Source organism: Bacteroides sp. MSK.20.12, from assembly GCF_019052435.1.
Taxonomy (GTDB): Bacteria; Bacteroidota; Bacteroidia; order Bacteroidales; family Bacteroidaceae; genus Bacteroides; species Bacteroides xylanisolvens.
The window spans coordinates 1-43,559 of sequence record NZ_JAHQVH010000051.1 but is presented as its reverse complement, the minus strand read 5'-3'; the positions used below and the strand labels follow the sequence as shown (position 1 = coordinate 43,559).

Here is a 43,559-nt window from a genome sequence, read left to right as displayed (position 1 = left end):
GTTAACTAACTTAGGTATAACAAACGAAGTTGTCAACTAAATCCAGTACAGTACAGTCTCTACGGGGAAACGACAGTATCCTTACGTAGAAACTGTAGTGTCCCGCCTTAGAAACTCTCGTTTCCTACCGTGGAAATTGTAATTTCTAATGCCGGAAACGACAGTTCCCCGCCTGGAAACGGGAAGTTAATGTATACAGTATGACTGTTTTCTACACTTCATTCAGTTAAAAGCAACTATACTTATACTTTCCTCTTTTTAAAAGCAATGAAGTACCCGGAAATTTATTACCTTTGTGTAATTGATTTATAAAACCGGAGTATATGAGCACTAAAATTTATCCCATTGGCATACAGAATTTCGAAAAGATTCGTAATGACGGCTATTTATATATTGATAAAACGGCATTGATGTATCAAATGGTAAAAACCGGTAGTTACTATTTCTTAAGCCGCCCGCGCCGCTTCGGAAAGAGTCTGCTCATCTCTACTCTTGAAGCCTATTTTCAAGGAAAAAAAGAACTGTTTACAGGACTGGCTGTAGAAAGGTTGGAAAAGGATTGGATTAAATATCCGATACTACATCTGGACCTTAATATCGAAAAATATGATACGCCGGAAAGTCTGGATAATATACTCGAAAAATCGTTGACTGCATGGGAAAAGCTCTATGGTGCCGAGCCATCCGAACGCTCATTTTCCCTGCGTTTTGCCGGTATCATAGAACGCGCCTGCAAGCAGGCAGGACAACGCGTAGTTATTTTGGTAGATGAATATGATAAGCCCATGTTGCAAGCCATCGGCAACGAAAAATTGCAAAAACAATTCCGGGACACTTTAAAACCTTTCTATGGGGCACTCAAAACAATGGATGGCTATATAAAGTTTGCGTTCTTGACCGGCGTTACAAAGTTTGGCAAAGTCAGTGTGTTTAGCGACTTGAATAATTTGGATGACATCTCAATGCGAAAAGATTATGTTGAAATCTGCGGTGTCAGCGATCAGGAGCTTCATGAAAACTTAGATATCGAACTTCATGAGTTTGCAGAGACGCAAGGTTTGTCGTATGACAAGCTCTGTACAAAACTAAAAGAATATTATGATGGCTATCATTTTACACATAATTCTATCGGTATATATAATCCGTTTAGTCTGCTCAACGCTTTCAAATATAAAGAATTCGGCAGTTATTGGTTTGAGACGGGGACACCTACCTATCTGGTTAAGTTACTAAAAAAGCATCATTATGATCTGGAACGGATGGCACACGAAGAAACTGATGCACAAGTACTGAATAGCATCGACTCCGAATCAACCAACCCGATTCCAGTGATTTACCAAAGCGGATACCTCACCATTAAAGGATATGACGAACGTTTTGGCATATACCGTTTAGGTTTCCCCAACCGTGAAGTAGAAGAAGGATTCATTCGCTTTCTGCTTCCTTTTTACGCGAATGTGAATAAGGTGGAATCCCCATTTGAAGTTCAAAAATTCGTCCGTGAAGTAGAAACGGGAGATTATGATTCTTTCTTCCACCGCCTGCAGAGTTTCTTTGCCGATACGACTTACGAAGTAATCCGGGAGCAGGAACTACATTATGAGAACGTACTTTTCATTGTTTTCAAATTGGTTGGTTTCTATACCAAAGTGGAATACCACACCAATAACGGACGTGTAGATCTCATTCTGCAAACAGACAAATTCATTTATATTATGGAATTCAAGCTAAACGGAACAGCAGAAGAGGCTTTGCAGCAGATTAACAACAAACGCTATGCGCTGCCTTTCGAAGCGGATGGACGCAAACTATTCAAGATAGGAATTAACTTCAGTGAGAAAACCCGTAATATCGAGAAATGGGTGGTAGCATCCTGAAGTATACCCTGCCTTGACAAAGAGACTGTTATTATTAACGTGGTGATCTTATTCCAATCCCGGCCACGCTTTTGTTGAATACGTAGCCTCAAGCGCATTTTCTAAATTATCATTCAGATTCGGAAAGAAGTCAATTCCTGTCTTTTTTTCCAGTTCGTCTATTGATAATGCATAATCAACTAACTTTGTTGATTTCGGAGTGTCGGTATGCTCCATCCAAAAAGCGATCGCTTTGAATGAATCTCCTTTTTTAAACAACAAAGCCATATAATAATATCTAGGAATGGGCTTGCTACGGTCGTTACTAATATATCCTCTGATCTGATCTTCCTTATCAATCGTTCCTCCTTTTACTACATACAAAGTATCTGAAGCTGTACAGCTACGCCCCCATGATTGCACTTGTCCCTCCAAAGTCAACCAAATGCCTGTATTAAATTTATTTCGTTGAGGACTCATATTAGTGTAATAAAAAGTCTGTTCATTTACCTCACGTGAATAAAGTCTGTCGGCGGAAGCACAAAGATGTCCTCTGTCATAACCTTGTTTTCCAAAATCTGCTTGTACACGTTGATACTGTGAACCAATAGCCGGATCTGCATCAAAAGGTTCATCACTACGTGACACATTTTGCTGTTTTGTTTGATTGTCAAACCGAAATGCAATCCAACGGGAATGTTTCTTACTCTTATCGTATTCCATACTGAAAGAGGTTACTTTCTGTCCATTGAATGTCGTATAGTGAGTTACAAACACATCGTTTGCACCATTGCGAAGGGCAGGGAGTTCTACGATACCGGTGGCAAAATTATTGGAGTTGTTGTTTTCATCTTTATCACAAGCACAGAAGCTTATGCACAACAGACTCAATAAAAGATACTTTTCTAAATATTTCATATTTCAATTCTTATGATAACCTACGATACATATCCCTATTTCCTGTATAAGAGGAAAAGAAAAAATATCTCAAAGAGAAAACTCAATTTCTCCTTTGAGATATTTTTGTTATACTAGTCTAATACTATCATTTCAGCTTGACACCAAAGACTGCACCACGTTCTTTGTCTGTCGAAAATTTAATCTTAGAATTAGCAGTGATGCCAATTAAAGTATATTCGTGATAGTCTGTATCAGTAACGGGCACAATTGTAAAAGCAGTTCCCGAACCTGAAAAGCCTGTATTCGCAATCAAACTCACCGTCTTTGAAGCCTCACCACCTTCAAAAGTACCTCCACCTACAATTTCTACAGTTAGACTTGTACCATTCTTACCACTCCAAGCAACAGAATAAAAAGATAATTTTGTTTTTACAGTCCCTAGAGCGTCAGATGTCCATGTTCCAGCAACGCCATTTTTTCCCAACTTTAAACTAGCAAATTCATTCACAGTACAATTATAATAGAAATCGACTTTAGAATCAGAAGTAGTAGGCATTGCTATATTACTTTCGTATGGATCCAGCTCTGGATCTGGTTCCGGATCTACTCCTCCACCGTCTACGATTCCACCATCTGTCGTTTTTAAACTAGCATCATCAACCAATAAATTTCCTCCAGGTTTCTTCGAGTTCATTACAAGCAAACATATCTTTTTCTGCTCTAATAAAGTAAATGTATAACTTTTAACCACCCAATCAGCATTAGTCAAATCATTGGCATAATCACCATACTTGTAATCATTTCCACCAATTACACCATCATCACCAATTGGTACATAACCTAAAGCTGCACTTGCTGTACTTCCTGCTGTTGCAGCTTTTAAATATGCACTAAAAGTATAAGTACCAGCCTTCAATGTCATTTCTGTACTGCCTAGGCGCTTATTACTTTGTGGGTCACCCTTTACCAAAACGGACGAAGCACCACTCCGTTTATCAGTAGACTGTTCAAGAGTCGCACTACTTGCTGTAGATGCAGACTTCCAACCTGTCGGATATCCATCTGCCCAGTTTTCAAATCCTCCATTAGTTAATAACTCTGTACCTTCTCCTGGGGTTTCTCCACCACCTTGGCCTTTTCCTGCTTGAATATCATCTAAACGATAGCTTAAAGCTTCTGTGCTACTTGTACTAGTATATTTGAATCCAACAAAACCCGTTTGTCCTGCATAACTATCCAACTTAGCTTCCAATGGCACCCATGTGTTATCAGTTGTAGGCATCCCATCAATTGTCAGCTTACTAGATTCCATCTTACCATTCACTAATTTCAAGAAGTAAACTTCCAAATTAGAATTAGCAGCTGCTGTTGCATAATTATAAACCGCACACTTGAAAGAGACAGTCTTATCTGCGATTTCATCAACCTTAAAAGCCGGAGTTACGAACCAACATTCAAAATTACTACCTGAAGCATTGTAAGAAGTAGCCTGAATATATTTATCTGTATTATTAAAGATTTTTCCTTGCCAACGTCTGCCACCAGTAACAGCTACATTATACCAGTTTGTCAAAAGATAATCGTTATTATTTACTGCATCATCAAAAGTAGCAGAGAATGAGTTCACAGGATTAGAATCATCCAGTCCGAGAGGATTATCCGGATCTGTTTCACCACTTCCACCAACATCTTTACCATCTAATGTCGCTGCAGTTGTACTCTTCACTCCTGGAAATCCATAGAATTTTTCCAATGAACCCTGGATAGCAAGAATATGTCCCAAATTAGTGGCATTTTCTGCAAGGTTTAATTTCGAATACAGCTCTGTTCCAGAACTTAATTGCACGCAAACACAATTCTTTACATTTGTCTCTGTTGCACTAGCAGCTATCAACAGATTATTTTTAGCTGTAAATGGTGCTACAAATTTTGCACTTCCAGAAGGATCTTCGTAATTTTCTACAGTACCCACAATATATCCTTGCACCCAAGCAATTGTACCGTCTTGTTTCTGTTGTGCTGCTTCTATGCTATATGGATTTTCTTTCGTACCATCACCCGTCAATCCCGGAACATCACCTTCTCCCAATATATCATAAGGAGCCGGTACATCACTACATGAACTAAATGTGAACACCGCAAGCAGTGTCAAGAATAAAGCATTTAGAATCTTTTTCATAATTATATGTGTTAATTGAATTAATTATTTCGTTTGATATCGCTTAAAGTACGAACAACAACCTCCCACTGGTTATTGTAACGCAACAAAATACCTGTAATATTTACACTACCTTGCGGCATTACTTCCATTGAAAAGTTTGCATAAGCACTGGTATAAAGGAATAGATTACTTCCACTCTGCGTTCCGTCAGCATAAGTGAAATAACGTTTTACCGAACCTTCATCTCCTGGAGCATAAGTCGCTGTTCCATCTGCTTCGGAAAGTTTTATATCTTTGAAAGTAACCAGTACCGGAGCTTCTTTCAAGTCTATAGCAGCAAGATCAGCTGGAGTAGTAATTTCAATCGGTGTTAGTTCTGGATAGTATAATTTAGGTTCATTAATCAGACGTACATGTTGTTTCCACACATATTCCGGCATACGGCCTACAGAATTATTATATACTGTTCCGATCTGTGCCTGTTTACGATAGCTACCTATCTGCAAACCCTTACAGTCGATTACCACTTTCTGTCCTACCGGGCAGAATGCATACAATCCGGTTGCATTAACACCAATAACGATAGCACCTGTCTCATCTGCTACCACCAGCTTCTTATATAAGTTCCCACTTTCATCATCGCAGGTAATCACTCCTTCAATGCGCGTTTCACCTTCGATAGTGGTATAGGTATCTTTACTTGTATCGATGAAATCATTGTATTTCTCTTTCAGCGCAGCTATTGAAATGGTGCGTCCTTCCGGGATTGAATTATTGCCATAAGCATTTCCCGTCACCGGATCATCATAGTTCTCACAGGAAGTGAGACCTGCGCCACATAGCAGCAATCCGGTACATAATATAGATAGTAATTTCTTCATAATTGTTTCTTCCTTTCTTATTGTTTTGGATTGATAACTACACATTCTTAAAATCTATAACCAATGTTCAAGAAAGCGTTGAACGGGAATGCGTAGAAATACTTAGAGTTCTTAGAAAACTTGTAAACACGTGCGTCACCGTCTTTGTAATTATCATCACGGTTTTGTTCGAAACCACCTGTACGCAAATCTGTATTGTTCAAGATATTAGTCAAACTCAAATTAAGGCTAATGCTCTTTCCGTTGCGTAAACGAATGTATTTTCCGATGGAAGCATCCAACATAAATCCACCATCCAGTTTCTCCTGACCCGGTACATGGAGAACCGGATTTCCATTAGCATCTACGCCGGCACCATTTTTATCCAATACGCTGCCAAGACGACGATAGCTTGAGAAATCGATATATACACGATCATAATAGTTTCCGGTCAAATTGAAGAACCAACCTTTTACGTTATAATCCAAAGCAAGGCTATAAGCAGAAAGCGGAGTACCATTAGCACGCATACCTTTAGCATAAACACGATCGAGGTTTGACTCATTCTCACTTTCATATGTCAATACAGCATCCGGATTATTGGTGTATTTAGCTTCACTCCAAGTACCGATAGCCGTCAATGAAAGTTCACTTGTCAACTTAAAGGTAGCCGCTGCTTCTATTCCCCAATGTTCCTTTTCAATGCCATTCATAGAAAGATAAGTGAAACGTGCTTCGCTATCATTATAAAAAGCATCCATTTCTACCTGATTCTGGAAGCGAGTGTAATAACCAGTCAAACGTCCCATCACCCATGGAGTGTTGAAGTTATAAGTCAAATCACCACCAATGATGCGCTCTGTTTTCAAGTCTCTCACAAAGTCATTCTTAATACGTGGAGCAATAAAAGAGTTATAGGCCAACGGTGCACGTTCTTCATATCCGGCATTCAACGTGAAAGAATGGTTACCATTGATAGCCCAATTCAAACCGGCTTTTATACCTCCTTCAAGGAATTTAGCCGTACCGCTGCTACCAAGTGATTTCAACGGAGCACGTCCGTTTCTCATCAATCCATCGCGGAACATCTGTGTAGATCCTATCTTACCGGAAGCAAAATAGTTTAATGACCCGCCATTGTTACCCTGATAACGCACCCATGCACTCTGCTTATTCACATAGATGTTATAATCATAACCAAATTTATCACCTTCACCAATACGGCGGTTAGGATTATCAAGATCATTTTGCACCATACTAGAACTAGCTCCATGATCGCGCACTGCAAATTTGTCGACGTCAGTATAAAGCTGTCCGCCCAGCAAATCCTTCATTTTTTTATAATGCATACCTTTGGTTGTATTCACGGCAACTCCCGCAATGTAGCTGTTGTGTTCATTCCATTGATGATTGAATACCGAACTAAGGTTGAAAGCCAACTGATCGTCATGACGTTCTTCTACATAATAAAGTGTCTCTTTACCTAATGCATTCGCCTGTTTATTGGCAAAATAAAGAGCATCCCAATCTAACTGACGATAAGCTTTATTATTTTTCCAATTATCTGTGACTTCATTAAACTGCTGCAATTCATCGGCAGTAGGAACAGATTCCCATACATCAAAGATTGAGCTAGGCAACTTTTTATAATAATCCGGGCGTGGATCGGCCGCATTACCATTCCAGCCTAGAGCACTTTTCCCATAGTTGGAATATTTGAATCCGGCACTTGTCACTAACTTCTTATTATCATCAATGGTGAAATTCCATGAAGCAATAGCCGATGGTTCGAACTGACGTACAATACGTGCATTTCGTTTTTCTCCATTCTGATATCCCCAGTTCGGATTATAATAATGACTGTTCGCTAAATAATAAGCTTCTTCGGTTGCCGCCATTTGCTGTCCTCTCTCTGTCGGTGTTCCCCAAGTTGCCAAAGAGAGACTATGGCGTTCGTTGAATACTTTCTCCGCACCGAGGAAGTAAGAAAAAGAATTATATTTGATTCCTTCAATATTTCCCTCATTACCCCAGCGATACCCCAATGATCCGGTAAATGCCCAACCATTGTTCATCAGACCTGTAGAATAAGTATACATTCCACGCAAAATGTAGTTGCGGTTACTACCTGACAGTGTTAGTTTTGAGCCGGCCGCATATTGGCTGGCACGTAAATTGATATTGGTGGCACCTCCTATCGCGCCAAAAGTAAAGTTGTTAAATTCAAAAGGACCGATCCCCTCCTTATTACGGGTAGCATCGTTCAATCCTCCTATTAATCCGTAGCTGAAACGTCCTGTTTCTGCATCATTAAACTGTACCCCATTGATATACATGTCACTGTACTGGGAATCATATCCCCTTACACGAAATCTCATTGGGCTAAACAGATAACCTACATTTGACAGATAAACATCATTGTTAGAAGTGACCAATGCAGATGTGCTCTGTGCTGCATCATCATCCTCATTCAATTGTGATTCTGTAAACATGAAAGAAGCATTGTCCTCACGGGCGTTTTGCTTTGCCTTTTGCTGCGCAAAAAGTGCTGGCATTAAGCAAAATAGCACGATCGCTAACCCTAGTCGTTGTTTCATAATTTAATTTATATTAATGTTAATTGGTCTTTCATTTTGCAACATAAAAGAAATATGTTGTTACGCAAAATAACAAAGAATTTTATATATAACAATGTTTTTTGCAAAAAAAGTAACTAGCAAGGGTGGTTTTTCCGTTTTCTTTTTAGATATTTGTCATACAAATGACAAATTACCCACTTTTAAAATCAATTTTAAAGATGAAAAAAAGCTTAATGACTTTAGGTGTACTCGCTCTTTTTGTCCTCATGGCCTACGGACAAGAAAAGAAATTTGCCCTCTACAGTGTAGCGTTCTACAATATGGAGAATTTGTTTGACACCATTCATGATGAAGGTAAGAATGACTACGAGTATCTTCCTAACGGTACTAATCAGTGGAATACGATGAAGTATAAGGCTAAGCTGAAAAACATGTCGGAAATATTAAGTATGTTAAGTACCGACAAGTTACCAATGGGTCCCGCCATTATCGGCGTTTCTGAAATCGAAAATTACAGAGTATTGGAGGACATACTGAAACAACCTGCTTTAGCGGACAGAGGGTACCAATATGTTCACTACGAAGGAGCAGACCAACGTGGTGTGGACTGTGCTTTCTTCTATAATCCCAAATTGTTTGAACTGACAAATAGTAAACTCGTGCCTTATGTATATATCAATGATACGGTGCATAAGACACGTGGTTTCCTGATTGCCAGCGGTAATATCGCAGGTGAGAAAATGCACTTTATCGTCAATCACTGGCCTTCGAGAGCAGCTGCTTCTCCGGCGCGTGAACGCGCAGGGGAGCAGGTTAGAGCGATCAAAGACTCACTGTTAAGGGAAGACTCCGCAGCCAAAATTGTTATCATGGGGGATATGAATGACGACCCGATGGATAAAAGTATGGCCGTAGCACTTGGAGCTAAACGTAAGCCTGCTGATGTAGGACCTACAGATTTGTACAATCCTTGGTGGGATACTTTGAAAAAAGGATACGGAACTCTGATGTACAAAGGCAAATGGAATTTGTTCGATCAAATCGTATTCACCGGGAATTTATTGGGCACTGATCGCAGTACACTGAAATTCTATAAACATGAAATCTTCCGCCGTGATTTTATGTTCCAAAAAGAAGGGAAATACAAAGGTTATCCTAAACGGACGCAAGCAGGTGGTGTATGGCTAAATGGGTATAGCGATCACTTGCCTACTATTATTTATCTAATTAAAGAAGTGAAATGACAAAAGCATTATTTAAACTATTCATCCTGTTCATAACTTGTAGCACTGTAATCTCATGTAGTGAACAGGATTCTCCAGAACTTCCGGACAATCCGGGCAATACCAATCAAGGAATTGCCTCTATTGACCAAACGCAAATCAATGCAAATGGAGGCGGATTTATCATCCGTGTAAAAGCTGATGGCACATGGCAGGCTTCAAGCAGTGAGACTTGGTGTACATTGAGTAGAGCATCTGGCAATGGAAATGGCTCTATCAGTGGATATATGAAAGCAAATACCGGAGCTGAACGAAGTGTCATTATTACAATCATAGCAGGGAAAGAAAAAGCAGAGTTTACACTCAAACAATTAGCAGGCAATGGCTCAAATCCAGATCCTGATCCAGACCCGGAAAAGCCTTCAGGATATGCAGGGAGGATTGAAATTCCAGCTTTGCGTTCTGGAGATATGTATAAGTTCATCACACACACTACTAAAGAGAATAACAAAGAGATTATTACTTATAGCTATGAGTATGATTGTAACAAAATGCATTCTCGTTGGGTCGCATGCACTTTTAGCACCGCCACTTCTGACCAAGATGCAGGAAGAAATGAGAACTTTACAGAAGATCTTTCATTACCTCCAGCATACAGACTTGGAGAAAAAGCTTTTTCTGGTTCTAACTACAGTAGAGGACATTTAATAGCTTCCGAAGACAGACAATATTCAGTAGCAGCCAACAAAAAAACATTCTACATGTCAAATATGAGTCCACAAATTCAAGATGGATTCAACGGAGGTATTTGGCTAAATTTAGAAAGACAAGTTCAAAGTAAAGGCTATAGCATTACTAATTCAAAAGATACATTATATGTAGTAAAAGGGGGAACAATTAGGGATGACCAGATACTAAAATATATATCTGATGGCTCTCATAATATAGCCGTTCCCAAATACTATTTTATGGCACTGTTATCCCTTAAAGATGGAAAATATTCTGCCATAGGGTATTGGTTTGAGCATAAATCTTATAATAGTAAAGAACCCTTTTCTAAATATGAGGTTACTATAGACGAGTTAGAAGCTAATACGGATATTGATTTTTTCCCTAATCTTCCTTCCGATATAGAAAAAGACGTAGAAAAGAGTAAAGACAACTGGAAATGGTAACAAGTCATACCACTACTTAAAGGTATTCAACAAATATCTCAACCTTGAATTTAAATGAAGAGTAAGTTCCTTTTTAATGAAATTTACTCTTCATTTTTTATCCATTTCACTTTATCGAGTATAGTCGATAAAAACACCTCTATTTTATCGATTATATTCGACAAAATAGAAGATTACTAGAACTAAGACCAATGAAAAACGATCAATTGCTCCCTTTTCTTAAATATAAAAGAACAGCAACAAAACAAGATTACAAGCAATTACCACACCGAATCCTCCCAAAATCCAAGGACGAAGTTTACTCCCCTTCCCTGCAAAGAATAGAGCATAGAACATATTTACCATTATATTACTAATAATAGCCTGCATACTACAAGCAGTAATTATCAATGCAGCCACACTACCTGTATTTTGCAACAAGTTTAATATAAAAGGAGTTATATCACTAAAACCGGAAACAAAAGACAAGAGATTTAATCCGCCTGTGCCCGCATACACTAACGTATAGTGAGTTAAGAAAGTGAATATCACAAAGAGTACGGCAAAAATCAAAGCAACTTTAAATTCCAACGGGTTGCTACTATCATCTTCTTCTGTTTCAGCAGGCTGGTCTTCCGGTCGTTTTTGTCGGGAATGGATAAACCAAGCAACAATAGCCGCAACTACAGCCATAGTCAACAGATACGGATAAATAGACAGGAAGATTTCTCTACTGAAAATAAGTATCAGTATCATAAATCGTAGAAACATCATGCTGACAGCCAGTAGCATGGCAGCAACATAATCAGTAGCTTCCTGTTCAGAGGCTTTCCGGCTTTTACGGGCAAGTACCGAGATCGTAGCCGTACTGCTGTATAATCCACCAATAATACCGGAAACTAACGTTCCGGATTCATGGAATACATATCTCTTTAATAGATAAGAGAGATAGGAAATGCCGGATACTACTACCGTTGCCAACCAGATAGAATAAGGAGTAAGATTAATATCCGGAATCAGATTCTTATGCGGAAGCATTGGTAATATGATACCGCTGATAGCCAAAAACTTGGCTAACGTAATCATTTCATCATTCTTCATCCGTTGCGCAAACTCTGTAAAAGTATGTTTGAGTTCGGTCAGCAGGAGCACAGTCACAACTACCATGACATAAAACCAGGAAGGTTGGGTAGCTACGATAGGAGCCATACAATAAGTAATCAGGGCAATAATGATGGTAGTTACACCAAAAACATGAAATTGTGATTGCTTTACATAATAGTTTAATCCCAACAGCAATCCCAATATCGCTCCACCTCCCATAAACAGGCGCATATCCGTAGGGTCTAAGATATAAAGCAAGTAACCCAGTATACCAATAAAGGTAAAAGTGCGGTCGGTTCCGAAAAGAGTAGTTTCCCCCTCACGCTTCAGACTGATTCGACGTTGTGAAAGTCCGATTAATAAAGAAAACAAGGTTACTAAAACAAAAGTAACCAATTCACGCGGCACATAGCTGTACAACTGTTCCATATCCATACACTGCTCTCTTTTTTATATAAGAACAAATATACGGTTTATTTGTTAACGCTCACCACGTTTTATACGGTTTTTTCATTAGCTGTGAGTTATAGTAGCGTATGTCGCCCGTTACCTCCTCACCGATAAAGTCGGGTTTTACAAAAGCCTCATCTTCCGATTCCAACTCTACTTCTGCCACAATAAGTCCTTCATTCTCACCATAAAACTCGTCGACTTCAAATATATGCTTGCCACTGCGCACCAAATAACGAGTCTTGTCAATAATCCCCGGTTCGCAAAGCCTCATCAATTCTTCTGCTTCTGATAAGGCCAGCTCCTTTTCCCATTCATAACGACTGGTACCGGAAGCATTAGAAGCTCCCTTTATCGTCAGATAACCTTTTTCATCCCGAATACGAACCCGGACAGTACGCCCGCGAGCACTACTGATATACCCCTGCACAATGCGACTTTGCGCAAAAGCCGAAGACTTGAATTCACCGATAACTAAAAATTTACGTTCTATTTCTTGTGCCATGTCGCAAAGTTACTATTTAGAAACCTAATTATCATCCATCCGGGCAAACATTTTAAAAATGATAAGAGGCTCCCACCTGCACAGACATCATCGCATCCGAGCCGCTTAGATTTTCATGAGGCAGTAATTTACTTCCATAAAAACGCACCTTCGGTTCCAGATAAACCCCAAACGACTGATTTAGCCGATAAGAACAAAGAAGTCCCAAATCTCCCCCTACAACAAAGCGACTTTTACCCCATTCACCGGATAAATCTTCCGAAACGACTTCCGGCTTCGTCCGAACCGCCCCTACAAGACCGGCTAACAGATAACAGTCGAACTTACGTTCAGGAACATACCCTGCCATGCAATTGGAAAGATTGAAGAGATAATCTGCACCTACACTTACCAGCCCATAATCCACATCTCCCGACAATGTATTGACAGAGAAACGGCTATAATCTCCCGTCACACGAAAACTGGAAAGCGGTGTCAGATGACGTCCGACAGAAGCACTTGCTATATAATCGATTTTTCTCTGCATCGTATAACGCCGGAGCTGCAAAGGAAGGCATCCTCCCGCCCCCACTGAAACAAAATAAGACGGTTGAAAAAGTTCCCGGTTCAACGAACGCTCTGCGATATGAACAGCGGAAGAACGGCGTATTTCCAATCCGATATTCAGATTGAATAAATAGTCGCTATATTTCTCCCGATAGTTTTTACCGGATTCCGATGTCTGATTGAGCGAATAAGAGATCAGGCTGGTGTGCGGTTCCACAAAGAATGCCAGATAATCCGTCAGCCGGAACTTAAACTGTGCGCCACCCGTAAAACCAGTGTAACCACATTTCACGGGAGTATCATCATTTTCTTTCCGCATGTGGCCGAACTCACCACCCGCCAGCAAATTGATGTCGAAAGGAGCATCTGTATGCCGGCCGTTAAAGAAATAAAGCAGTTTGAACATTCCTTCCAATCGCCCGCCGGTATAAGTAGCCATCTCATAACAAGTACCTTTGGCCCCATCGTCCTTCAATAAATAGCTTCCTTTCTTTTGTTCATGCCACGTGTCAGCAGAAGAGAAACCGGAAAGTCGGATACCAAAAGCAGGCGTCAACCATTTTCCCAAAGAGAGGGAGAAAGCAGGACCTGCCGACTTCAACGTACCGATATCACTAGTCATCTTCGAGAGTTGCATCTGCATACCCGACGCAAAACTGACAAACATATTGTCCGCCAAACCGTCCCCGTCCAGCATTTTCATACGGGATGTCAACGGTGCCGCCTGAAAACGATACGTCAAACCAGCTGTAGCACCAAAAGACAAATCGTACTTGTGCCAGTTATGCTGAATCATCCGACTCATGCCGTCTGTCTGTATCATTGCCCTCGGTTCCAGATAAAAGTCAAAGGAAGGACTGGTATGAAGCCTGAACTGTAATCCCAAATGAAACTCACCCACATGAGCGCTTTGCTTTTCAAGAAACGCTAACTGATAACCGAGTCCGGAAACTGTAGACACTTCGAACATTCTCCCCGGATTATAGCCGGCAATGAACGTAGATACATTGAACATATAATCCAGTTCAGCCCCCCAACGGGTCAATCGGGCATGATTAAAATTACGGGTATAGCTTCCTCCAAAAAGTGAACCCCGAAAAGTACTGACCCGCGAAACATTCTTTCCGACAGACGCTCCAAAGAAAGATCCTACCGCAAAATCAGTTTCTTCTCTGGAAAGAAGCTTATCGAATCCCGCAAAAGCAGAAACAAACAAATTCAGCGTACCTTTCTTGCGTTCGAACTGCACCTTATCCCCCGGATGATACCTTTTCTGTAACGAATAGTTTAGTGCGTTGAACGAAGGCTGCACGGTAGCCGTATCCTGTTGCGCCGTGGCCTCATCCAAAGCGACACAAGCCAAGAATGCAAACAGATAGATTCTTAATCCTTTCATGAGTTACTTCCTTTATCACATTTCTTTAGACATGGAATACATATCCATTGTGTATTCATACAAATCTTTTCCTATGTCCCCGTCCGAGGCAGAGATCGCTATATATTTTTCATCCAGCTTGAAGCAGTTTATCAGACAGTTTTTCGCTTCTTCAAACCCCATTTCTCCCTTTCGGTTGTTGATAATCGCTTTCAGATACCAACAAACGGGATTGTCCGCAGGCAATTTCGCCGCTTCCTGCTCAGCGAGCACATCATATCCTTTGGACTCCATTGCCAGGTCCATCACAACACCGTTAATCGGAGAAGATTTCTTCACCAAATCGAACACCTTTCTGGATTTCATCCTTTCTTCCGCAGTTGTCCCACCCCGGTAATATCCTCCGAGACACATGGCAAACGCCTTCATCATCTCATTTTGAGGAGTATCAGGCAAAATCTGCGCCATCACGCTCGCTTGCTCGTAGTTATTGGCACGGATATACATTGCCAACTGATTGGCAACAATCGCCTCGGGATTGATAATTTCTTTGGTTACCCCGTCAATACGAGTTCTGACCACATTCACTCCTCTCGTTTTGCGGTCGATAAACGGTTCCAGTATCGAGGTATCGAATGTATCGCGTGCCAGATAGGACACAGCGAGGTTGTTTGCCGCCAATATCCAAGGCTGCCCATTCATTGTTTCCGATTCATAATAGGCTCTCTTGTAAAGTGCTTCCAGTTCATGAGGGTCTTTTATCATTTTGAACAAATTCCAATATTCATAGAGTGCAAAACTCTTCTTTCCGCTCCGATAAGCTTCGTCATGCTGATACTTATCCAAGATTTCCTCCGGTGTCAATTCGCGATAGAGTTCATGTTTATATTCATAATGCACAGTACGCAATTTGGGAAAAATATCCTTGATGGTGGTCGTATAGTAGGGTAAACGAAGGATCTGCGAGTATTGTGCGTCCTGACTTTTGGGAAACCGATTGATGATCTCCCGTACAGCGGCGGCCGCTTCGGGGAAAGTATCTTTTTCAAGTAGGTCTGCCACCGCTTCCCATGTGGCTACTTTCGCTTGTGGATTCTGATAAACTCTCGACAGTACCCTTGCCGGCAGCACGGATGTCACTTGTGAGTGTGCGAAATTGACACGTTGCCTTGCCAATGCAAGGTTGGATGCGTAAGATCCTTCCGGTGAAGAGATACCGGTGATATGAAATTCTTTCAATGTAGTACCTTCACCATTGACAATCTCCAACAGGTCACTTTTCAACTTATCCAGTTGTTCGGCATTAGCGGGATCATCCGGATCGAGCATTGCCTTTCCCACCAGAAAAGACAGCGAGATATTCCCGGCTGTGTTCCTCTTTTCCCGCTTGGGACGTTCGCGGTAATCATCCGGATTCAAACTCTGATGATTGAAAGAGAACTCCAGGAACTTCAAGGGGCGTTTCGTTTCACAGGTATTCACCAAAACCTGTTTGTCATAGTAAACATGTGTATAGTCTTCCAACAGGATGGCAGCCGTACCATGATAATTCCGGGTAGGGTCGGGAATCGGCACGGTATCTGTCCATTCAAGGCTCATCCTGTCCTCCGTCAATGGTTTAGGGGCAACAAATGCATAAAGAGGGTCGTTAGCAGGGCAGAAGTTCATTCTTCTCTCTTGTGTAAGTCCGAATTCGGGACCGTCATAAATCAGGGGACGGGTATAAGTCACCGTATCATTCGTTTCGCAATCCACCACATAAGGCTGGATAATTAGTCGGGCATTCGGTTTACCAAATTGTGCCGGGATGGGAAATGTGCCATACAATAGCAGTTTATTACCAATAATCGTAGGTGCTTTGGGAGCAGGTTTTATATCTTGCAGCGTTCCTACGATGGAAACGTCCTCCAGCACGATTCCGGCATCAAGCACGGCATTTATCTCCATCCGGTAATTCACTTTTTCGAGTACACAAGGTGCCAGACCGATCTTAAAGATCAATGCACCGTTCTCTGCTACACGGATTTCGTAATAGCCGTCGTTCCCTACTACTTCCATTGCGTCCGTCGATAACCCGAACGCTTCATTGTCATCAATCTTTTTCTTCACATCTTCCGCTGCCGCCACCGTATTGAAGGCATACACAAAAACGGCTTCCTTATCGAACGGTTTCTTGGTTTCCTGATTCAATACACGCCCGGAAACAACCTTAATCTGTTGCGCTACCGCCGGACAAACAGAGAAGCAGAACAAAATACCGATCCATATGCCAACAATCTTAAAGGAAATAGTCATAACACCTACTGTTTATTTAATAATATACGAAAGTGAAACTCCTAATTTAATAGGTAACAACTTATAGCCATATGCATTTGCACGCTTCCCGCTGTTACTTTCGAAGTCTTCGAAATTGTCGCCTGCATAATATTGTTTCTGACGGAAATAGATAGCACCGAATCCACCATAGAATTCAATATTGAATCGTTTCTTAATATTGAGAGAATACCCCATCGTCAGTCCTATACCGGCCGCATCGCCATTGTAAACATGCCCTTTCCAAGTGATATCATAAGAAACGCCCAATGCTGCAATGCCGATATACTCACGAGTCATGGGACGCCCGTTGAACCAATATCGGTATTCGGGCTGTACACCTATCATTTTCATATCCTTTCCGAAAAGTTTATAATTACCGAATACAGAAAGTTCTACGCTGGTACGTTCGCCCGTCACCAATTCGCAACCTAGATTCGGACTCATCAGTCCCCACATCAAGGCGTTGGTCTTAACGGCTACTTGTTGCGCTTGTGCCCGGAGAATGAAAAAGCCGGCTATAACGATTAATAGTAATATTCTCTTCATTGCACTGTTCTGTTTACGGAGTCACATTACTATTATTATCACCAATAGTAAACCCTTCTAAATTAATATTTTCCGCCCAACCATTAATCGTTGCATTCGGATTAATCTCGCGAGTGTATTTAACCGTCAACTTTGTGATCTTTCCACGTTCTAAAGGAAGCTCTTGTTTCAGTGGATCTGTAGAACCGGCAACATACTGATAAACAATAAAATCTCTTTCCATTCCTTTCTCCGTAACAATGGTAAATACAACTTTTGTGACAAAGCAAGTAGGAAACAAAAGAAAGCTAGCTCCTGTAAATCGATTTTGAGCCGCTGTTTTGTACGTAATAACATAATCCAAATTAGGATATACTAAAGCAAGAGGTGACATAGCCTGTTCCGGATCCAAACTTTCAAGTCCGGCAAGAGACATGGAAGCCGCATATTGTTTATCCTGATAGACCACTATCTTTTTCAACCTGGGAGAACCTATTTCGCCCTCCACTAAACCGAAGTCACGAATATTGGTATATAAATCGAAGTCTAAGCGTGTCAAAATATGTTCAAAAGTCAACAATATCGGTTGTGTCGTAACTACTGAAGACGCTTTGGCATACATATAATCGGGAGTGTTTGACATATCCTGATGATCCAAATTAACAGGAATCACAGGAGCATTAGGAGAACCGTAAGGGTCATAAGCGACAGCTGTTGTGTATGGATAATATGCGTAGAACACCAACGCCGGTTCTGGCGATGTAGGGGATGCTTTAGGAGGGAACTTCGCTATTTCCTCCTGCACAAGAGATTGCTTAACAACTCCGTTGTCAGTCACATAATGATTAGTAGCCGTATATTTGGCATTCTTCATAGCGTCCAACAAAACAGTGTTATATGCCCAATCAATACTTCCCATATTATTTTCATTAGCCACCATACCATAAATTCCGATTTCCGATCCTTCATCAAAGGTTGCTCTGTTGATAGGAGACCTGGACACCGATACGGAAGATGTAATAACAGATACACTTCCACCAAATGAAACTTCGACATCTCCTCCTAGTGTCGGAGGAATATATTCCGATTCATTGTCGTCAGAACCATGGCAGGCAGCCAGCAATATTAACCATACACAAAGTGTCAGCTTTTTCATATACAAAAATTAGTCAAACATTAAATTTCAACACCTATATCTTTACCTGTCTCCCATGCTTTCAGAGTAGCATCAACCTGAATTTCTTTCGGACCATTAATAGTCAAAATAACTTTGTAGGCAAAACCTTCTTTGAAGAACGTACCGTCTGCTATGTCCGGACTTATAGTCGCATTTGTTGTTGTAGTCTTATCTCCATCTTGTAGTGTAATGGCCAATTTTAATGTTTTAAATCCTGCCGGCAACATTATCGTGCTATTCTCCACTTCCTTCGCATTAGTTTCATCGGCTCCCAATGTAATCGAAGCTCCGCTATAAGCAGAAACATCTGTTATATTAGCAGCTACTGGATTTTCATTCAAAGACAATGACCCGTCAGCAGCTTCAACAGTCTCTTTCCATATCATTTTTCCTTCTGGATTTTCTGCTATTTGACTGGCAATCATAAGGCTACCGTTTTTGGGTACTGAAACAACTTTAATTGCTGTCACACCACACTTTTCAGCAGTATATTCATCCCCCTTTTTCAAATAAAACTTCAACTGAGTCAAAAGATGTTTGAATTCTATTGTAGGATTGGCAGGGGTCGGAAGGACTTTACGGAAATAGGCAGCATTATAGCCATCATACGTTTTTCCGTCTACGGTCGCAGCGTCCGCAACAAAAGCTTTTCCCCAAATAATATCATCAACGCCACTCATGGTATATTGACACGAGATATGATCCGTTCCAAATTCCCAAATATCCGGTGCCAATGTTTCTTTCCGAGGATAATAGCCATAGAAAGAATAAGCTTTAGAACTTGCACGAGGATAATAGTATTTGTTCGCTCCAAAAGATATTCCTTGCTTATCAGGTTCGTTCGTAGAGGATTGAGTAACAATCTCACCCGATACATTTTTCAACAAACAGTCGCGAAGGTCAGTCGTTGTTACATCACCATCATCCCAAACAGGTTTGGCATGTGTCACAGGATCATCCAATTTATTTAATGCAAAAATACCGATTGTCGTACCTACCCAAGTATCCGGAGTAAGAGCAGCTCTTGAAACTGCTGCTTTCATTAATCCTCCATTTCCCAGCCGGATTTCCATTAACTCGTTATCATTCGCGTCCGTATTCCCCGGTGTAACAGGTGAAGTGCCCTCCAAATTCTCTTCAAAACCGGAAGAACAGCTTGCCAACAACCCTGCTGCCAACATCGCTAATAAATAATTTTTTTTCATAATACATTAAATTTGTAGTTTATAAATATGTTAATTCATTCTTATCTATTCGTCTTCACCTGGGGTAACCGGAATATCTCCTCCATCCTTCCAAGGAGTCAATGAAGCTGTAATCTCAATATCTTCCAATCCGTTCATGGTGAGTTTGACGTAATAGGTGTAACCTTCAAGGAAGCGATAAAGAATATTGCCTTTATTGTCTTTTAGGATATTTCCGTTCTCATCTTTAGCTATATTGATAGGATTACCGTCCTCACCCATTTCTTTTGCAGCGGGAGCTTTGACGATTGATTCGAAAGGTATCTCATCGGTTTTAAGCAGTTTTCCATCTTTAACCTGCCGCATTTTAATAGCAACATTGAATGATGTTTCACCAGGCATAGCCATTACACTTTCGCCTATTGGAACTAAATCGGTAGTACTTGTAGGCTTCACCCCCTTGAAAGAAATTCCATCAATTGTCAGATCGGCTACATTATCACCGATGATTCCTAACGAAAGAGTCCCGTCCGTCTTACTGGATTCAACAGGTTCCAACTTCTGACTGGCAACAGATACAATCATATTTCCTTTATTATAAACATCCGTAAGTTCCAAAGAAGTAATATAGACTCCATCCTGTCCAGCACTGACGATTTCTGATGTACCTGCTTTCACGCCAACAGTTAAACGAGACAGCAAGTGCTTGAACATCATTTGTGGTTGAACGCCCCGACGTGCAGTATAAGAGCTATAAGCTCTTGCATACATAGCCTCCTTTTCTTCATCGGTAGCTCCAGCATCCAGATAAGTGTCCAGTATCGCCTTTTGTGCATCTGTCAGTTCGGCTTTTGCCACCATCAGGTCCTGCGAACCGTCAATTGCTACCGGAATGGAGACATATCCCGGGATAGCGTCTGCACCTTCCGTATCCGGTGTGATAACCGGATCGCCATTCATTGCATCATCTATATAATATCCATAGAAATCGTAAGCATTCTGAATAGGATAATACAAAGTTGCCCCATTCTCCCACGCTAATCCACTGACGGCTGCCTGTGTAGTTGTCGTAGCCCAAGCTCCCACTGCACCAATATCCTCCACATCGGCAGCCTCTACGGATATTTTATTTTTGCGAAAAGCCAGGATTTTTAGTTTCTGTCCATTCCATGTGCCCAGTGTTCCATCTGCACCGGGGACTCCTATGGCTCCCGCCCCTCTTGTTCGCGGTCCGTCAACCGTGATACCCGGTTGTTGTGTTCCCAATGACAGCATGATAGGCGTACGATCGTCTGCCGCACCTCCTCCGGCTTCATCAGAACTTTTTGAACATCCTACCAGCATCAAAGCAATCAGTCCGTTCAGTAATACAACTTTTTTCATAAGCATCTGTTTTATCATTTGTATTAAATTGTTCTATCATTCATTCGTCCACTCGTCTCCCGGATTTATCTCAATATTTCCGCCATCCCGCCATCCGTCTACCTGCACATTGAAATCCAAGTCATCCAACCCGTTAATCGCCACACGAACCGTGTAGGCATATCCCGCTTTAAAAGCTGTTTCCAACTCATACTCGGTGGTATATGTCTTTGTTACGCCATTTATATTTTGTTTCAGATCAACTGTCATCTTATACTTGCCCAAGTTCGGAGCTACCAAAAGGCTTTCACCCACAAATACACCGGTACGGCTGTAAGGGTCTGTGATTGATTCCTCCCCCGGCAGTAAAGGAGCTACATAATAATCTTGTTTCAATGCTCCGCCATCCGTTTCGCACAATCTCATAGGTATCGTTTCGGTATATTCCGAGAAATCCAGTCCCATAGCTTCCTTGTCCTTGGCGGCTACAGTAAAATCAGCATTCACCTTAGATTCCATGGTAATGTTTTGCACATAGATATGGTCTGCATCCGATTTTGCCGGGAAAATTTTGAACTTCACACGTGCCAGTTCATGATGGAATGAAAGAACAGGATATATGCCCAAACGTGTGGAATAAGCACTATACAAACTGTTCATTACCAACTCCTTCTCATTCATATCTTCAACCAGTTTCTTCTGTTCTTCCGTTAGTTGAGCCACTGACGACATAATATCCTGTCTGCCATCTATCCGGATATTCCGCAGCTTGACAGCACTCTCCGTACGAATGATATTAGATTCCGGCACTACTATATCGTCAATGTAAAAGCCGAAAAAGAGAAAAGGTCTCGTCTGTTCCTCACGCTCATAAAACACGTTCGAACCGCCATCCCACAACAGATAGCTGGCCCGGTCGCTGTTCAATCTCGCCTTCTTTCCCATCTTCGAACCGTCATTATCCACACTACCATCCACCAGGCATTGTGTCTTATCGTTGCGGCTTAGCGTACGAAAATCCGAATTTTCTTCCGCACAGAAAGCATATATATAGAACCGGGATTTTTCCCACATATCCTGCACATTGCCCAGTTCCTTGTCAAAAGCTCCGCTTCCACGGGTGAGCATCGAAGGATCACTGACAGCCAGCATCACCGGAATGTCTTCATCCGACGTACCGATTCCGTTACCGGACGACTCTACTTCTCCCGTATATGTCTTCCCGCATGAGGAAAGAACGATGACAGCAAAAAATGCTCCAATGATTCGTATGTTAATTCCATTTATCATATTCCTGCCCACCTATTCTTATACTTCCACTTTAGGATCGTCCTCTTCCGGTGCCGGGAACCAAGTATCAAAACCGTCTTCCTCGCCCCATTGAATAATCTTATCACCGTCAATCCGTAATTCTTGTGTTATCTCCAGCATACCTTCAGGCTTTGCAATCACGGTATATTCGTTGTTGCCGTCTTTCACCGTCTTCGTCAGTCCCGCATCCATAATACTTTGATACAGATTGATGCCTCCACTAAGCACCCGCTCTGTATTTTCCCCAACGGTGACGTAAATCGCTATTTGCAAAATGCCCGGACCGGTAATACGTTTCGGACTTTGACTACCAATGATTCCCAACACTTCAAAAGTCTCGCGACAGGACAACAAGTCGCCCTGTGCCATATTCTTATCGTAATCTGTGCGAAAAACGATTCGGCCCAGATCTTCTGTATCAAGTACATTATTCAGTAATCTCATTCGCGTCACTATCCCGGATAATTCGCAAATCACCGAATTGATTCTCACATTGGCATCTTTCCTGATCTTGAAATCGACGGATATTTTCTGCGTAACAGGTTGCAATTTAGCATACACTGTAGCTGTTTGCCCTGTGTAAAGAGATACGTTATGTTGCTGATCTTTAAAAATGGGACCTTTATAGTTGATAAAAGGCACTCCGGGATTGAAATCCACCCAATCTTTCTGCTCAAGTTCAGGTAGATCTTTTGCATCTTCTTTCTTCACTTTCAGAGAAAGATTGCGCATGCCGTTGTGATAATCGTTAATGTAATCATCCAGTCCTTCAACATCGTAATATGTTTCATTCAGACCAACAAAAAAGAAAGTATATTCACCACTCTTCAGTCGATGACCGGTTTCCTCTCCACTCACACCTTCTTCGAAACGGGTATCCGAATTATCATCCGTAGAAAGAGGTAACGTAAATTCAGACCGCCAAGTGTTGACAACTCGACTTGCAATCACTTGCACCGATTTCGGTTTGTATTCCTCATTCGTGACAAGGTCAAGCCCGTCAAAACCGAGGTCGACATGAACAAGTGACGAGTGCGGATGTTCTTCCTCCGGACATAATTCCACCTGTGTACATGCAGTGAGAAGAAAACACGGCAACAATATTTTAATCAATGTTTTCATCTTTCCTCCCTTCCGATTTCGAATCTTTCGTCGCACCCTTTTTATTCTTTTTCTTGTTTTTCTTCTCTTTTTTTGGTTTTACAGATTGCTTCAAACTAGCTTCCGATTCTTCTTTTCCTAATTCTTTTTTCTGTTCAGTTTTCTTTTGTTCCGTTTTTGCTTTCTTCTGCTCCGCTTCATTCTTTTTCAGTAGTGCTTTTTCTTCTTTCCGAAGACGACGCGCCTCATTAATAGAATCATTCAGATTTTTGCGTTTCATTTCACGCTCATGCCTTGCCGCCTGTTTCACGTGGTCAACCAGTTTATACTTATCTTTAATAGAAGCAAACCGATAAACAAAAGCAACACGCAAATCGGTTATCACAGGATAAGGAAGAACATGCCATCCTTTACTTTTTCCGACAAGTGTAGGGTAGCAGTTACTCTCGGCATCAAATCCGTACTTATCATAACGAGTAAACACACAGCCTACACTTCCACCTAATTCTAAATCGACAAAATGATTTTTATATCCATAGAGTGGAATACCGAAACCTGCGGACAAGCCCGCTCCGTAAGTATATCCCTGAACACCTTCTTTTCCGAATTTAAACGAATAGTTGCCCAGATTAGTGTAAATGCCCCAATAATAGGCCCGCCAGTAACGAGGGTGTTGGCGTTGTCTGGTAAACACATCTTCGCGAAGCCATTTCAAAAAACTGACTTTTTCCTTATCCGAACGATGTACTTGCGATAGTTCCGTACGCCAATAACGGCGCACCTCAAGACGGGCATCAAATAGATTGTAGACAGTAGAAGGTAGATATTTTTGACTGGTTTCCCAGTTCCACTTCACCCCCATCCCTACCGTGATTTTATTATAACAGGAAGGAGTCAAGTCAAACTCCACAGCAACATTGGGGAGAAGACACAACCAATCGATGGCATTTGTTCTAACTGCCAGTCGAGATTTAAATGGCATAATGGAATCTTTCTTTTCCACTGCCGTTTTACGTACTGCTAACGCTTGGGCACTACATTCCAGTGCACCAAAAGAATAAAAGAAAATCAACAAAAGGACAAATAGCAGTTCTGTCCTTAAATTACGCCCATTCCTCTTTTTTCCTATAGCAGACGCGCCCTTATACTTTCTCCATATCGGGAAAGTACCCACCTTTGCGTCCTTATTCCTCATATTTGCTTATTAAGCCTCTACTATTCTATCGCTTGCTTTTTGCAAACGCCCAATATTCTTACAAATTCCCTATAACCTTTATAAGTCAACCGCAAATATATTATATTTCTAAATAAACGCAAACAAAAAACTAAATAATTATAAATATCAAGGCAAATAAAGAACTTAATCGGCAAAAAATGAAACCATATTTCCAAAAGCCATATAACTCTGTCTCACCGTGTATGCCACAAAACACATAAATCAGAATCTCGTCATGAACTCAATCACGATTTTGTCCCGTTCCGATTCTTTAGGGACGCCGGAGTTCTTATAGAAATATTTCTCGAAGTTCAGTCGGAGGTCGGCAATGAAAGCTTTGGAAAGACTTAGTGTGATTCCGCCTGTCACACGATGTCGGGCATAATCATTTATAATCAGAGCTTTTGTCGTTTCATCCATCTTGCCATCACTATGATCGGTCATCATATCATAGCGAGCCAGGAAGGAGATTTTATTGAATACTTTCTTCAATGGTAAATCGTAATTAATAAAACTATTCACCGCATGAACATCTTTAAATGCTTCGTGGCCGTACATTTTATATAAATATTCCGCCTCAATATGAAAACAGTCATTCTGATAATAGATACCGGCATCGTACATATTAATCCGTACATTTTCCGGTTTTATCATTTGGGTGCTAAGTGTCAGATTCCAGTTCTTATTAGGCAGTAGCTGCGCTTTTATGGAGTAATTCAGCGTTTTATGCCATTCTTTCTGATTTGTCAGACCGGAGCCGTTGAACAATCCCCCTTCAAGAATAAATGGGAAACCGTCTTTATTCGTATAACCAGCCGTCAAACCGACATCACGCACATTTCCTACTTGCTTGGCAATGAATGAACGGTTGGCAAAATACTGCTGATGTGGTGAGCGGTGAGCATCTATCGTGAAAGGAACGCGCATCTGACCGATCGTAAAATTCAGGTCTTTCACCGGAAAAACACGTGCATACGCATCAAGCATTTTAATGGAACCTTCGTCGGAAAGGTCGATTTCCGCTTTATAGGCAACTAACGGATGTACATTCCCCGAAACACTAAAGCGCGCGTTACGTACTTCAAAACGACTTTCACTTGTTTCTGTCTGGTATTCATATTTTCCCCGGATAGTTCCGTGAATCTCCGGCAGGTAATCCTTAAATTCCATTGTCTGCTTATCCAGCTTCTTGCCATCCCCGGCATCTTCTTTTGCCTGTCCAAAGGCCATTGTCGCCAGCAAAAGCATGACGACGATTGTTGTGATTCTACTCATTTCAGTTATATGCTACTAAATTCACGGCAAAAGTACAACTGTGAGGATACACGAAGATGACAAATCGAATACAGGAAAATGACAGAAAAGTTACATTCATATTACATAGAATACAAATGCATTACAAAACAAAGAGTTCACCACAGATTACGCAGATTAACACAGATTGGATTTGATATTCATTCTATTAATAGCCAAACAGTCTGGGTTGACCGTGTAATTTGTGGTGAACTTATCAGCCGAAAAAGGAAAATGCAATCAGCATAATCAATGCCAAAATAATTAATGAGACGAACACTATTTTGACAACCTTTTGAGCTTGTTCTTCTTCTTTTTTGGTAATCGCTACTTTTTTCTTCCCCTTACTCATAATAGTTAGCTTTTAAGTTCAACGCTAACAAAGTAAGTACAAATCTTTTAACTTTCCAAAAATAACACTTGCTAATTTTATTTTTTATGATTCTTGTGAAGAAAACTCCATCAGATAAGCTTTGATAAAGCCATCTATTTTGCCATCCATCACACCGTTCACATCCGAAGTCTGATAGTTGGTACGATGATCTTTCACGCGACGGTCATCAAATACGTAGCTACGGATCTGGGACCCCCACTCGATCTTCTTCTTACCGGCTTCCACTTTCGCCTGTTCTGCCATACGATGCTGCAATTCCTTATCATACAAGATGGAACGTAGTTGACGCATTGCATTCTCACGGTTCTTCGGCTGGTCACGGGTTTCGGTATTTTCAATCAGGATTTCTTCTTCCTCACCGGTATAAGGATCTTTGTATTGATAACGCAAACGGACACCGGATTCTACCTTATTTACATTCTGTCCACCGGCACCACCGCTTCGGAATGTATCCCAAGAGATGTTGGCAGGCAAAATATTTACCTCGATACTGTCATCCACCAGCGGAGTAACGAATACAGAAGCAAAGGAAGTCATACGTTTACCTTGCGCATTGTACGGAGAAACACGAACCAGGCGGTGCACACCGTTCTCTCCCTTCAAATAACCGTATGCAAAATCACCTTCAATATTGATAGTACAGGTTTTGATTCCGGCTTCGTCACCTTCCTGAAGGTTGGCAATGGTAGCTTTATAACCGTTGGTCTCGGCATAACGCAGATACATACGCATCAGCATAGAAGCCCAGTCCTGACTTTCCGTACCACCGGCACCTGAATTGATTTTCAACACACAATCCATCTGGTCGGCTTCGTCACGAAGCATATTTTTGAGTTCGAGTGCCTCTACCGCTTCACTAGCTTTGGCGTAAGCAGCGTCCACATCTTCCTCGGTCACCAGTTCTTCTTTATAGAAATCAAATGCCAGTTCAAGTTCATCTGCCAATGTCTTGAGTTCGTTGTATCCTTCAATCCACTTTTGCAGGTCTTTCACCAATTTCATTTGAGCTTCGGCCTTCTTCTGGTCATCCCAAAATCCCGGAGCTTGTGTTCTTAATTGCTCTTCTTCGACTTGAATTTTCTTCCCGTCGATGTCAAAGATACCTCCTCAGCGCATCAGTGCGCTCTTTCACGTCTTTAAGTTGTTCAATAGTAATCATTTGATTTACAATTTTATTATTTACAAAATTCAGATATCGGGGGACAAAGATAAGCAAAAATCTGCTACCTTTGTTTTTGTTATTAAAATGTTGTCATATTATGAACAAACTATTGAAACTTTCTTGCTTGTCACTCTTCCTGACATAATCTCTGGGTACTTCGGACATGACACCGGAGGAACTGAAAAGTGAATTCTATCGCTTGGCTTGTACTTTCTACGTATCTCCAGGCAACGAACGTACGTATGTCGTACTCTCCGGACTGAATGAGAATATGCCGGAATCGGAGGCTGCATTCAAACTGGCTAAAGACGGATTAACGAACCGCCTGCGTACCGAACGTATCATCAAAGGTGACATCATCTGGAGTTATATCAATGCACAGGACCTAGGCCAAAACGTAGACCCGCGTATCAAGCTCTACAATGATATACAGAACATGACGCTGAAAGACATTGCCGATTTCCAAAAGCAATGGGTAAAAGGACGCACGTATGTTTATTGCATTCTGGGAGATAAGAAGGATTTGGAACTGGATAAGCTGAAAGCTGTAGGTCCTATTGAAGAATTGACACAGGAGCAGATTTTCGGATACTAAAAAGGAACGAATAAACTAAGTATGTCCTCTAAATAAGTTTATACTATCAAAATCAAGAAGTTTTTCTTTATAAGGAATTTGTAAAAATGAAAACAATACAAACTAATTAGGGAGATGTACTTATAAATAATAAACGGTGAACAACTCTGCCAATTGCACAGATTTTGTTCACCGTTTTATTGTTTGCGACTTATCGTTTACGGTTTACCGTTTCATATTTAACGTTCACCGTCACCGTCCATCTCTTATTTCTCATTTTCTTCGTACATCTTTTCAATCTGCTCACTATAATTCTTGGCAACTACCGACCGTTTCAATTTCAACGTATTAGTCAGTTCTCCACGTTCCATGCTGAATGGCTCAGGCAGTAAAGTGAAACGTTTGATTTGTTCATAGTGCGCAAATTGTTGCTGAAGTGTATCGATCCGCGCACGGAACAATCCTACAATCTTCGGATGCTGCAACAGTTCCGTCATATCCTTATATTCAATACCCTTTTCTTTGGCATACTCTTTCACAAATCCATATACAGGAACAATCAGAGCCGAGACAAACTTACGTTGATCGGCGATAATGGCAATCTGGTCGATATAACGGTCAATGACCAACTTCGTTTCCAAAGCTTGCGGAGCGACGTATTTGCCGTTTGATGTTTTGAATAAATCTTTAATACGTTCCGTCAGGAAAAGCTGTCCATTTTTAAAGTAACCGGCATCACCTGTATGGAACCAGCCATCCGGCTCAATAGCGGCAGCTGTGGCTTCCGCTTTTTTGTAATAGCCTTTTGTGATCGTCTTACCCCGAAGCAGGATTTCATTGTCTTCACCGATTTTCACTTCAATCCCCGGCAGTACAACACCTACCGAACCGATATCATAGCCAACCGGCAGTGTACAAGATACAGTAGCCGTAGATTCCGTCAGTCCATATCCTACCACCATATTGATTCCTACCGAATGAACGAATTCATTAATCTCATCGGGAACAGCAGCACCGGCAGTCGGGAAAAAGTTACCGTTCTCAATACCGATTGTTTTTTTCAGTAGAGAGTAGATTGTCTTTTCGTAGAATTTATATTTCAGTTGATTCATCACCGGAGGAGTCTTACCCAAACGCAGATAATCCAGATTATGGATTCTACCTACCCGAATAGCATCCAGCATCAGTGCTTTCTTCAACCCTGTTGTTTCATTAATTTTCTCCTGTACACCTGCATATACTTTCTCCCAGAAACGGGGAACACTACACATCAGCGTCGGACGAATTTCCTTAATCGTTGTCTGAATATCCGCCGGACGGAGATTGATACAAATCTGCACTCCTTTATGAATACAGAGATAACACCATGCTTTCTCAAACACGTGTGTCAAGGGGAGGAAGTTCATAGATACATCCTTATCCGACATGGTCGTCAAACGGTCATCGTGTGTATGAAACTGTTCCAGATAACAGGAATGATGAAGCATGACGCCCTTCGGTTCACCCGTTGTGCCGGATGTATAGAGAATGTTTGCCAAGTCATCGTATGAAGCCCGTTCGGTACGCTCTTCTACCGTATCATTGTGAGGTAATCCCTCTCCCATCGCCATAAACTCATCAAAATAGATAGACGATACGTCGCGGGGATCTTTCACTACCGAACGGTCAAAAATAATCAGTTGTTGCAGAGAGGTGCAGAAACCAAAGATGCTGAAAGCAGCATCATACTGGTATTGCTCGCCTACAAAAAGGAAACGAATCTGCGCATCATTAATGATATATTGCGCCTGCGCAGGTGAACTCGTTGCATAAAACGGAATAGTAACAGCCCGATTGGCAAACGCGCCAAAGTCGACATAGAACCATTCAGGTTTATTCTGTGAAAATATACCGATATTCTCTTGTTCTTCCACTCCCAATGCCACGAAAGCATTAGCTGCTTGCCGTACTGATCCGGAGAACTGCTTCCATGAAATAGGAATCCATTGAGCTGTCTCATAGTCACGGTATTTTAAGGCTACCTTGTCGCCATATTTTTCGGCCTGACGATGGACCAGGACAGATAAATGATGATAAGTCATACTCTTTGTATTAGTAAATATGGTACAAAGGTATTAGTTTTATTTGAAACTATTGCTCAAAACGACTATCTTTGTGCAAATATTAAGGTATAGATAAAAGATTTGCACTATGAAATATGATATTCCGTATATGACAACAGAGGCTGTAAGCCTGCTTAAATCACTGATTAGTATTCCTTCAATCAGCCGGGAAGAAACCCAAGCTGCGGATTTCCTGCAAAACTATATCGAAATGGCAGGTATGCAGACGGGACGTAAAGGAAATAATGTGTGGTGCTTTAGTCCGATGTTTGATCTGAAGAAGCCGACTATTTTACTTAACTCCCACATAGACACAGTGAAACCGGTTAACGGTTGGCGGAAAGATCCGTTCACTCCACGTGAAGAAAACGGTAAGTTATATGGATTAGGAAGTAACGATGCCGGTGCCAGCGTTGTTTCGTTATTACAGGTGTTCCTGCAACTATGTCGTACTTCGCAGAAATATAATCTGATTTATCTGGCCTCTTGTGAAGAAGAAATTTCAGGCAAGGATGGCATTGAGAGTGTATTACAGGGGCTCCCTCCTGTTTCGTTCGCCATAGTAGGTGAACCTACAGAGATGCAACCCGCCATTGCCGAGAAGGGATTAATGGTACTAGATGTTACCGCAACAGGTAAAGCAGGACACGCAGCGCGTAATGAAGGAGACAATGCTATTTACAAAGTATTGGATGATATTGCCTGGTTCCGTGACTATCGTTTTGAGAAAGAATCGCCCTTGTTAGGTCCCGTGAAGATGAGTGTTACTGTTATCAATGCCGGTACACAACACAATGTGATTCCCGATAAATGTACTTTCATCGTCGATGTCCGGAGCAACGAGCTTTACTCAAATGAAGAACTGTTTGCTGAAATCAAAAAGCATATTTCCTGTGAAGCCCAAGCCCGTTCATTCCGTCTCAATTCTTCACGAATTGACGAGAAACACCCATTTGTACAGAAAGCTATGAAGTTAGGACGCGTTCCTTTTGGTTCTCCAACATTGTCCGACCAAGCCTTAATGTCCTTCCCATCGGTAAAAATTGGTCCGGGACGCTCGTCACGTTCACACACGGCAGAGGAATATATTATGCTGAAAGAGATAGAAGAAGCTATCGGACTTTATTTAGAGCTATTGGACGGGCTTCTGATTTAAGCCATAGCTATTCATACTTGCTGTAAGAAATCCGATATAACAGTCACGGCAGGTATGAATTGTCCACCAATACGAACAAATTCATCCAGATTAGCAAATCACGATACTATAATACAACAATCATTCCAACAGATTAAACAATGTCTTTTCCAGCTTCTTACTTCTTAAATCTTTTGCAACAACAATGCCCCCCGGATCTACAAGAAAAGTTTTGGGTATTGCATAAATACCATATACATCAGCAGCATCCACATTCAATACTTGTGTCCAGTTCATTCCGAGTTCTTCAATAGCAGTCCTCCAAGCTTTCTGTTTCTTATCTATAGAGATACTAATCACCTCAAATCCCTTAGAAGCATATTTCTCATAAGCAGCTTTCACATTGGGCATTTCATTCCGGCACGGACCGCACCATGAAGCCCAAAAGTCTATTAACACATACTTCCCCTTACCTACATAGTCGGACAACTGTTTTATCTCTCCAGCATTGTCTTTCACCTTAGCGTTCGGAAAACGTTCGCCAATTTTTATCTTAGCGTCCATTGCCTGCCGTTTCTTTTGTTCTTCACGCTCCTCCGGAGTCATTTTCTTTTCACGTTCGGCCTCAAAACGCCGGGCCATTTGCCTCATTTTTTCTAATTTATCTTTCACCAATACATGCTGCGAAAACACAGGAGAAGCCTCGCTCATCATATCTTCTAAAAAACTGTAATACATAGACACCTCTTCTAAAGATAACAGAAATACTCCCACCAAACTGTTTTGGTGTTTTTCTACAAAAGCGCGAATCGAATCCCTCTGTGCCAAATCTATCTCCACATTTCTCCGCCATATTGCAGCAAATGCAGTATCCCGTTTCAGTGCTTCTCTAAAACTCTCTCCGGATTTCTGACTCATAACAAGTGAAATATTACTTTCCACTATTTTTTTGTTATTATTTATCACCGACTGCATTCCTTTCCAAGCCACATCCAAAGTATCGTTCAGCGGTGTACCTCCTACGGTCCTCGTGGTAAGATTAATCACAATCTTTCCTTTTTCGAGAATCAACGGATAAGTTTCTCCATCCCTATCCTTAATAAGTGCAATATTCGGTGTCTGACGTACACCAGAAAAAGAGAACTTTCCCTTTTTCACTTTTGCACTGTCGAGAATGACTTCTTTGGCTTTCTCTCCATCATCCATCAGACACAAATACAACAACTGATTATTCCATTTCTCACCAGCATTGCCTCTAATCGAAAACTTTCCTTGTGCAGAAGAAAATATAGCAATAGCACAAAACGTGCATAAAATCATAATTCGATTTCTCATACGGAATAAGTTTATATCAAAAAAAACAGTTCACACTTATGTTCAATACCTGCTATTGTCATTTCAAATTCTAATAATCATTTAAACTAATAATAGATCTTCTTATTTTTCTTATCGGAAACGACCTGATAATCCTTCACCTCTATATTAAAAAATGATTTAAACTTTCCATCATCATTAGAAGGCAACTGTTCTTTATCTTTTTTGTGTGGCAACTCAAGAATATCTATTTCTTTCACACTTTTCTTCAGTTTCGGGAATAAAAGACTGATATAAATATATTTATGATTAAATCCTTTGACAGCCAACAGCCTCCCCATCGGAGCTCCACCATCATATCCCCGCACATTATACTCATCGCCACTTTTCTTATCGATAATCTTAAATCCCGGACTATAATACAACCATTGCCAATCCCAATAAATAGGTTGTATGAATGTCACTTTAGTATCATTCTTTCTCCTTTCAATCGAATATAAAGAAGGACTTGTAGACATCCCATTCTCATACGCTTTCTCATACACTTCTTCAGGAACTATAACTATACTATCGCTTGGAAGCATATAGGCTTGTGCATATAATTCTTTATCACGCTTCTTCTTTTGCTCATATTCTTTCAACCGCTGTTCACCTCTTTTTACTCGTTCACTTTTCTCCGGCATTACCTCTTTGGACATCTCGGTATGGAGTTGCTGCACTAACAACGGTGTTGTCTCACGCATAACAATCAATGAAGCCTCTTTATATTTTTTACCTACGGGAGATTCATAAAATGCAGCAACAGCTTTTAATTCTTCCAATGTTAAATGCTTCTCATAAACAGGCATATACATTTCAAACATCTTATTTTCTACTTTCTCTTTCCAGTTTTTAGAGAACTCATTCCAATAAGCCTCATCCTTTTTCGGCGCATTCAATTTCATTATAGATGATAATCTCTGGAGAAAGTCATCCGTAGTAGTCGAAGTACCAGAAAAATCCATGATTTTCTTCAACGTTTCTTTGTACTCATCTGTCGCATTTGTATTTTGTGCAGAAGCTGGTAAAATTAAAGTAAACAGTGCAATTATACACATCGTTACTTTAGGAAGGAAAATGTTTTTCATAATTATCTAATTTCATTTATTTTGATTCCATATTTTATTTTGCATTTTTTACAAAGATACACATTAAATCTATATCATTTAATAGAATAGTACAATCAATGAGGCTACTATCCGGCTGCCCTGCAATGTATAGATAAACGAAATATCCCCTATTCATCGCTAATTATAACATTCATTCCCCTCTCTTATCAAAATGGCTTTGGACAATTCATTTCATCTTTTGATATGATATTATTATCTTTTTCTCACATACTTCGTTCATTTTTCGTAATTAACGCTATCTTTGCAATAGGTCGCTAAATCTAAATAAGACTTTCAAAATACATAATATACGAATATGAAAAAGATTTTATTTTTATATATCATTCATCTAGGATTTGCCCTACAACCCATACAAATTCAAGCTTGTTGTCTCGACAATGAGGCTGTTCTCGCCAATGGGACTGCCATTATTCTACAATCACCTAAAGTGGACAATACCAAAACCATTCAGTTCATCAAAGATTTCTACGCAAACTACGTTTTTGGAGCAAAGAATTATGTTCCGGCAGTAAAAAAGCATTGTACAGCCAAATTGCAAAAGCAGCTGAAAGATAACTACGAGTATGACGGCGAAGGATATGCGATATGGAACTTCCGAACAGGTATGCAAGACGGACCAAGCGACATATCTAAAGTAACATCAGTAACTGCATTGGGAAATGGTTTATACAAGGTCAATTTCATTGATATGGGAATAAAGGGTAACCGTACTTTGAAAATTATCGACGTAAACGGGACACTGAAGTTCGATGCTATTAAATAATCCCCTCTAAGCAGATATATTATCAATTTAACAGATAACTAAAAAAGCCTTACTATTCAATCAAACAATGAAAGTAAATCATCTATAAGACTACATCCTTCACCGCTTTCACCTTCTTCCTGAAACCTCCGTCCAAAACAAGAAAACGGGTGAAAGCGACCATGCAAAAGCCCTTCTATCACGCTTTCACCACTTTCACCGACATACTTCAAATCGGTAAGCGTCTCCGCGATGCCGTCTTGTTTTATTTGCCATTGTCTTCTACCTTTGCCCTCAAAAAAAAGACGGCTCCTCCTAATCTTCCTTATCCTTTGATTGTTGAAGACTACAAGCACCATCTTCGTAGTTTTCCTGACAGTTATTTGAGTTTTCAGTCTTTTTGTGAACTCTACAATGTCCGTGTTGAAAGTGTCCGTCAATGGATGCGTCGTCGTGGCATTGATCTCAGCGTATTATATTATGAAGTCTTGTTGAAACGTTCCACCTCTGCTCCCGCTTTTGAAATCCCCCAGACCTTTTACGGACGGCGTAAAACTTCCCGTCCGCCTGCTGAACAAGAGCCGGCTGCCGTGCAGGTTGTATCCTCCCCTGAAGTTTTAAAAGGCGTTTCCATTACATTTCCTGACGGCGTGACAGTCAATATCCGACAAGCCCATGCCACGGCATTGACCAAATTCATCGAATCCTATAACAAACTAAGTACCCAAAGCTATGTTCAGTCTGAATGAATACATTAGTTACTACCTTTATCCACGCTATATTGATATGAATAAAGGAATCGAATGCCTTTCTGAATTAATCCGCTCGCAGATGAATGCCAACCCCTTAAGCGGAGACGCTTTCCTGTTTTTCGGCAAGAAAAAAGACATGGTCAAAGTACTTCGCTGGGATACCGATGGATTTATTTTATATCAAAAACGATTGGAAGAAGGTACTTTTGAATTACCCCGTTTTAAGTCTTCTCAAGGGCTGTGTAAGCTTGAATGGGAGATCTTTTTTATGATAATGAAAGGCATCTCGCCGCGCTCAGTACTTCTGAGAAAACGTTTTAAAACCTAGCTTTTAACAGATTAACACATTGATATACAAATATTTAATCATGAACATAATTTATTTTACTAACATATTATCCGTATCTTTACACCATAAATTACAAACGGATAATAAGCTTGCTGGAGGAACAATTACGTTTTTCCAAAGAACAAAACAATCAGCTGCTTGATCAGAACAAGCGTATGCCCGAACAGTTGTCTGCCCAGTCGAACAATGTCTTCCTTCTTACCCATCAGGTTGAAACTCTTACAGAAGCACTACAATCGCTTGAAAAAGCCTTTTCTGCAAAGGAAGCGTCTATGCAGAAAATGCAGAAGACTAACCAGGCATTAAGCAAACTGATAACTAAAAAATCAGAGAAAATAATCCCTATTCCATCCGCTGACGAACCGGTAGGGAACCGAAAGAAAAAAGCTCCCTCTCCAAAGGAACGCGGCAACAACAATGCCCGGCGTAAGGAATACTTTGACCTGGAGATACAAGAACATGACATCTATCCGTCCTGTCCCGGCTTCCAGCCCGAATTTGGGGAGTTTTTGAAGATAGTGGATTCCATCCGCTACGAATATATCCCTCCCCGTTTCATCAAACATATTAACCACCAGTATTATTGCCGGTACATGGGAAATATTATAGCCGGGAGCCTGCCTGCCACGCCGTTGCTGAACTCCAATTATGATGCCTCTTTCATTACCGGTATCCTGCAATTACGTTATATTTATTCCATGTCGGTGGAAAGAATCATCAAACTCTTTGCCGAAAACGGCTTCAAAATGAACAAGTCCACCGCACACGGGCTGATCCGGAAAGCGGCCCGGGTGTTTGATGTCCTGCAGGAAGTTCTGCACGATGCCGTCCACAAGGATGATTATCTGCATATGGATGAGACTTATCATACCATATTGGAAAAAGGAATCCAATCAAAGACCGGAAAGAATTCCTGCAAAGGATATATTTGGACAAATGGAAGAAGTAACGGCATCGCAGAGACGCTTACGCAACAAAGCAAGCCTCCTGACAGTAATTGTTTAAAAGAATAAATAGACTGTTTCATCATTTTCCTTATCTTGTGCTCTTGAATCACAAATATAAAAAGAATTTGTGAGATTCAGGCAGATTTTGGTGGACTAATTCAATTCGCCTGCTAAGTTCGGTAGCCCCACCCAGCTCGGAAAGCCTGAACCTGCGCGGTTCGGACTTCCGAGTTATCTTCCAAAAGGGATATACGGCACTTTGCATATCCACACGGGGTAAAGCCGGAGTCCGAACGATATAAAAGATTTGGTTATCCGGACTTCATTGACAAACAAATTGAACAAGCTGAAATCCAATTTGCCAGAAGCGGTTTGATGAAGATGTTTGCGGATAATAATCTTTATGTGGATTCTATCTTTCTCCTGTCAGAGATTGAATACAATCGACTTCTTCCTGTTGATAAGGTACTCCGGTAGAACGATAGATATCATGAAACCATAATTCCGGTTCTTCGCCTGACGAAATAACGTCATCCCAGGCAAAAATAGTATTTGTCTTTCCTGCAACAAATCCCCAATTGATGGCGCCTACCTTTTCTTTTTTCATCAAAGGAAGAACATTACAAAAGCGACTGTCATTGCGACGCGCCATATATTCAGTACAGATCAACGGACGGTTAAGCATCTTCAGAAATTTGATACATTCGCCATGCCGCTCCTCATTATCGTAATTATGATAAGAGATGATGTCCGAATGATTCAACACAAACGCATTCAGGACATTCTTCCGGGGAGAATTATAGTCCCATACACCGGCAGTAATCGGTTGTGACGGTTTACAATCGCGCACCCAACGAAAGACATTTGTCAATAAAGACAAAGAAGTTTCTTCATGTTTACTATTTCCGGGTTCATTATACAAATCCCACATCAATATCCGGTCATCGTTAGCATAGGTCCGAACAATATCTTTTACATACTCTTGTAGAAAAGGATATAAAGTCAGTGTATCTTTGCGCAAGCTACACGAAGGGTCCTGCACCCAGCCGGAATTATGAACACCCGGCTTCGGTTTTGGTTGTTCACCATAAGTTGACTCCGGATTCCAACAATCATCGAAGAACACAAACATAGGGCGGATTGAATACTTCCTGCAAATATTCAAGAATTCATCCATACGTTTCTTCATTCCTGCCGCATCATTTTGCCATACGACACTGCTCAAGAAAACGCGTAAGGTATTAAAGCCCAGTTCATGCGCCCATGATAGTTCTTTGTCAATCTGTTCAGGATCGAAAGTATCCGTACTCCACATTTCTATCTGATTGATTGCCGTTGCCGGAATATAATTGCAACCGACCAGCCAAGGCTGATTGTCATACCATTTCTGTATTTTCTCTTCCGGCCAACGGCTGTTATTTGAAGAACTAGATTTCTGTGTACAGGCACATACACATATTCCCGCTAAAAAGAATAAAAACACAACACTAACATTCCATTTATTTTTCATTGTATAATAATTTATGATACTATTTTCAATTGATTAATGTGTAAGGAACTCCCTACAAAATATGGTTATTGTCTGATTTTTAACACTAAAAAGGAGACGTTCCATGTTTTACTGAGACGCTAACTGAGATCACTTATTCTACTTATCAGTCGCAAAAGGCAAAACAGGGAGATTATTGTCTCCATAAAGGTTACCGTCCGGATAATCAGCCCAATTATAGCGCACAACTGAAGGTCTCTCTACAAGAACAGATTTTAATTCTATCGTCTTGTCATCAATCATTCGGGCATTTGCATATCCCCAATTATTATCCTTGTCACCAACAATAAATCCTGTAATTACACCTCCATGAGATTTTACTAATTTGTCGAATCTCAGCAGGGCTTTGTTACCTTCAAACTTTGTTTCAATACATACAGGAGCCTCGCAGATTTGTCGTTGTCCATACGTCTTATCCAAAGCCAAAAGACATAGTCGTCGTGCGACTTCAGCCTTATTTGTCGGGTGGATATCAATTGGATTGCCTAAATCTACAGCACTTGCCATTGCGGTATTTGGTAATTCAAGAGCTTTCGCTTGTGCCTGACGCAGAAGAGCCCATTCAGACTCCGGCTGCACCGCAACAGGCTGCAGAAAACCAGCCAACTGCACAAAATAGAACGGCATATCAGGTTTTCCAAATGCTTCACGCCATCCTTTTATCATATTCTTGAAACATACCTCATACATTTGGTCACGCCCAACGTTATTGCAACCTTGATACCATATAACACCGGCAACAGGCATTTGCGTAAGTGGATAAATCATTGCATTATAGAGCACGGTCGGGAAATTAGGCGATGTAGGCTCTTTGAATTTTATGTGCGACTTCGCAAAATCACTTAAAACTATATACGACCACATTCCGTCTAATGAATATGACACACCATTGACATCTGCATATGATGATTTCCAAATACCACCACCTCCACCATTGTCTACTACCTCAATAGTTATGACGTTTTTTCCAGCATTAACATAGCGACCATCGACAAAGTAATGACGAGCTTTCTCAAAACCTGATGTAACCCCTACTTTAACCCCATTGAAATATGTGCAGTCATAATCATCTATTGCTCCGATATGCAATTGCAAGGGGCTACCGGCAGCTTCCTGTGGAAGTTCCAATTCATATTGAAATACAACAACACCATCGAGCCCTGGCAGGCCATTGTCTTCCCATAGAGACGGCACACTCATGCTCTTCCATGGAATTTCCTGATGAAAAAGCGCCCGATTAATAGGATATTCAATCTTCTGAGGTGCATCATATTCATCATAAAGCTTTTTGAATATGTTATCCCGTAGTTCATCTTCCGAAAGGCTACTTTCGAGCAGCCGGTTTATGTTTTTTATTTCAGGCACATTCCTTAGAGATTTTTGAGGAGTCCATGCTTCAATATCCGTTCCTCCCCATGTGGCATCTATAATACCGATAGGTATATTAAGCGAATCCTGTAGCATCGTGCCATATAAATAACCTATTGCCGAAAACGAAGCTGCCGATGGCGAAGATTCTATCCAACCATATTCTACGGCAGCATCATCAAGTGGAGCGAGCGATGTTGTATTCTTAATTTGCATTAAACGCAGAGCCGGATGATGCATTGAAGCGACAATCTGATCGGCATCCATAAGTCTGGCCCAGTCTCCACGTATCGGGAATTCCATGTTCGACTGCCCTGAGCATATCCAGACCTCACCAATGAGAATATTTTGCAATACTTTTTTATCTACACCATCATTTATTACCATTGAGTAAGGACCACCAGCAACAGGAGTGCTAAAACGCAATGAGAAGTAACCGTCGATATTGGCCTGTGTCGATATACTTTCCTGTAACCAGTCAGCAGAGAGAGTAACTCTCGATTTCGGATTGGCATGCCCTGACATTGTAATGGTTGAATTTCGTTGTAGTACCATATTGTCAGTGTAAATTTGAGGCAAGACAATCTCGGCAACGACATTGTCAACGCATAAAATCATACATGTCAGTATGAGAAAGTATCGAAGTTTTTTCATCTTTATTTCTTTTTATAATCATCTATTTCTACTTATTTTATATCAAACTGTGCTATAGCTATCGTTCACATTATTCAGCTTTAAAACGTTTAGTCTGTACATCGCGAGAGTTCGGCCCTACCATTACATCAAATTCTCCCGGCTCATAAAGATATTGCAATTCCGAATTATAAAACTTCAAGTCTGCTGCGGTAATGATAAACTTCACTTCACGGCTTTCACCCTTTCTCAGGAAGATTCGTTCGAAACCTTTCAGTTCTTTTATCGGCCGGGCTATTTCCGCGTATATATCATGCAAATAAAGTTGTACTATCTCGTATCCATCATAATTCCCTACATTACTCACGGTCACAGATACCGTCAAGTCTCCATTCTCAGATAATGTTTCCGAACTCAAATGCATATCTCCATAGGTAAAACGGGTATAACTTAAACCGTATCCGAAAGGATAAAGAGGTTCATTGGTTGTATCCAAATAATTACTGGAATAACGATTGAAAGTACTATTATCAGGGTCGGGACGTCCTGTGTTCAAGTGATTATAGAATAAAGGAAGCTGACCGACCGAACGGGGAAAAGTAGTAGTCAATTTACCACTCGGAGACATTTTGCCGAACAACACATCAGCAATAGCGTCACCCGTTTCACTACCACCAAACCAGACATTCAAAATGGAATGGACATTCGCCTCCTCCCAATTCAAAACTAACGGGCGCCCCGTAAACAAAAGCAGCACAACAGGTTTACCCGTTTTTACCAAAGCCTTCAACAAATCCTGTTGGGCATCGGGAATATTAAGATTTGTACGTGAAGCCGATTCGCCACTCATTTCCGCACATTCACCTAAAGCAGCAACAATAATATCCGCGCGAGCAGCTGTAGCAAGTGCATCATCCAGTAATTGACGATTGTCGCCACGTTCCAAAGGACGTATGCCGACAGCACCCTTCTCAAGCCTCTCGTCATAGTAGATATTGCTACCTTTCGCATATAGTATTTCAGCCTTATCACCTACTGCAGAACGAAGACTCTCCAACAAAGTAGCATGACGGGAAGGAGTACAAGTCATACTCCACATTCCGCACATATTGTTACGCGCATCAGCCATAGGTCCTATTAGGGCTATTCGTCCCTTCTGTTCGAGCGGAAGCAGATTATCGGTGTTCTTCAGCAGGACAAATGTTTCAGCAGCAATCTCACGTGCTGCGGCACGGTGAACATCCGCATAAAGAACATCTTTGGTACGTAAGGTATCACAGTATTTATACGGATCTGAAAACAGACCTAATTTATACTTTGCTTCCAACACACGTCGGCAAGCTGTATTAATCTGTTCCTCGGTAACCTTACCCTCTTTCAGAGATTCTGCAAGTGTGTTCAGAAAACCGCAGGAAACCATATCCATGTCCGTTCCCGCCTGTAAAGCACGTATGGAAGCCTCTTTCAGAGGGGCCACACCATGAGTGGACATTTCGGCAATAGAGTTATAGTCTGTCACCAATAGCCCGCGGAAGCCCCATTCATCACGCAACAGGTCAGTCAGCAACCATTTATTCGCTGTAGCTGGAATGCCATCCACCAAATTAAAGGAGCTCATCACACTACCAACACCGACATCAACTGCTGCCCGATAAGGGGCAAGATATTCATTATACATACGTTGCCGACTCATATCCACCGTGTTGTAATCCTGACCTGACTCGGAAGCACCATAAAGTGCAAAATGTTTCACACAGGACAAGATCTCATCTTTTCCCTGCATATTGTTACCCTGATAACCGCGCACATATGCTTTTGCAAACAGAGAACCCAAATAAGGGTCTTCACCACTACCTTCGGCAATGCGTCCCCAACGGCTATCGCGACAAATGTCAACCATGGGACTGAAAGTCCAACTGATACCGTCGGCACTGGCTTCAACGGCAGAAATACGAGCCATCCGTTCCACTGCCAGTGTATCCCAACTACAGGAAAGCGCTAAAGGAATAGGAAAAATGGTTTCATAACCATGGATAACATCCGCACCAACAAGCAAGGGAATTTTCAGACGACTTTCCTCCACGGCCAAACGTTGCAGGGCGTAAATCTTATGGACTCCCTTTACATTGAAAAAGCCACCGATCTCCTGTTTACGAATCATCTCTCCAAGCTCACCGTTCATTACAGAACCGGTAACAAGGTCACCACCGGAAGGCAAATTCAACTGTCCGAGCTTCTCATGGAGAGTCATTTGATTCAGCAAATCTGTAATAAAATGATCCATCTCTATATCTTTCCTTTCGTTAGATTGCGAACAAGAAAAGAATATAAATCCGCACAAAACATAACATAAAAGATTCCTTATTTTCATATATTTACCAGTTGGTTTATTATTTATTTGTTTTTTCTTTCCATACCACCACTCCGGCAGGTTCGAGGCGTGCACTGCCGATCAATATCTCCGCCTCATCGGGAATGGCTATTTCCTGAATGTCCGATGTATAGTTCAAAGCGATATAAAAACCGTCCCGCCATTCCTTCACTACTCCGTATGGTAAATCTTCAGTCGGTACACCGGCTTCCTCATATACACGACGTACTACTTCTTTCTCCAATTTCCCGTCATCGGTATCCGTTCCGATATAGGTGACCGTTCCTTTACCCAGTCTACGGTGTATCACGGAAGCAGCTCCCTTATAAAACTGGTCCGCATACACAGCCCAAACATCTGTTCCGGCAGCCGGAGTTAGTACGTCCGCCCAATTGTTCCAGGCGTATTCCTCATCGCCAAAATCTACTTTTCCGTAGAGACTGTGAGGCAGATGGTCATAGTACAAGCTGTTTATTCCGGCCAGTTGGTGGATGGGAGCAGCCAAAGGAGCCTCCCACAGTTTGGCATTACGGTCTTTCTGTCCGGTACGGCAGGTCAGAATCAGATGTCCTCCATTCTTCACGTATTCAGTCCAACGTTCTACCAAATTGTTATCAAGCAACTGATAAGCCGGCGCAATCAGGAAGGGATAACCCGAAAAATCCTCCTTCTCCGAGATCACATCGACGGGAGCGGCAAAGGATTTCAACAGGTTGTAATATTTATGTATGTGCGGCATCGTCCACCACTGGTCTGTCTGACGCTGGAACTCCATTTCCCAATAGTTGTTCATATCGAAA

The 43,559-nt window shown here is 41.2% G+C and carries 33 protein-coding genes and 1 pseudogene; 9 read left to right on the top strand and 25 right to left on the bottom strand.

Features of this window, described 5'->3' with window-relative positions; translation table 11 throughout:
- Nucleotides 1–323: 323 nt before the first annotated feature.
- Nucleotides 324–1,877: an ATP-binding protein gene (locus tag KTR06_RS20770; RefSeq protein WP_074706769.1), complete on the top strand. Its 1,554-nt coding sequence runs from the start codon at nucleotides 324–326 to the stop codon at nucleotides 1,875–1,877.
- Between the two features lie 48 nt (nucleotides 1,878–1,925).
- Here KTR06_RS20770 and KTR06_RS20765 read toward each other — a convergent pair whose 3' ends face one another.
- From KTR06_RS20765 to KTR06_RS20750, 4 genes are all read right to left on the bottom strand, one after another.
- A complete protein-coding gene (locus KTR06_RS20765; RefSeq protein WP_217290774.1) occupies nucleotides 1,926–2,774 on the bottom strand; it encodes a DNA/RNA non-specific endonuclease in 849 nt (282 codons plus the stop codon).
- A 127-nt stretch (nucleotides 2,775–2,901) separates the two neighbouring features.
- Entirely contained in the window at nucleotides 2,902–4,935 is a 2,034-nt protein-coding gene (locus tag KTR06_RS20760; RefSeq protein ID WP_254306450.1) for a DUF6359 domain-containing protein, read from the bottom strand.
- A 20-nt stretch (nucleotides 4,936–4,955) separates the two neighbouring features.
- A complete protein-coding gene (locus KTR06_RS20755; RefSeq protein ID WP_004313872.1) occupies nucleotides 4,956–5,798 on the bottom strand; it encodes a DUF5689 domain-containing protein in 843 nt (280 codons plus the stop codon).
- Nucleotides 5,799–5,845: 47 nt separating this feature from the next.
- Complete coding sequence (locus KTR06_RS20750) at nucleotides 5,846–8,374, bottom strand: TonB-dependent receptor (RefSeq protein WP_008024272.1); 2,529 nt, start codon at nucleotides 8,372–8,374, stop codon at nucleotides 5,846–5,848.
- A 200-nt stretch (nucleotides 8,375–8,574) separates the two neighbouring features.
- Here KTR06_RS20750 and KTR06_RS20745 point away from each other — a divergent pair, with 200 nt between their 5' ends.
- Nucleotides 8,575–9,600, top strand: coding sequence for an endonuclease (locus tag KTR06_RS20745; protein WP_004305199.1), 1,026 nt, complete (start codon nucleotides 8,575–8,577; stop codon nucleotides 9,598–9,600).
- On the top strand, nucleotides 9,597–10,754 hold the full coding sequence (locus KTR06_RS20740) for a DNA/RNA non-specific endonuclease (RefSeq protein ID WP_217290773.1): 1,158 nt from the start codon (nucleotides 9,597–9,599) through the stop codon (nucleotides 10,752–10,754). The genes KTR06_RS20745 and KTR06_RS20740 overlap by 4 nt, the downstream gene beginning before the upstream one ends.
- A 219-nt stretch (nucleotides 10,755–10,973) precedes the next feature.
- On the opposite strand, the gene KTR06_RS20735 is transcribed toward KTR06_RS20740, so the two are convergent.
- The 14 genes from KTR06_RS20735 to prfB form a co-directional block, all read right to left on the bottom strand.
- Nucleotides 10,974–12,266, bottom strand: a complete 1,293-nt coding sequence (locus tag KTR06_RS20735) for a DUF4010 domain-containing protein (protein ID WP_217290776.1) — start codon at nucleotides 12,264–12,266, stop codon at nucleotides 10,974–10,976.
- 58 nt (nucleotides 12,267–12,324) lie between these two features.
- Nucleotides 12,325–12,792, bottom strand: coding sequence for a CYTH domain-containing protein (locus KTR06_RS20730; protein WP_217290772.1), 468 nt, complete (start codon nucleotides 12,790–12,792; stop codon nucleotides 12,325–12,327).
- Between the two features lie 52 nt (nucleotides 12,793–12,844).
- Entirely contained in the window at nucleotides 12,845–14,734 is a 1,890-nt protein-coding gene (locus KTR06_RS20725) for an outer membrane insertion protein (protein WP_217290771.1), read from the bottom strand.
- A gap of 15 nt (nucleotides 14,735–14,749) precedes the next feature.
- Nucleotides 14,750–17,008, bottom strand: a complete 2,259-nt coding sequence (locus KTR06_RS20720; protein ID WP_242398208.1) for a hypothetical protein — start codon at nucleotides 17,006–17,008, stop codon at nucleotides 14,750–14,752.
- A gap of 12 nt (nucleotides 17,009–17,020) precedes the next feature.
- Complete coding sequence (locus tag KTR06_RS20715; protein ID WP_217290770.1) at nucleotides 17,021–17,575, bottom strand: DUF3575 domain-containing protein; 555 nt, start codon at nucleotides 17,573–17,575, stop codon at nucleotides 17,021–17,023.
- Between the two features lie 13 nt (nucleotides 17,576–17,588).
- The gene (locus KTR06_RS20710; protein ID WP_217290769.1) at nucleotides 17,589–18,710 is read right to left on the bottom strand and encodes a fimbrillin family protein; all 1,122 of its coding nucleotides are present in this window, start codon (nucleotides 18,708–18,710) and stop codon (nucleotides 17,589–17,591) included.
- A 20-nt stretch (nucleotides 18,711–18,730) separates the two neighbouring features.
- Nucleotides 18,731–19,936 carry a fimbrillin family protein gene (locus KTR06_RS20705; protein WP_118196177.1) on the bottom strand — a complete coding sequence of 402 codons (1,206 nt, stop codon included), beginning with the start codon at nucleotides 19,934–19,936 and terminating at the stop codon, nucleotides 18,731–18,733.
- A gap of 45 nt (nucleotides 19,937–19,981) precedes the next feature.
- Nucleotides 19,982–21,298, bottom strand: a complete 1,317-nt coding sequence (locus tag KTR06_RS20700) for a fimbrillin family protein (RefSeq protein WP_182425214.1) — start codon at nucleotides 21,296–21,298, stop codon at nucleotides 19,982–19,984.
- Between the two features lie 36 nt (nucleotides 21,299–21,334).
- Nucleotides 21,335–22,567, bottom strand: a complete 1,233-nt coding sequence (locus tag KTR06_RS20695) for a fimbrillin family protein (RefSeq protein ID WP_118196181.1) — start codon at nucleotides 22,565–22,567, stop codon at nucleotides 21,335–21,337.
- Nucleotides 22,568–22,585: 18 nt separating this feature from the next.
- Nucleotides 22,586–23,710, bottom strand: a complete 1,125-nt coding sequence (locus tag KTR06_RS20690) for a hypothetical protein (RefSeq protein ID WP_217290768.1) — start codon at nucleotides 23,708–23,710, stop codon at nucleotides 22,586–22,588.
- The gene (locus tag KTR06_RS20685) at nucleotides 23,694–24,884 is read right to left on the bottom strand and encodes a DUF3575 domain-containing protein (protein WP_217290767.1); all 1,191 of its coding nucleotides are present in this window, start codon (nucleotides 24,882–24,884) and stop codon (nucleotides 23,694–23,696) included. Before KTR06_RS20685 ends, KTR06_RS20690 begins: the two co-directional genes overlap by 17 nt.
- A gap of 243 nt (nucleotides 24,885–25,127) precedes the next feature.
- On the bottom strand, nucleotides 25,128–26,180 hold the full coding sequence (locus tag KTR06_RS20680; protein WP_217290766.1) for a porin: 1,053 nt from the start codon (nucleotides 26,178–26,180) through the stop codon (nucleotides 25,128–25,130).
- Between the two features lie 235 nt (nucleotides 26,181–26,415).
- The gene (locus KTR06_RS24675; protein ID WP_049701693.1) at nucleotides 26,416–26,550 is read right to left on the bottom strand and encodes a hypothetical protein; all 135 of its coding nucleotides are present in this window, start codon (nucleotides 26,548–26,550) and stop codon (nucleotides 26,416–26,418) included.
- Nucleotides 26,551–26,634: 84 nt separating this feature from the next.
- A protein-coding gene (gene prfB, locus KTR06_RS20675) for a peptide chain release factor 2 (RefSeq protein ID WP_117683141.1) occupies nucleotides 26,635–27,751 on the bottom strand; the annotation gives its coding sequence in 2 pieces (ribosomal slippage) (nucleotides 26,635–27,687 and nucleotides 27,689–27,751; 1,116 coding nt in all).
- A gap of 271 nt (nucleotides 27,752–28,022) precedes the next feature.
- On the opposite strand from prfB, the pseudogene KTR06_RS20670 reads away from it, so the two are divergent.
- Nucleotides 28,023–28,349 (top strand): annotated as a pseudogene (locus tag KTR06_RS20670) (insulinase family protein); the annotation flags it as partial.
- A gap of 245 nt (nucleotides 28,350–28,594) precedes the next feature.
- Here KTR06_RS20670 and KTR06_RS20665 read toward each other — a convergent pair.
- Nucleotides 28,595–30,409, bottom strand: a complete 1,815-nt coding sequence (locus KTR06_RS20665; RefSeq protein ID WP_217290765.1) for a long-chain fatty acid--CoA ligase — start codon at nucleotides 30,407–30,409, stop codon at nucleotides 28,595–28,597.
- Between the two features lie 109 nt (nucleotides 30,410–30,518).
- On the opposite strand from KTR06_RS20665, the gene KTR06_RS20660 reads away from it, so the two are divergent.
- Nucleotides 30,519–31,586 carry a M20 family metallo-hydrolase gene (locus KTR06_RS20660; protein WP_217290764.1) on the top strand — a complete coding sequence of 356 codons (1,068 nt, stop codon included), beginning with the start codon at nucleotides 30,519–30,521 and terminating at the stop codon, nucleotides 31,584–31,586.
- 120 nt (nucleotides 31,587–31,706) lie between these two features.
- Here the strand turns inward: KTR06_RS20660 and KTR06_RS20655 are convergent, their stop codons facing one another.
- Both KTR06_RS20655 and KTR06_RS20650 read right to left on the bottom strand, forming a co-directional pair.
- Entirely contained in the window at nucleotides 31,707–32,900 is a 1,194-nt protein-coding gene (locus tag KTR06_RS20655) for a TlpA disulfide reductase family protein (RefSeq protein ID WP_217290763.1), read from the bottom strand.
- A gap of 86 nt (nucleotides 32,901–32,986) precedes the next feature.
- The gene (locus KTR06_RS20650) at nucleotides 32,987–34,006 is read right to left on the bottom strand and encodes a DUF2059 domain-containing protein (protein WP_087323708.1); all 1,020 of its coding nucleotides are present in this window, start codon (nucleotides 34,004–34,006) and stop codon (nucleotides 32,987–32,989) included.
- A 337-nt stretch (nucleotides 34,007–34,343) separates the two neighbouring features.
- On the opposite strand from KTR06_RS20650, the gene KTR06_RS20645 reads away from it, so the two are divergent.
- The 4 genes from KTR06_RS20645 (at nucleotide 34,344) to KTR06_RS20630 (ending at nucleotide 36,904) form a co-directional block, all read left to right on the top strand.
- A complete protein-coding gene (locus KTR06_RS20645) occupies nucleotides 34,344–34,811 on the top strand; it encodes a hypothetical protein (protein ID WP_004299546.1) in 468 nt (155 codons plus the stop codon).
- Nucleotides 34,812–34,960: 149 nt separating this feature from the next.
- Nucleotides 34,961–35,539: a hypothetical protein gene (locus tag KTR06_RS20640; protein ID WP_133304340.1), complete on the top strand. Its 579-nt coding sequence runs from the start codon at nucleotides 34,961–34,963 to the stop codon at nucleotides 35,537–35,539.
- Nucleotides 35,523–35,870, top strand: a complete 348-nt coding sequence (tnpB, locus tag KTR06_RS20635; RefSeq protein WP_087323712.1) for an IS66 family insertion sequence element accessory protein TnpB — start codon at nucleotides 35,523–35,525, stop codon at nucleotides 35,868–35,870. The genes KTR06_RS20640 and tnpB overlap by 17 nt, the downstream gene beginning before the upstream one ends.
- A gap of 110 nt (nucleotides 35,871–35,980) precedes the next feature.
- Nucleotides 35,981–36,904, top strand: coding sequence for a transposase (locus tag KTR06_RS20630; protein WP_120070431.1), 924 nt, complete (start codon nucleotides 35,981–35,983; stop codon nucleotides 36,902–36,904).
- A 346-nt stretch (nucleotides 36,905–37,250) separates the two neighbouring features.
- Here KTR06_RS20630 and KTR06_RS20625 read toward each other — a convergent pair whose 3' ends face one another.
- The 4 genes from KTR06_RS20625 to KTR06_RS20610 form a co-directional block, all read right to left on the bottom strand.
- Nucleotides 37,251–38,348, bottom strand: a complete 1,098-nt coding sequence (locus tag KTR06_RS20625; RefSeq protein WP_087323713.1) for a cellulase family glycosylhydrolase — start codon at nucleotides 38,346–38,348, stop codon at nucleotides 37,251–37,253.
- Between the two features lie 138 nt (nucleotides 38,349–38,486).
- The gene (locus KTR06_RS20620) at nucleotides 38,487–40,373 is read right to left on the bottom strand and encodes a sialate O-acetylesterase (protein WP_217290762.1); all 1,887 of its coding nucleotides are present in this window, start codon (nucleotides 40,371–40,373) and stop codon (nucleotides 38,487–38,489) included.
- A gap of 106 nt (nucleotides 40,374–40,479) precedes the next feature.
- Nucleotides 40,480–42,759, bottom strand: coding sequence for a beta-glucosidase BglX (bglX, locus tag KTR06_RS20615; RefSeq protein ID WP_087323718.1), 2,280 nt, complete (start codon nucleotides 42,757–42,759; stop codon nucleotides 40,480–40,482).
- Between the two features lie 19 nt (nucleotides 42,760–42,778).
- Nucleotides 42,779–43,559, bottom strand: a 781-nt coding sequence (locus KTR06_RS20610; RefSeq protein ID WP_254306449.1) for a beta-galactosidase trimerization domain-containing protein, incomplete at its 5' end; no start/stop codon positions are given.

Coding starts and splice junctions, on each gene's coding strand:
- KTR06_RS20750 (WP_008024272.1), bottom strand. CDS start 8,374: ATGAAACAACGACTAGGGTTAGCGATCGTGCTATTTTGCTTAATGCCA.
- KTR06_RS20725 (WP_217290771.1), bottom strand. CDS start 14,734: ATGAAAGGATTAAGAATCTATCTGTTTGCATTCTTGGCTTGTGTCGCT.
- KTR06_RS20755 (WP_004313872.1), bottom strand. CDS start 5,798: ATGAAGAAATTACTATCTATATTATGTACCGGATTGCTGCTATGTGGC.
- KTR06_RS20710 (WP_217290769.1), bottom strand. CDS start 18,710: ATGAAAAAGCTGACACTTTGTGTATGGTTAATATTGCTGGCTGCCTGC.
- tnpB (WP_087323712.1), top strand. CDS start 35,523: ATGTTCAGTCTGAATGAATACATTAGTTACTACCTTTATCCACGCTAT.
- KTR06_RS20680 (WP_217290766.1), bottom strand. CDS start 26,180: ATGAGTAGAATCACAACAATCGTCGTCATGCTTTTGCTGGCGACAATG.
- KTR06_RS20665 (WP_217290765.1), bottom strand. CDS start 30,409: ATGACTTATCATCATTTATCTGTCCTGGTCCATCGTCAGGCCGAAAAA.
- KTR06_RS20695 (WP_118196181.1), bottom strand. CDS start 22,567: ATGATAAATGGAATTAACATACGAATCATTGGAGCATTTTTTGCTGTC.
- KTR06_RS20620 (WP_217290762.1), bottom strand. CDS start 40,373: ATGATTTTATGCGTTGACAATGTCGTTGCCGAGATTGTCTTGCCTCAA.
- KTR06_RS20740 (WP_217290773.1), top strand. CDS start 9,597: ATGACAAAAGCATTATTTAAACTATTCATCCTGTTCATAACTTGTAGC.
- KTR06_RS20735 (WP_217290776.1), bottom strand. CDS start 12,266: ATGGAACAGTTGTACAGCTATGTGCCGCGTGAATTGGTTACTTTTGTT.
- KTR06_RS20705 (WP_118196177.1), bottom strand. CDS start 19,936: ATGAAAAAAAATTATTTATTAGCGATGTTGGCAGCAGGGTTGTTGGCA.
- KTR06_RS20660 (WP_217290764.1), top strand. CDS start 30,519: ATGAAATATGATATTCCGTATATGACAACAGAGGCTGTAAGCCTGCTT.
- KTR06_RS20765 (WP_217290774.1), bottom strand. CDS start 2,774: ATGAAATATTTAGAAAAGTATCTTTTATTGAGTCTGTTGTGCATAAGC.
- KTR06_RS20745 (WP_004305199.1), top strand. CDS start 8,575: ATGAAAAAAAGCTTAATGACTTTAGGTGTACTCGCTCTTTTTGTCCTC.
- KTR06_RS20655 (WP_217290763.1), bottom strand. CDS start 32,900: ATGAGAAATCGAATTATGATTTTATGCACGTTTTGTGCTATTGCTATA.
- KTR06_RS20650 (WP_087323708.1), bottom strand. CDS start 34,006: ATGAAAAACATTTTCCTTCCTAAAGTAACGATGTGTATAATTGCACTG.
- KTR06_RS20720 (WP_242398208.1), bottom strand. CDS start 17,008: ATGACTATTTCCTTTAAGATTGTTGGCATATGGATCGGTATTTTGTTC.
- KTR06_RS20730 (WP_217290772.1), bottom strand. CDS start 12,792: ATGGCACAAGAAATAGAACGTAAATTTTTAGTTATCGGTGAATTCAAG.
- KTR06_RS20700 (WP_182425214.1), bottom strand. CDS start 21,298: ATGAAAAAAGTTGTATTACTGAACGGACTGATTGCTTTGATGCTGGTA.
- KTR06_RS20685 (WP_217290767.1), bottom strand. CDS start 24,884: ATGAGGAATAAGGACGCAAAGGTGGGTACTTTCCCGATATGGAGAAAG.
- KTR06_RS20690 (WP_217290768.1), bottom strand. CDS start 23,710: ATGAAAACATTGATTAAAATATTGTTGCCGTGTTTTCTTCTCACTGCA.
- KTR06_RS20645 (WP_004299546.1), top strand. CDS start 34,344: ATGAAAAAGATTTTATTTTTATATATCATTCATCTAGGATTTGCCCTA.
- KTR06_RS24675 (WP_049701693.1), bottom strand. CDS start 26,550: ATGAGTAAGGGGAAGAAAAAAGTAGCGATTACCAAAAAAGAAGAAGAA.
- bglX (WP_087323718.1), bottom strand. CDS start 42,759: ATGAAAATAAGGAATCTTTTATGTTATGTTTTGTGCGGATTTATATTC.
- KTR06_RS20760 (WP_254306450.1), bottom strand. CDS start 4,935: ATGAAAAAGATTCTAAATGCTTTATTCTTGACACTGCTTGCGGTGTTC.
- KTR06_RS20715 (WP_217290770.1), bottom strand. CDS start 17,575: ATGAAGAGAATATTACTATTAATCGTTATAGCCGGCTTTTTCATTCTC.
- KTR06_RS20770 (WP_074706769.1), top strand. CDS start 324: ATGAGCACTAAAATTTATCCCATTGGCATACAGAATTTCGAAAAGATT.
- KTR06_RS20625 (WP_087323713.1), bottom strand. CDS start 38,348: ATGAAAAATAAATGGAATGTTAGTGTTGTGTTTTTATTCTTTTTAGCG.